This is a genomic window from Proteiniclasticum ruminis (assembly GCF_900115135.1).
Lineage (GTDB): Bacteria > Bacillota > Clostridia > Clostridiales > Clostridiaceae > Proteiniclasticum > Proteiniclasticum ruminis_A.
Genome location: NZ_FOVK01000013.1, coordinates 1 through 55,368, shown reverse-complemented (window position 1 = coordinate 55,368; position 55,368 = coordinate 1). Strand labels below are relative to the sequence as shown.

Sequence of the window (55,368 nt, the reverse complement as noted above, 5' to 3'; positions counted from 1 at the left end):
GCTAGTGTAAAATTATTGTAGGAAAAATAAAAGAGAATAGAACCCCGTATGATATGCTTAATATGCAACCAAAAAACACACTCGGGAGGACTATTCTCATGAACATTATACAACAGGCTATGGAAATTATCACTAGGAGTTATGGGGAGAATCTTCATAGAGCTCTAGCTGGAACGATAAACTTCAGTGAGATGACAACAAGATTGGAAGAGGATTTCAGAAAGACAGCGGCCCTAGTGGCAAAAGAAATCATGGAGAATCTGGATCAGGCAATCAAAGAAAGCAAAAGCAGAAAGAAAGACTGGTATGTGGAAAGAAATGGCGACGAGAAGACACTCAATACGGTTTTAGGCGAAATCACTTTCAGGAGGACGTATTATGTCCATAAGCAGACAGGAGCGTACGCTTACCTGTCTGACGACCAGGTAGGACTCACTCCACATGAGAGAATGGATTTAGGCTTGAAAGCTAGGATTATGGAACATGCAACGTCTATGTCATATCAGAAAACGATCGATGCTTTGTCCTACAGTGGAATAACTTCCAAGATGAGTGTGATGAACGTCATAAAAGGCAGAGAGCCTATCCCCAATGAGGCTGCGGAAATGTCCGACAGAAAGGATAGCACGCCCTCTGTGCTCTATATTGAAGCAGATGAGGATCATGTTGCATTGCAGAATGGAAAATCCACCATCGCCAAGATTGTGTATGTCCATGAAGGGCGTAAGCCCTTATCCAAAAATCGCCATCAGCTGATCCATAAACGCTATTTTACCGCTCTGTCGGATAATGAGTCTCTATGGTTGGATGTAGCCAATTATCTGGAAGAAACCTATGATATGGAAAAAGTTAGAACAGTCTATCTATCAGGAGATGGAGCATCTTGGATCAAAGAAGGAATCAATTGGATTCCTAAATCTAAATATGTACTGGACAGATTCCATCTGGCAAAATACATTAGAACCGCTACGGCTCATATGGATTATGTCAGAGTCCCTCTTACGCAGTACATCCGTAAGGGGATGAAAAGAGCTGTAGCGGATCTATTTCGTGTTATGCTGCAAGAGACTCCATCAGAACCTAAGAAGGAATCCATACGCATGGCAAGGACCTATATTTGGAATAACTGGGAAGGTATACAGCGACAAAAGGCCCATGGTTACGTAGGTTGTAGCGCCGAGGGACATGTAAGCCACGTGCTTTCCGATAGACTGAGTTCTAGACCTATGGGCTGGTCTAAGGATGGATTGATCCACATGAGCAGCATGCGGATTTTCTGCCAAAATGGCGGGAGTTTCTTTGAACAGTTGAAAAAAGAAAGCTTGAGAAAAAGTACTGCAGCTCGTATTCTCAAGCTGGATCGTCGTGTTCTTAGAAAGGCAAATCAAGTATCGGGTGGAGTGCTTCCCAATGTTTCATTCTATCTTCAAGGTAAGAAATCAGGGACTTCTGTGATCTTAAAGAGTATACGAGGTCTATGACACATAAAAATGCTGGGGGATCTCCGATTATTTTTTTCCTACAGTAAATTGACACTACCTGTAAACAGACACAGGTTGATAAATTCTAAATCTCTTGATATAATTTCGATAAATTTAGCATAAACGTATTTTTTCAGTAGAAATGGAGAAGTGAGAAAACATGGACTATAATACCGCAACAATGATCTACGGATTTTCTGGATTTCACCGACGAGAGAATAAACTGACACCACACCTGAAGCTGATGCATCTCATGATGGAGTCCTATGAGAAGGAAGAACGGGATTTCCGGCTTACGCTGGATGATTTCTATGTCTATGTGGATATTGTTACTAGGCAGATTCATAGAAGCAGCAATCAAAGCTTCCGGGAGGATCTCCATCATACCTTTGAAGATCCAAAAGCAAAGTTTGTACTTTCTGAAATCAGGAAGCAGGTGATGGAACGTTCATTCATCCGTCGTTTTCTCCCTCTGATTGACAGGATATAAGATGCAGGTAGATGAAAAGGCAGGCGCATTCAGCGCCTGCCTTTTCATTTGCCTATTTCCAATACTGGGTAATGGATGTGGTTTCAGTCAGAGGATTTTCTTGCAAAGTCACTTTTTTGTCCATGTAGTCCTTGATCCGTTTCATCTGATCAGTCTTTTTCTTGTCCACCACGGTGCTGATGGCTTTGTAGATGGAGCTGATCTGGTAGCCTCTTTCATGGAAATGGAGATAGAGCACCGCGTTTTTTATGTCGATCTCCACCGAGGTGGTGGAGACTAAAAGATCAAATTGGTATCTCTCCAGATCTTTTTCTGTAAGCTCTGCTTCTGTATAGATTTCCACGTCGATCATGCTGTTGAAGTTTGCGATGAGAACGTCCTCCACCGCTTTAGCGTGATTCTGACTGAGGTGGCTGTAAAGAAGCACTTTACAGGATTTGAAGTTTTTGAAGAGATGATTTGTGAGGCTCTCGCTGTGGCATAGAAGTGTATAGTAGAGCTCTTCCAGAAGCGCTTCAGATACGGTCACACCACGGCTTTTCAGGATGTCTTTGAAATAACTGGTTACATAGGTATAGAAGAAGGGATACTCCACTTGGTGATGGGTGACGATGATGAAGTCCCGGCTTCTGAAAAGCAGATAATCTGGTTGAATCTGGTATTCCTTTCCTTTGGTATGGAGCTGCAGGAGTTTATACAGCTCAATGAGAAAGGGCCAGTACTTCGGTGGGGGAAGCTGAAAAAGGTCTGTGGTTTCATGAATCAGCCTGAAGAGCTCCCGGGTGCTTTCCTGAAAAGCAGGGTCTTTTTGAAGCCGTTCTTTGTAGTAGTCTGTAGTATATTGAAGCTTCATGAAAGAGAGCTCATTCAAGACGGGAGCCAGAGCCAGTGTGCCAAGTGGGAAGCCGGTAAGGCTTTGGCGAAGCTCTTGGCGGATTTCGGGCAGCTTCTTCTCGGTGAAGAAGGATACTGGGTAGTCTGGATGAGGGTGTCCTTTCTGGGCTCTTGTCAGTGCTACCGCAAACTGAAAAAGGATTTCTTTCTTCTTGATAAAGCTACTGTACTCTGTACAGTAGGGGGGATAAGTACTTAATAGGTTCTCGAGAGTATCTTTATTAAGGTTTTCGAAGGGCCATTCGCTATAAGTATAGGCTTCAATAAAATACCGTGTGTAGAATCTCCGTATGAAAAACTCTTGACCTCTAACAGTTACTGGACTTCCTGATAATTGAATGTTATACGGCTCAAGAGCTGTTCTTATTTTCTTCAGAAGACGTTCTAAAGAAGAGGAGCTCAGGAAGAACTGATCCTGTAAATCACTTAAAGAAATGGTGCCTTTTAAGAATAGCAGTCTTAAAATTTGGAATCCAGTACTATCTCTTAGGAGTTTTCTTTGAAAATGATCCATACCGATATGATTGGGGATGCGCAGTCGGATGCCTTCGTTGGAAGAGAGGATCTCACCGTGGAGCGTCAGTAGATCCCTTTTTAGTTCTTCTAAATAATTGAGGACGCTGCGCTGAGAAAGATCTGATAACTCAGAAAGTTTTTGTATTGTGACTGGATCGTATTTTCTATAAAGTGCATCCAGGATAGCATATTTCTTTTTGTCTTTTTCAGATAAAATTAGCCACACAGCATTCTCCTCCTCAAACACCTAAACCAATTCAATTATAGCATGAATAGCGGTTAGAGTTGAGTCTGGTTGGGATTCGTCAAAATTTGCATATGGATACGCAAAAAATGAAAGAGCTCCCATGGATAAATTTGATAAAATATAAATAACTATATGTAGTTAGTACTATAAGAAAAAAATACTGGCAAATAAAACAAATTTCGACATAAGAGTATTTAATTTTATTTGTATATAACTATAAAACAAAGGAGGACGAACCATGAGAATAACCCTGCGTAGAGTAAGTGCGCTGCTTCTTGCTATGATTCTACTTCTGCAGAGTGTGTTTACCATTCCGGTGGAAGTGCACGGAGATGCAGTAGGAGAAGAATCTTTGATCAGAGCAGCCTATGTGACAGATCTTGATAAGAATCTTACAAAGTCCATGAAAGCTGGTGGAGAGTATCTTCTGGCACTGGACATGACAATGACCCTTCAGGAGGGAGAAGAAAAGAGCAATCTCACTTTAGCCTTACCTGATTTTTTTGCGCCTGAGAACCTTACGGACTTGGAAGCGGCGCTTCAGATCTCCTTTGAAAATGGAAAGCTCAACTTCTCTATATCAGGAGACGAGAGCTTTGAAGGAATCCTTCATATTCCGTTTAAGGTGACAGGAGAAGACAAGGAAGGAACCGCAGTTCTGGATCTGACGGATGAGGGCTACGTCCTTAGCTTTGTGCCTGCACCCATGGAGGAAGAAAAGGACAGAGAGGAAGCTTTGTCTCTTCCTGAAGAAAGTGCTTCTCTGAGCACAGTGGAAGAAGACTTCCGGTTTATTGAGATTCAATTTACGGATGAGGCTGGAAATATTTTCAGCGCTGACAATCCCTACAGCATCGATGGGAAAGAAACGGGGAAGATCCAGTTCACCTTCCATCTACTGGAAGGTCATGAAGTGAAAGCGGGAGATACTATGAGTTTTCCGCTGCCAAAGGAGCTGAAGCCTGTTACTGCAACCAGTGGGCTTCTGGGAGATATCGGAACCTGGACCGTTTCTACAGATGGTCTGGTGAACTTCCTCTTCAATGAGAATGTGGATGGGGATGATGTTCAGGGAAGCTTTTTCTTCCGGGTGTTTCTGGATGAAGAAGAGATGGATGAGACCGTAGAACAGGTCATCGAGTTTGAGGGGTATCCTGATTTTACACTGAAGTTTCCTGTAAGCCCCAAAGGAGGCACTGCCATTGACAAAAAAGGGACCATCAACCGGGAAGGATGGAACGCCACAGAAGCCTACTGGAGTGTGGACATCAACACCGCTCTTTTAAAGATGGTGGATCCGGTGGTCACCGATGTGATGCCAAATCATATGATGTTCAAGGAAGGCAGCCTTGTGGTGAGAACGCTGGAAATGAATGCCAAAGGGGAAAGAACCCCAGGGGAAATTTTGGATCCCTCTTTATACACCCTGGAGATGGTTTCAGGTAATCCTAAGATCATTCTTCATGGATTAAAAGAAGAAGAGCTTCAGAGGGCATACCGTCTGGAGTACACCACAACCATTCAGGAGCCTTCAGAAGGCTTCTCAGGAGTTCAAGTTTTTAAGAACAAAGCACAGCTCATAAGCGATGGCAAGATGAATACAGCAGAGGCCACCGTTTCCAGCGGCTACGGAGATGCGCTGAAAAAGAAATCACCGGTCTATGACAGTGTAAATCAGCAGCTGAAGTGGGAGATTGAATACAACTACAATGAAAAAAACATTCCCATGGATGTGGCATATCTGACAGATACCTGGACTCCAGCGGGGGTTATGAATCTTGTGAATGACAGCCTCTTTGTTTATCCAGTGGACATTGACGAGGAGGGGAATGCTTCTCCTTCAGAAATACCACTGAGTCATGAGCTCTATGAACTGACCTATACCCCGGGGGCAGGATTCAGACTTCAGTTCCTGCAGGATGTTGAGGGACAGGCCTATGTCATCCGCTACAAAACTCAGTTGGTGAATACATCGGGAGATCCGATCATCACAGGTTCAGGCACAGTAAATAATAAAGTGGAAACTGGACAAGGGAAAGAATCCTCCGGAAGCGGCGGATATGGACAGCAGGGACTTGTGAAGAGAAGAGTGGGCACCGATGTGGGAAAGAAAGAAATCCGGTTTGAAGTGGTCATCAACAGAAATGGCTATGTCATGGAGAATCTGGTGCTTACGGATCAGTTCACAGGAGACGGCTTAACACTTCTTGAAGATACAGTGCTGATCAAGGACAGCAGTAATGTGACGTTAGTGGAGGGGACAGACTACAAGCTGGTTTACACGGCTCCGGCAGGATCTGCGCCTGGAAGTTTTAAAATAGAATTTTTAAGAACCATTGATAAACAGCTGACACTCACCTATACTACTCATTTTGAAAGAAACAGTGATGACACGGCAACGTACAGAAATACTGCAGGGATCAGCTGGAAGTATGATGGAAAAGACTATACCATTGGTGGTATCAGTGTAAACACTACGCCTAGTGGACACACAGCAAAAAATGGTGTCAAGAATGGCAGTTATAACGCAGTGGAGAAAAAGATCACCTGGTCTATCCATACCAATTATGCAAGACTTCCCATTGGGAATCCTTATACCATTTCCGATGCGCTGGATGCCAGCCAGGAATATGTGACAGATTCTCTGTCTGTGTTCACCTATGAAGTGAATGGAGCAGGGGGCATCATCAATGAGAAGATACTGGCTTCTGAACTGTATCAGGTGGTATATCCTTCAGAAGGAAATGGAAACAGGATCACCGTGTCTCTTGTGGGACAGGAGGGCGAGAGGACCGCTGTGGGGATCCGCTTTAAGACTCAGTTCAAAAATGAGCTGATCAGTGAGCCTTCTGTCCGAAACAGTGCGACCTTCCAAAGTGGAGAGACCAGCTTTGGGTTAAATGCCACAGTGAACATTCCCTATGGCGGAAAACTGGCGGATAAAAAAGGGGTACAGGCTGGAGCTTTCAATGAGCGTGCCGACTGGACTGTGTATCTCAATCCAACACAATCGAAACTTACGGACTATGTCCTGACAGACAGTCCGGATCTTAATTCGGTCTTACTGAAAGAAACCTTTGAAGTTGTCCTGGGAGTTGTAGATATAAATGGGAATATCACCAAATCAACCACAGTGCTGGAAAAAGACAAGGATTACACCCTGGAGTTCTACTCCGATCCTGTCACGGGCAATGAGCGGTTTGAGCTGAGCTTCCCGAATGAAATCACTGAAGCTTATGTGCTGAGCTACAGCTCCTATATTGATCCACTGGCGCCTCAGGGCGAAGCGATAAAAAATGCCTATACGGCCACAGGAAAGAATGTTCAAGAGGATGTGAGTGGCGGGTCCTCTTCAGAAATCGTGAAGAAAAATGATGGTGGTGGAACTGGAACCAGTGTCCGGGGCGGTCTTACCCTCACAAAGATCAGTGAGGAGGAAGTGCTACTTTCCGGAGCACGTTTCGGCCTCTACACCTCGGATAAGAAGCAGCTTTTAAGAGAAGCTGTGACAGATGAAAATGGTGTGCTGACCTTTGGCGGTCTTAGAAGGGGCAAGTATGTTCTGAAAGAGCTGAAAGCACCCACGGGTTATGTCATCAGCGATGAACTGGCCAATGGAATAGATGTTATACTGGATCACACCGAGGATGGAGAGATGAAGATTTTAAGCTTCATCAACGAGAAGACTAAAGCAACCATAAGAAAAATCACCTCGGCAGGAGCACTCATTGCTTCAGAAGCGATGTTTGATCTCTATAAAGCAGATGGCACTCTTTATGTGCAGAACCTGAAAACGGTGGACGGTGTCATTCATCTGGAGGACCTTCCTGAAGGGAGATACTATGTGGTGGAAACCCAAGCGCCAGAAGGATACATCAGAAATACAGCGAAGCATTATTTCGACATCCGCATCGAGGAAAACGGCACCCAGGTGAAACCTGTGGTGGATGTCAGAAACTATAAAGCTTCCGTAGTGCTTAAAAAATCAGACAAGAATGGTGTGGGGCTCTCTGGAGCTGTGTTTAGCCTGCTGAACAGTGAGGGCAGTGTCCTTCGCGCAAATCTTTCGGTGAATGCACAAGGAGTCTTGAGGGTGAACAATCTTTCTCCAGGAACCTATGAGCTCCTGGAGACCAAAGCGCCAACGGGATATCTTCTCAATAGAGTGGGACTGGTTTTCACCATTCCAGAGATGGTGGAAGGTGCGCCAAAAGACTTTAATCTGGGCAACTACATCAACTACAAAGGCGCGGCAAGACTCTATAAAACTGATGCTGCCAAGAATCCGCTGCAGGGAGCTGTCTTTAAGGTGGTGGATGAGAAGGGAGTTACGGTTCAGGAGAACCTTATATCCGGAGCGGATGGAAGAGTTCATGCACTGAATCTTTCCCCGGGAAGGTACAGCTTTGTGGAAACGAAAGCGCCGGCTGGGTATGTTCTGGACAGAACACCAAAGACCTTTGTGATTCCTGAGAGTGAAATCGGCGAGCCTGCCGTGGTTGTTGCGGGAGACCGCATCAACTATAAAGGTTCTGTCCGTATGATGAAAGTATCGGAAAATGGAAATCCGTTAAGCGGTGCAGTGTTTGCGCTGCATGAAATACTGGGTGGTGTGAGCGTGAAGGTGGGTGAATACACCAGCACCTCCATGGGGCTTGTCACTGCTGGAAATCTGGCGCCTGGTTCTTATGAGTTCATCGAAATGAAAGCGCCGGAAGGCTATATCATCAATGAAGAACCTGTGGCTTTTGCAATTTCAGATGAAGCCGAAGGAGAACCGCTTCAGGTGAATGCAGGAGAGGCTGTAAACTACAAGGGCTCTGTCCTTCTCACAAAACTCGGGGAAGAAGAAGCGCGTCTTGAAGGAGCAGAGTTCAGTCTCTATCAGGAAGGTGTGGAAGAGGCTCTCATGGAGGGTCTTGTGACAGATGAAGCAGGCGAGCTGATCCTCTTGGATCTTTCTCCTGGAGAGTATTACTTCCTGGAAACCAAGGCTCCTGCGGGTTATATCAGGAACCTTGAACCGCTGTATTTCAGCATACAACAGACTGATGCTGGAGCACCTGAAAGAGTTTCGGTATCCATGGAAAACCATAAGGGGTCTGCCCTTCTTCAAAAGGAAAACAGCGAAGGAGAGGCACTTAGAGGAGCGGTCTTTGCCTTATATAAAGAGTCTGGTGACGTGGTCCTGGAAAACATCACTTCTGATGAAGAGGGTGTGGTACGCATGGGATCTCTTGAACCTGGAAAGTATCTTCTGAAAGAAACCAAAGCACCGGAAGGATACCTTCTCAATACAAAGACTGTGGCGTTCTCCATTTCTGAAAGTGTGGAAGGAGTACCTGAAGCGCTTCATTTAGGAAGTTTTATCAACTACTTAGGCAGTGCAGAACTTGTAAAAACAAATGAAAAAGATGAGCCTTTAACAGGCGCTGTCTTTGAGCTTCGAGACGAAGAAGGAGTAGAAGTGCTGGTGGAAGGTCTCACCACAGATGAAGAAGGAAAAGTTAGACTCACGGATCTCACACCAGGTACCTATGGCTTGTACGAAGTGGAAGCGCCAAAGGGATATCTGAGAAACCTTGAACCAGTGCTCTTCACCATACCCGAGAAGACGGAAGGCGAACCTGAAACCGTACTGGTGGGGCCTTTTGTGAACCATAAGGGCGCAGCTGTTCTGAAAAAGGTGGATGAGGAAGGCTATGGACTGACAGGGGCAGAGTTTGCTCTTTATGATGAGGAAGGACTTCTTCTTCAGGAGGGGCTTGTATCGGACGAAGAAGGGGAGGTGCTCATAAAGGAGCTGTCTCCAGGCACCTATGTGCTGAAAGAAGTGCAGTCTCCAGAAGGCTACCTTTTGAATCTGACAGAAATTACATTCACCATAGAAGACACTTACGAAGGAACTGTGGACGTGCTTCACCTGGACGACTATACCAATTACCTGGGCAGCGCCTATCTGATGAAGACAGACCATGAAGGAAATGCTTTATCAGGTGCAACTTTTGATGTGGTATCAGAAGAAGGAGAGCGGGTCAGAGAAGACCTGAGAAGTGACGAAAATGGAAAGGTTCTGGCAATAGGTCTTGCTCCTGGGAAGTACTATTTTGAGGAGACGAAAGCACCGGAAGGATATCTGAAAAATACAGAGAAAGTTAACTTTACCATAGCTTCTTCGGAAGAAGGGGCTCCGGAAGCGGTAGATGCCGGTTCACTGGTAAATTACAAAGGTTCAGCTGTCCTTAGAAAGACAGCAGAGGATGGAACAGGGCTGAAGGATGCAGAATTTGCGCTTTACAGCGAAGAAGGATTCCTGGTTCGGGAAAATCTGACGACAGATGAAGAAGGTTCCCTGCGTCTAAAAGAACTCTCCCCAGGAAGCTACTGGCTGGAAGAGACAAAAGCGCCGGAAGGCTACATCAGAAATATCGACAGAGTATCCTTTGAGATTCCCATGGAAGCAGAAGGAGAGCCTGTGGCGCTCACCTTGGATGAGTTCATCAACTGGCAGGGAAGTGTTCTTCTTCAAAAATCCGACGAGCGTGGAAATCCATTGGAAGGTGCGGTCTTCGCCCTAAGAAAAGACGATGTGACAATAAAAGAACTTACAACCGACGCGCTGGGGCAGATCCTTGTAGAAGGTCTAACCCCGGGTGGATATGAATTTATAGAAATCAGCGCTCCGACAGGCTTTATTCTGGATCCGACCCTTCATGAGTTCAGAATTTCTGAGGATGCAGCTGGAGAACCAGAGAGAATTCTTGTAGGCACTTTGATGAATCATCAAGGAAAAATTGTATTGGAAAAGACCGATGAAAAGGGAGCGCCTTTAGCGGGAGCTGTCTTTGAGCTGAGGGACCAGGAAGGAAACCTGATCCATAAAGAACTGGTCTCTGATGAGGAAGGAAAAGTGAAAGCGGAAGGCCTCTTCCCAGGCAGCTATGTGCTGAAGGAAACTTCTGCGCCAGCGGGCTATATCCGAAATGAACAGACACTTGAGTTCACTGTGACAGAAGAGCATTTTGGGGCTCCAGATGTTCTGGATCTTGGACAGTTTGTGAACTACCAGGGAAGTCTTCTCTTGAAAAAAGTGGACGAAGACGGTCAGCCATTACAGGGTGCCGAATTTGAGCTGAAGTATCTTCCTGATGAAGGTGAAAGCATCCTCCTTGTGAGTGATGAGAATGGATTCATCAAGGTGGAGGATCTGGCACCTGGAAGATATACCATAGAAGAAATCAAAGCGCCGGAAGGGTATACCAGAAATGAGGAGGTCTTTGCCTTTACGATTCTGGAGAGCAGCCCTGTGAAACCGGATCCTGTGGAAATGACGGTGGTGAACACCTTGGAGTTTGACGATACAGAAGGTCAGTCTCCTGGAGATGAGCTGCCCGCCACAGGGGAGTCTGAAAATGAGGTATTTATTCCTCTTTTAGGAACAATGCTTGTTCTGGCTGGAGTATTCCATCTCATGAGACGAAAAAAAGAAAAAACAAGCTAAAGTAAAAAAGGCATTCCTTTCAGGCTAAAAACCTGATGGGAATGTCTTTTTTTTATGCTCTAATTCGTGCCGATGCACTGCGATCTTTATACGGCAGCTTCGCTGGAGGAAGTGTTTTTCAGTAAATCTAGGGCATCATTCAGGGAAAGCCCTTTATGGAAGAAGTATCCCTGCAGATAGTCGCAGCCTTCTGCCTGGAGAAAGTTCCGCTGAGCTTCATTCTCCACACCTTCTGCAAGAACCTTAGCGCCTAGATTTCTGGACAGCTGGATGATGGAGCGGATGATGGCTAGATCTTTCTGGTTTCCTTCATCAATACGCCGGATGAAATCCATGTCGATCTTCAGGATATCCACGTGCAGGTAGGTGATGCGGCCAAGGGAGGAGTAGTCTTTTCCAAAATCATCCAAGGCCACGAGAAATCCCAGGCGCTTCAGAAGCATCAGATTGTCAATGACGCGGCTGTCATGATGGAAGGCGACGCTTTCGGTGACCTCCAGTACAATGCGGCTGGCGTCAGCGGATTCTTCGTAGAGGATGTTTTTGACTTTTTCACAAAAAGTCGGATCCAGTAGCTGCTGCAAAGACAGATTAATGGAAAGATACAGAGGATAGGGGTGGTGTTTCTGCATCGTTCGCTGATCCTGGCAGGCTTTTTGGAAGACCCACAGGCCAAGTTCGTGAATGAGACCGGACTTTTCAGCAAGGGGAATGAACTCCCCAGGCGATACGGGTCCGGTTTCGCTGCTGGTCCACCGAAGCAGCGCTTCAAAGGCGATGATGTGGTGGTTTCTTCCAGAGAGCTGGGGCTGATAGACCAGGTGAAACTCCTTACGCTCCAATGCGCCCTGAAGATGAAAGAGAAGAGTTGTGCTTCTCCTCACTTTTTCTTTGATGGAGGCATCACATAGAGTAACGGTGTTTTTCCCCAGGTACTTGGATTCATACATGGCCATATCTGCATTTTTCAGAAGTTCGAGTCCGGTGATGCCGTCTGCCGGGTACACAGCCACACCGATGCTGGCGGCAATCTGAAAGCTTCTACCTTCTACGGTCATGGGTGTTAGAAAAACCCCTTGAATCTCTTTCAGGTATTCTTTCATTTCCTGTTCTGTTTTGGTGTCAGACACCATGAAGAGAAACTCATCTCCGCCGGCTCTGGCGATGATGGTCTGTTCCCTGCGGATGGAGGATAGGCGTCTGCCGGTTTCTTTGAGGATCTTATCCCCGGCCTCGTGTCCCAGACTGTCGTTGACATTCTTAAAGGTGTCCAGATCCAGGATAGCCACCCAGAAGGAAGACAGGTGCTCTGAGGAACTGGCCAATTTTTTCTCCAGCTTCTCCTGGAAGTAATCACGGTTCGGAAGTGATGTCAGGGAATCCGTATAGGCCAGTCTCAGAAGGTGCTCCTCTTTCTTTTCCAGAAGTTTTCTGTGTTCTTCAATTTCTCTGAGATAGGTGCGGACCTGGCACTGATACCGGTCGATGAGCAGCAGGATAGAACCCAGCGAAGTGTAGATGAAAAGTCCTGGAAGAGCTTCGATGGTTCTGGTGGTGATGGTAAAAAATGCTGCGCTGAGGATGCTGCAGAAGTTCAGAAAGAGAGCGGTTTTCAGACCGAGCTTTTTCAGCTGCAGCACAAGGTATACGGAGATCAGCATCTGAAGGGCCGTGATGACCCCGGGCAGGTTGAAAAGCTCCAGATGATCCAGGGGATCCCGGGTGGAAATGATTAAAAGGATACCTAGAAATGAGTATAAAAAGATGGAGGTGATGAGTACAATGTGACTCATCTTCGTGGTGATTTCTTCTCGTACAGATTGACGTAGCATAGCCATCTCCTTCTCTGATGCGTATGGAGATTCTTATTTTGCTGCTCTATACCCAGTTGAGTTTCTCATAGAATCTTTACTCTCTTTATCGGTGGATCTGGCCTGAAGTTAATTGCAAGAAGAAAACCTGACAGTTTTTTATGGAAAAAAACGCCGCAGTTCTGGCGCTTTATGAAAAAGTAGAGCTGCGGCTTTGCGTTATAAAGTTTTAAAGCACTTCAGAAAGGGCTAGAACGAGGATTCCTGAAAGCACCGTGATGATGCTGGCATACTGAGGCTGATTCAGTTTCTCTTTCAGGAAGATTCGGGAAAGAAGCACGGAAAACACACTGTAAGAGGCGATGAGAGGGGCGGTGATGATGGCATTTCTCGCCATGGCGAATACATAGAAAAACTGCCCCAGGGTTTCAAAGGCTGCGGCCAGTCCCCGGTCCTTTTGTTTCAGAAGGGAGAAGGGTTCTTTCTTTATTCTGAGATAAAGAAGAAGCAGGAGAGCGCAGAGGAAAAAGGTGAACTCATAGGCGAGAAGCGCCTGATCCTCTCCGATGAGCTGCAGCTCATCCAGATATATGGCATCAAAAAATGTACCAAGTCCATCAATGATGCTGTAGAGGATGGGAAACAGGATGGCGAAGAGTCCTGTGCGGTACTTCTTTTTTTCCTGGGGGGAGAGAGGGAGAAGTTCCGCTTCTTTTTTCTCCTCCAAAGCCAGGGCCAGAATCCCCAGGGTAATGGTTACAATGGCTAAGATCTCCATCCAGCTTAAGGTGTGGTCAAAGAAAAAGAAAATGAGAAGCGCAGTGACCACGCCGGAAGAATTCTGTATGGGGGAGGAGATGGACAGCTCAATATAGCGCAGTCCCAGATAACCGACGGTCATGGACAGGATGTACATGAAGGACACAGGGAAATAGGTGACAAGGTAAAGGGGGGAAAACTCCACGTCCTTTATCAGCATATAGAAGAAGCCGTGGAGACCCATGACAAGACCCACCATGATGGCGGTCTTTAAGTGACTGGTTTTATCAGAAGGGACGGCGCCCTTTTTGTAGAACAGATCAGAGAATGCCCAGGATAGGGTGGTGATGATGGCAAACAGTAACCACATAATGAATTGTCGCTCCTTTGTTGTGGATTTTGTGTGATGATAAATTTAATTAAGTTTATTTTGGAATACCAAATACCTTTTCGGATGAAGGGAAACCTATATCATCATACCTTACAGAAAGGTTTTTTGTATAGCGCTTTTTTTAGGAAAGTACTGAATTTTTTACAGAGGAGCAGGAGGAGAACTCATTCTTAGCACTGGGTTTGCAGTGGTTTTTGAGAGCGAAAGAATATTTTTTTTCTGGGATAAGCAGTTCAGAGCTGAACCGGAAAAGTCCTATGTTTATGACGTGTATTATTTTGGCAATCCATGGACAGAATGGAAAGGCTATGAATATTTTGTCAAAAATTCAAGGGTGTATGGCATATTTTTCTAGTGAAGATTATAATAATATTATACTTATTTGCCTTAGAATTAACATGAAACTGAAAGATCAACACAAATACTGCAAAGAGGATTCAGAAAAGAGTAAGAGTAAATGAGGGGTTTCTATGAAATCAAGGTATCTTTATCCGCTGAGTGATTCTTCCATTGAAGCGAGAGGAGGCAACAAAGCGAAAAATCTGAGGTATCTAATGAAGCACAAGTATCCGGTGCCAAAAGGATTTGTGCTTGCTTATGATGCACTGGAGGAGTACGAACAAGGCGGAAATGCCGTGCTAGCACATATACGGAAAGAGCTGCTTGAATATCTCCATCCGGGGATTTCCTATGCGGTCCGTTCTTCCGCTTCTCTGGAGGATCAGGGTGATTTTTCCTGCGCAGGAGCCTTTGAAAGTTATCTTCATGTACGGGGAGCTGATGAGGTTCTAGAGAAGATCCTTGAGGTATGGGCTTCTCTTCAGTCAGAAAAGCTGATGGCTTATCTGGCGCAAAGCGGACTGACAAGAAGCAGCATCCGTATGGCTGTGATTATTCAGGAAATGGTCCATGCGGAGGTCTCTGGTGTTGCGTTTTCTAAAAATCCTATGACCGGTTTTTCAGAGATCATTCTGGAAGCGGCAGTGGGAGACGGGGAGTTTCAGATCCTAGAGAAAAAAGCACCGGAGAGATGGGTGGAGAAGTGGGGAGTCTGGAAAGAAAAACCCTCGGCTGCACTTTTACCGGAAGATGTGTCAAGAAAGCTCTGTGATGAGGTGGACTCCATTGCCAAAGGGTATGGACGTCCAGTGGACGTGGAATGGGCTTACGATGGAAAGAACATCTACTATCTTCAAGTGAGACCCATCACAAAACTGGACATACCAGTGTATTCCAACAAGATCACCAAAGAGATGCTGCCTGGCGTCATCAAGCCTTTGGTGTGGTCCGTGAACACTTCCTTCATCAATAAGATCTGGCGGGAGATCCTGGTGAGTCTTACAGGGGATCAAAGCATCGATCAAGATCACCTCACGGGCTATTTCTACGGAAGAGCCTATTTCAATATGGCTCTATTTGGTCAGGTGTTTGAAAGTATGGGCATTCCTTATGAAGGCCTTGAACTGCTTCTTGGGGTGGAGGAGGATGGACCAAGAAAGCCCCATCTGAAACCTGGAATGAAAGCCCTGAAGAGGGCGCCCAGTCTTCTTAAACTGACATCTTCCTTTCTGACTGCCGAGAAAAAATACAGGAAGATGGAAGAGGCGAAGCGCTCCCGTTACGAGGAGCTTGCCTTAGCCATTGAGGATGCCAAGAGTCCGGAAGAGTGTCTTCTTCTTGCAAAAGAAGTGCTGAAAGAAACAGAGCCTGTGACCTACTACAATATCATGCTGCCGATGCTCCTTATGATGATGCATCGGATGCTGAAAAGCACCCTAGAAAAAGAAGGGGTGGATGTGAGACATCTTACTTTGTCCGGTGTGGAGGAAGCGGCAAGAAAGTACAGCCCCCATGTGCATCTGGCAGAGATCCGCAAACAATACCATTTGCCGAAAGAGATGCTGACAGTGGACGAGAAGAGGGCCCTGGAAAAAGAAATCGAGGAGTTTTTACAGAAGTTTGGACACTTTTCAGACAGTGGCAATGACTGCTCCAAAAAACCATGGCGGGAGACCCCTGAGCTGATCTATGAGATGCTTCAGGCTGGTGGAAAGGATGTGGAGGAGGAGAAGATCACCTTTTCGGATCTGCCACGTCCTGTGAGAAGAAAGATGAAAAATCGGATGCTGCATAGAAGAACCAGCAGTCTGGCGGTGACAAGAGAATCGGTGAGCTCTCTTTATACCTTCGGATACGGTCAGTTCCGCCGCATCTTCATGAAACTGGGAGGGCTCATGAAAGAGGAGGGACTGCTAGAGGAGGTGGAAGATGTGTACTTCCTCTATTACAAAGAGCTGGAAGAGATTGTATATGAAGATAAAAAAGAGGATCTCATAGGTCTTGTGGAAAAGAGAAAGAAGGATCTTCTTCGTTATCAGGATGTTCCAGTGCCGGAACTCATCATTGGAAAGGATGAGCCGCCTCTTCAGGATGAGAAGGCAGGAGACTATGAAGGGATTCCCACTTCTCTGGGGGTTTATACAGGACCGGCCCGGGTGCTTAGGGGACTTTCTGATCATCATCTCATGACCCAGGGAGATGTGCTGATCATACCTTATTCTGATGTGGGCTGGGCACCACTTTTTGCCAGGGCTGGCGCTGTGATTTCAGAATCTGGAGGGATTCTTTCCCACAGCTCCATTGTGGCGAGAGAATACAGGATTCCAGCTGTGGTGTCGGTGAGAGGCGCCCTTAGGATCAAGGATGGCACCATGGTCACCGTGGATGGATACAGTGGAAAAATCAGTCTCATGAACCCTTGGGAGGTGGAGAACAGATGATGGAGTGGCAATTATTCATACTGCTTGCGGTGCTAGGATATCTCATTGGATCTATTTCCTTTGCCCGTATTCTGTTTCATGTGAAAAGACCGGGAGAAGAACCAGTGAAAATCAGGACCGTCTCTACGGACGGTTCCATTGTCATGGAGACCCATGCGGTGGGGGCCACCAGTGCCCTTCTTGCTTTTGGAAAGAAATGGGGACTTCTGATTATGGCGCTGGATCTTCTAAAAGCATTGATGCCCATGACCCTATACCGGGTACTGGGAGAGGAGCCCTATGGACATCTGGTCCTAGGGAATTTTATTCTCATGGGCCATCTGTGGCCGGTGTACAACCTCCGAAAAGGAGGGGGAGGGAACTCCACAGCCATGGGTATGATGCTGGCGGCGAGTCCTCTGGGATTTCTTGTGACCCAGGTTCTTGGCATGGTCATTGGGATGAAGATGAAAGGCGTCATGTTCATGGCGGGCATCCTTCTTTCCATACCCTGGTTCATGATGACAAAAGGAATCTTCAGTGCTGAAACACTGTTTGCGCTTGTCATGTCTGTCACCTATCTGGCGGCGCAGATGCCTGAAACGATGAAATTTCTTCAATTGAAAAAGAAGGGATACACCTTTGACTCAGATCAGGTGCTTCATATGATGCGCCATGGCAAAGGAAAGACGGATAGAGATGAACAGAGGGAGGGGTAGACATGCTAAATGCAGTAAAACTGTCCAAAATCTATGAGGGAGGGAAGCACCCGGTACACGCCTTGGTGGAGGTGGATCTTTCTGTGGAGGAAGGGGAGTTTGTCGCTGTCATGGGTCCGTCCGGCAGTGGAAAGTCCACCCTTTTGCATCTTCTGGGAGGATTGGATTCACCTTCTTCTGGTGCGATTCTTTTGGAGGGCAAAGTGGTGTCCAGCCTGTCTGATAAGGAAGCCACTCTCCTACGAAGAAGAAACATCGGATTTGTGTTCCAGTTTTATAATCTTCTGCCCACCCTCAGTGCAGAGGAGAACATTCTTCTGCCTCTTCTCATCGATGGGAAGAAACCGAAGGGGCATGAGAAGGAGATGGAAGATCTCATGGAGAAGGTGGGGATTCTTGACAGAAGATCCCATAGGCCCAGTGAACTCTCCGGAGGAGAGCAGCAGAGGGTATCCCTGGCAAGAGCGCTGATCACAAAGCCTAAGATCCTCTTGGCCGATGAGCCCACGGGAAATCTCGATTCTAAAACAGGAAGTCAGGTCATGGAGCTCCTTGCTCTTTTGTCAGAGGAAATGAAGCAGACCATCATCATGGTGACCCATGATCCCAAAGCTGCTTCCTATGCGGACCGGCTGGTGTATCTGGTGGACGGAAAAATCAGGACGGAGCTCCACTTTGAGAAGGATCTCCCGGTTCCAGAAAAAATGAAGAGGATTTTACGTAACCTTGAAAAGGAGGAGTGATCATGAGACTTGCAAGGCTTCTGACCATCCGGTCCATGAGAAAGAGAACCTCCAGGACAGTTCTGACCCTTTTTGGCATTCTCCTGGGGGTCAGTGCTCTTTTTGCCATCAACCATGTGAATGAAAAAGCCTTTTCCTCTTTGACGTCGTTTTTTGAAGGCACATCTGGAAAAGTTCATCTGGAGGTGAAGAATGCTGCTTTAGGAGAAAGTGTTCCTCTGGAGATTCTTGAAAAAGCAGAAGAAGTAGAAGGCATCGAAACATTGGTGCCCGTGGTGGAAGCAGCTGCTCTTTTAAAACAGGAGAAAGAGGAAGAAGAGAATCCCCTTTCCATGGGCGTTCTTGGACAGGGGCAAAACGGAATCACGCTCTATGGGGTAGACCTTTCACAGGAGAAAGCTGTCAGAGACTACGTTCTGGCGGAAGGGTCTTATTTCAGGAAAGACAGTGATCTTTCAGAGATTCTTCTGGTTCAGGACTATGCCATAGAGAGAGGGCTGAAACTGGGAGACGAGATCAAGATTCAGACATCTTCGGGTGTGCTGGAAGCGAAGATTTCTGGCCTTCTGAGGAAAGAAGGGGCAGGTCTTCTTCAGTTCGGAAAAGCTGGGTTTCTCCCTCTGAAGGGCTTACAGAAGTATCTCGACATGGGGGAGAGCGTCACAAGGCTTGATGTGAGAGTGAAAGGGGAGGCAGAGGATCCAAAGCGGGTAGAAGATGTGGAGAGCGCTCTTACAGAGGTTCTTGGAGAAAGCTATCAGGTGAGTGCGCCTTCTGCACAATCCGGAGATACCAGCGGGATGCTGTCTGGGTACCAGATCAGTCTCAATTTCATGGCAGGCATTGCTCTTTTTGTTGGTGCATTTCTCATCTATAATGCCTTTTCCATGACCGTGACAGAGAGAAAACGGGAGCTTGGGATTCTTCGCTGTGTGGGGCTCACCCGGGGACAGACAGCCCTTCGGATTCTGGAGGAGGGAGTCCTTTTGGGGCTCATCGGTGCTTTTTTAGGCATTCTTCTGGGGATTCTACTTTCCGATGGTCTTTCCTATTTTATGGAGAGGTTCTTAGGTCAGCCCGTGGAGCGCGGTGGATACTCTATGGCGCTCATTGTAAGAAGTATGGGGATCGGTATTTTTGTCACCCTTCTTTCAGCGGTTCTTCCGGCTCTTCAGGCAGGAAAAGTTTCTCCTTTGGAGGCGCTTCGGGTCCATACCCAAAGAAAAGTGGGGCGACTTGAACGGTACCTCTGGGTTCCGGGGCTTCTTCTTCTTTTGGTGTCGGCAGGGATTCTTCTGGCCAATCCTTTTTCTTATGATGTGCAGTTCAGGCTGGGAAGTCTCACGGTTTTTTCCCTCTTTGTGGGGGCAACGCTTCTCATCCCCGGCACCATCAGGTTCTGGCAGCATCTTTTGAAGGGACTCTTCACCCTGATCTTTGGGGATATGGGAGAGCTGGGCACCCGGAACATCATGCGCGCAAAAAACAGAACCATGCTTACGGTGGCGGCGCTCATGGTGGGGGTCTCCATGATCGTATCCACGGAAGGCATCACAGGTTCTTTCAGAAAGGATCTCAGTCTTTGGATGGATTCTTACCTGGGTGGGGATGTGTTCATCAGCGCAGCCCTTCCGGTGGATTTGAGTCTTAGGGAGGACATCGAGGATCAAGAGGAGACGCTTTATGTGTCGCCCAGTGTCATGGAAACAGCTTACTGGGAAAAGGAGGGTGAGACAGACGAGTCTGTGACGCTTCTTGGCATTGATCCCAAGACCTATGGAGAGGTCACAAGCTATGTCTTCAGTGAGGAGAACGTGGAAGAAGAGGAAGTTCTGAGGCGGTTTTCCATGGGCAGAAAGATCTTCATTTCAGAGGCTTCAGCCGCAAAGCTTAATCTTACGGTGGGGGATGAAATGGTATTGAAAACCCTGGAAGGGCCTGTTTCCTTTGAAATCATCGGAGTGCTCCTTGATTATTCCAGTCAAGGGATTTTACTGACAGCAACGCTGGACGATCTTCAGCAGTACTTTGGTGCAGACAAGGCCAGCGGATTCTCCATCCGGCTCAAGGAAGGGGAAGATGCGACGGCCTATGTGGAGAAGCTTAGAGATCTTTTTGAGGAAGACTATGAACTGCTCATCGAATCCAACAAAGAGCTTCGGATACAGGCGGAAAATCTCATGGCTCAGGCGTTCAGCATGTTTGATGTGCTGGGGCTTCTGTCCGTTGTGGTGGCAGCTTTAGGCGTTCTAAACACTCTCACCATGAGTGTCCTGGAAAGAACCAGAGAGATTGGCATGCTGAGAAGCATGGGGATGACTCGGACACAGGTGGTGAAGATGGTGCTCTCAGAAGCAGGGCTTCTTGGGATCATCGGAGGAATCCTTGGTCTATTCCTGGGACTTCTTCTCAGTTATATCCTCATTTCCGCCATGGGCATCATGTCCGGGTATCAGCTGGAGTTTGTGCTGCCAAGAAGTGCCATCTACACCAGCATTCTGGTGGCTTTTGTCACCTCTCTTCTGGCGGCGGTGTTTCCTGCGAGAAAAGCAGCGAGGATTCCGGTGCTTTCTGCCATACAGTATGAATGAGAAAAGACTTCCTTTGCGGCTTTTTGCGTAAGTTATATAAATGAAAAACGATGGATTGTGGATGAAAAGCATGGTCTCTCGCAGTTCTTCAAAAAGGTCAGATCCGTTGGGGTCTGACCTTTTTACTTTTTCAGATTATCCTTGACAACGTTTTCGTTCGGCGTAAAATGATAGGTAATCTATCTTTTTAATAGAATGACTATCAATAATGGAGGTGCCCCATGTCCCTATTAAAAAATGCAAAACGTAAAGCTGTAGTGGAAGAGGCGAAAAAGCTGTTTCTTTCGGATGGCATCCAGCAGGTGACCATCCAGGATCTGGCGAAGTATCTTTCCATGGGAGAAGCAACCCTCTACCGGTACTTCGGAAAGAAGCAGACTCTGGTCATGGAAGCGGGGATTCTCATCTGGGAAGATATTCTGGAGCAGATGGAAGGCATCGGGAAGAAGGCCACAGGTTTTGACAGCATCGAAGCTTTCTATAGTTTTTTCCTCACAACCTTTCAGGAGCACAAGGAATTTTTCCTCTTTGCAGAGGAGTTTGATCAGCTGCTTTTTCAGGAATCCATAGAGGAAGAACTGTTATCCGCCTATGAGTCCGTGATTCTCAAGCTGAAAGTTCTTTTTGATGGGCACTTCCAGACGGGGCTACAGGATGGAAGCATCAGAAGAGGGGTGGACCAGGACCTTTATTACTTCAGCACCAATCATGCAGTGCTTGGGCTCTGCCGAAAACTTGCCAGAGAAAAGAGTCTTATGAAATATGAGGACCGCATCGGAAAAATCAGTCAGATCCAGTGTCTTCTGGACATCTGCCTGAACTATATCAAAGTGGAGAGAGGGGAAAACTAAGATGAAAAAAGTGACAAATCGGGTCATGTGGATTTTTGCCATGGGTCAGCTGGGCTGGGCGATCCTGTCTGGTATCGTTGTGAACTGGCTGGTGTATTTTTATCAGCCTGTGGAGGAGCTTATAGAGTCCGGTCATCGGGTGTATATCTCCCAGGGGGTTGCTGTTTTAGGCGTTTTCACCCTTATTGGGGCCATCTCTGCCCTGGGAAGAATCATCGATGCGGTGACGGATCCTCTCATTGCGTCCTTATCAGACCGCAGTGCCCACAGACTGGGGCGGAGAATTCCATTTCTTCGGGGGGCAGCACTTCCTTTCTCCCTGGTGACAGTTCTGATCTTCATGCCACCTGTGGCAAGAACCGGGGGCCTTAATAATCTCTGGCTCATGGCCATGGTCTTTCTTTTCTATGTGTTCATGACCCTGTACTGCACACCTTATACCGCGCTGATTCCAGAACTTGGAAGAAGCCAGAAGGATAAGATCAACATCTCCACCTACATCTCCATCACCTTTATCCTGGGTACTGCTCTTTCCTACGGGGCCCCTTTCATCTGGGACATGTTCATCGCAGGGGGGATGGAAAGAACTGCGGCCATGCAAAGGACCTTTATGATCCTGGCTGTCATTGCCCTGATTTTCATGTGGATTCCGGCGCTTCTCATTGATGAGCGGGCATATGTCCATTCAGTTCCTTCAAAGAGCAAGGCCTTTGAGTCGCTGCTGAAGACCTTTCATAACAAGTATTTCAGGATTTTTGTCCTTTCTGACGCCTTGTACTGGATTGCCCTGACCATCTTCCAGACGGGACTGCCCTTCTTTGTGGTGAGGCTTCTGGGGCTTCAGGAAGGGATGATCACGGTGCTGTTTTTACTCATGACCTTCACCTCTTTCCTTTTTTACATTCCAGTGAATCTTCTGGCAAAGCGTCTGGGAAAAAAGAAGCTTGTCATCGCTGCATTTCTTCTCTTTGCCCTGGCATTCCTCTTCACAGGTCTGGGCGGTCTTCTGCCGCTGTCTGGCGAAGTCCATGGATACCTTATTGCCATCCTGGCTGCGGTGCCCATGGCCATCCTGGGTATTCTGCCCCAGGCCATGGTGGCGGACATTGCCCAGTATGACAGGGAAAAGACAAACGAAAGCCGTGAAGGGATGTTTTTTGCGGCAAGGACCTTTGTGTTCAAGCTTGGACAGTCGGTGGCCATGGTGCTGTTCACGTCCCTTGCAACCATCGGAAAGGACACAGGTCTTGGCTACCGTCTTGGACTTCTGGGGGCTTTGGTTCTATCACTTCTGGGCGCTGCGGTCCTCTTCTTCTATAAAGAAGAAGACATCCTTTTAGGGATCCAGTCCCTGGAGAAAGAAGCATGAAGAGAGAAAAATCAGCTCTCTCAAAGTTTTGTCAAACAGAATTAAGGAGGGAGTAACCATGGAAAGAGAAAAGATCATATTTGGCCATGTCATGGATGAGAGAACCATAAAAAAAGCTGCGGCCAGCAAAAGAAAGTTCATGAAAGAGTTTGGAGACGAGGAAGGAAAGAAGTACTATCTGAAGGCAGAAGAAAATGCGGTTCTTGGAAAAAGGATGCAGGTGGAGAATCTCCTCCTTTCTGAGGAGCCCATGACTTTTCCAGAAAATGCCTTCATTGTGGGGAATATCCGTATGGGCTTTGGCCATTACCGCATCGCCATGGCCATCGCCAGCTGTGCCCATGCTCTGGGATACAAGCCCTATTGGTTTGATCTCAGCAGTTTCCATGGCACCACGGGCAGTGAAATGATCAAAAAACAGAATGCGCTGTACTCCTTTGGATCAAAGCTGTCCCAAAGAAGCAGACTTTTCAACCGTTTTTATTGGGAGCCTCTCAACAGTGAGGGATTTCGGAAGCTCTCCTACAATGCAGTGGATCAGAAAAATGCGGAGCTTCTGGTGCCGCTTTATGCCAATTTTCCGAAGGACATTCCCTTTGCAGGAACCCACGTTTGGCCTGCTCAGGGGGCAGTCCATGGGGGGCTGAAGAATGTGGCCAATGTGATTCCGGACAACTGGCCCATGGGGCTTCATCTGTCCGAAGGAGCTCTTCATACAGTGCAGACGCCCTTTGCCTACGCTGGCTATAAGATGCTGAAAGGGATGTCGAAGAAGAAAACCCTAGGAATGCCTTCCGGCAGCCTTATGTATACAGGGCATTATGTGGACCATGAACTGGTGTCGAATCTATACGAAGACACGGAAGATAGAATGAAAAGGATCGAAGAAGGAAAGCCCTTAAGGCTTCTCATCCCAGTGGGCGGGGCTGGTGCTGGCAAAGAGATGATCAAAGAGCTTCTCAGGTACCTGACTCCAAAGATTGAAAAGAAAGAAGTGCAGGTTCTCCTGAATTTTGGAGACCATCTGAAGATGTACGAGGCCCTTTGTCAAGAGCTGCCTGAACTCATGAAGGGAGCGGCGGTGCACTTTGACACCTATGAGGAAGTGGAGAAGATGGCACTTCATATGGACCAGCATCTGGAAGGGGTCCATGTCTTTTATCATCAGGATATCTTTGAGGCGGTCTATGCCACCAATCTTCTCATGAGAGAGTCGGATCTTCTCGTCACAAAGCCCAGTGAGCTTTCTTTTTACCCTATCCCGAAGCTCTTTCTGAAACGTGTGGGGGGACATGAAGCCTATGGTGCTATTTACGCTGCCCAGCAGGGAGACGGTACGGCAGAATGTGAAACAAAAGAAGAAATGATCGGCATGATGGAAGCGCTGCTTTCTCAGAAGGAGCTTCTTCTTGCCATGAACCGCCGTATCCTTCAACTTCATAAGCAGCAGGTGTATCATGGTGGATATGAAGTGGTGAAGCTTCTGACGGAGAGAGAATCATAAAGTAAATAGAGTCCTGTGCTTCTAGAAGAATCAGAGAATACTAAAAAAGTTCAGTTCTATCCAATGACAGAAAAATATGCAAGAATATCACCATGAACCTTTGATTATAGAGGGATTCATGGTGATTTTTGTCGCTCTTTTTTCTGAAAACGATTTTCCGTCTGTTCATTTTTTAGGATATTTTAGTAGAATTATCGGTTTTAAGAACGTTTACATGGGTCTACAATGAAACTATCAAAACAAACGGGGGTAACATACATGAAAAAAGTCGCAGCTTTACTACTTTCTGCCGTGATGATTCTTTCACTGGCAGCATGCGGAACAAAAGAAGAGGCACCAAAGGAACCAGGCAATGAGAATCCTGTGGAAACGCCTAATGAAGAAGATAAAGAAACCAAGAACCTTGTGATTTACTGTCCGCATCCACTGGAATTCATCAACCCTCTGGTCAGCGAATTTGAAACCCAGAGCGGCATCAAGGTGGAAGTCATTGCAGCAGGGACAGGAGAACTGTTAAAGAGAGTAGAATCTGAAGCAGCAAATCCACTGGGGGATATTTTCTGGGGGGGATCCTTATCCACAGTAAAGCCACTGATGAATCTTTTTGAAGACTACACCAGTGCCAATGAAGATGCAGTGCAGGATGACTTTAAAAACACAGAAGGACCACTGACAAGATTCACAGACATCCCAAGCGTTCTTATGATCAACACCAACCTCATCGGAGATGTGGAAGTGAAGGGCTATGAAGATCTTCTGAAGCCTGAACTGAAGGGCAAGATCGCCATGGCAGATCCTTCCAAGTCTTCTTCTTCCTATGAGCACCTGATCAACATGCTCTACGCCATGGGCGAAGGAGATGCTGAAAAGGGATGGGACTATGTGGACAAGTTCATCCAGAACCTGGATGGAAAGCTTCTTTCCGGTTCTTCAGCAGTTTATAAGGGTGTAGCTGACGGAGAATATGTGGTAGGCTTGACCTTCGAAGAAGGTGGCGCAAAGTACGTGGCGGATGGCGCACCTGTGGAACTGGTTTACATGGAAGAAGGCGTAATCTCCAAGCCAGACGGTATCTATATCATCAACGGAGCCAAGAATATGGCAAACGCCAAGGCGTTCATCGATTTCATCACTTCCAAGGAAGCACAGACCATCATCGTGGAAAAGCTCAACAGAAGATCCGTTCGTAAGGACGTTCCTGCGCCAAGCTACATGATGCCAAAGGAAGACATGAACATCATCTATGACGAAGAAGACTACGTGGTCGCCAATAAGAATACATGGCTTGAAAAGTTCAACGACATATTCACAGACTACTAGAATCCATAGAAAAAAGAGTCAAGCGGAGAAAAAGGAGCCCACAACTTCGTTGTGGGTTTTCTTACGCAAAAAATACCGGAAATCGGAGTATAACAAAGGAGAAAAAATATGAGCAATTCCATTGGAGTCAAAAATGCGGTGAAACGCTTTGGGGATGTCACAGTCATTCCAGATCTGTCCATTGAAATCAAAAATGGAGAATTCTTCACGCTCCTCGGCCCATCGGGCTGTGGAAAAACAACACTTTTAAGGATGATTGCAGGATTCAACAGCATCGAGGGAGGAGAGTTCAGTTTTGACGAAAAAGTCATCAATGAGATCCCTGCCCACAAAAGAAACATCGGTATGGTGTTCCAGAACTATGCCATCTTCCCGCACCTCACGGTCAGGCAGAATGTGGAGTATGGTCTGAAGATCCGTAAAATGGAGAAGAAAGCCATGGAAAAGAGAGTGGATGATATTCTGGATGTGGTGAAAATCAAGGAGTATCAGGACAGACTTCCAGAACATCTTTCCGGAGGACAGCAGCAAAGAGTAGCTTTAGCCAGAGCCATTGTCATTCACCCTAACGTGCTTCTCATGGATGAGCCTCTTTCCAATCTGGATGCCAAGCTCCGAATTGAAATGAGAAGCGCCATCCGGGATGTGCAGAAGCAGGTGGGCATCACCACAGTATATGTCACCCATGACCAGGAGGAAGCTCTGGCCATTTCTGACAGAATCGCTGTCATGAAAGGCGGAATCATCCAGCAGGTGGATGCGCCTGAAAAAATCTATACAAGGCCTTATAACGTGTTTGTGTCCACCTTCATCGGTCACTCCAATCTTTTCCACGGCATCGTGGTCAAAGAGGAGGATGGCATAGGGGTGCAGTTCATGGATGGCACAAAGACCTGCCTCAATACTTTAACGGATGTGACACCAGGGACAAAGGTCACCGTGGGGATCCGTCCAGAGGAGTTTGGGCTATCTGAAACAGGGATTCTTGCCAGAGTGAAGAACAAGACCTTCCTTGGCAGATACATTGTGTATGAACTGGACCTTCCAGAAGATATGATTCTTCCTGGACAGAGCTCCATTGAGTTTTCTCAAGATCTTGGGCAGGCGGAGAAGCTTTATGAAGTGGGCGAAACATTCTTCTTGAGACCCAACCCTTCCAAGATCAATGTCTTTACTGAAGACGGGGAGAAGAGCCTGATAAAGGATGTGAGATGGGATGGCTAAAAAACGTTCCTTTACCTTCTGGTCCGGTGTGACCCTGGTCATTGTCCTTATTTTTACACTCTTTATTGTATATCCCCTCCTGTCCTTGTTTGTCAGTGCCTTTAGAGATCCTGAGACTCAAGCATTCACCCTGGAGAACTTCATGAAGTTCTTCTCGAAAAAGTACTATATGAGAGCCCTTGGAAACAGCTTCAAGGTCACCACCCTGACCACGCTTTTGGCAGTGTTCATCGGTGCGCCTCTGGCGTATCTCACCACGGCTTTTAAAATCAAAGGAAAGGGACTTCTGGATATTCTCATCATCATTTCCATGCTGTCTCCACCGTTCATCGGTGCCTATTCCTGGGTGCTCCTTGCGGGAAGAAGCGGCGTGATCACTACTTTTGTCAGAAATACCTTTGGGATTGAACTGGGATCCATCTATGGCTTTGGCGGCATTCTTCTGGTGCTGACTCTAAAGCTTTATCCCTACATCTACATGTACACCAAGGGCACCCTGAAGAAAGTGGATGCCTCCCTCATCGAAGCCAGTGAAAGCCTGGGCTGCTCCGGCATCAAGAAGATCTTCACGGTCATTATGCCGCTGATCACCCCCACCATCCTGGCGGGAGGCCTCATTGTGTTTATGAATGCTTTGGCGGATTTTGGCACACCGATGCTCATCGGAGAGGGCTTTGTGGTTATGCCGGTTCTCATCTACAACGAGTTCATCAGTGAAATGGGCGGTTCTGCAAGCTTTGCAGCAGCCATCGCAGTGATCCTTGTCATGGTGACCTCTGTGATGTTTGTGCTTCAGAAGTATGTGGTGAACAAAAAATCCTTCACCATGAGCTCTTTAAGACCCATCCAGGCAAAAGAGCTGAAGGGGTGGAAAAATATTGCTGCTCATGTGCTGATCTATTTCATTGTTTTTGTTTCCATCATTCCACAGGCTACGGTCATTTACACTTCTTTCAAAGCCACTTCAGGAGCCATCTTTGTCAAAGGCTTCTCACTGGAGAGCTACAGAAAGATCTTCACAAGCTTGGGTGGACCCATTGTGAACACTTATAAATTCGGTGTCATTGCCATCGTCATCATTGTGCTGCTTTCCATGTTCATCTCCTACCTCACCACCCGAAGAAAGAGCACATTGACAAACATCATCGATACCCTGACCATGTTCCCTTACATCATTCCAGGATCTGTTCTTGGTATCACCCTTCTCATCAGCTTTAATGACAAGCCACTGATTTTAAGCGGCACAAGTCTTATCATCATCGTGGCCTTTGTGGTGAGAAGAATGCCTTATACGCTCCGCTCCAGTGCGGCGATCCTGTACCAGATCAGTCCCAGCATGGAAGAAGCGGCGGTGAGTCTTGGAGACTCTCCGGTGAAGTCTTTCTTCAAAGTCACGGCCATTATGATGCTTCCAGGGGTGCTGTCCGGTGCCATTTTGAGCTGGATCACCATCATCAACGAGCTCAGCGCTTCTGTCATCTTGTATACCGGAGACACCAGAACCATGTCGGTGTCCATTTATACAGAAGTCATCCGGGCAAGCTATGGAACAGCTGCGGCTCTAGCCAGTATCCTGACACTCACCACGGTGGTTTCGCTTCTCCTCTTCTTTAAAGTATCTGGAAAGAAGGAAATCAGCCTCTAGAATTCTAGTGGCGGGAATTTGTAAACTCAAGTAGAATAGAGTTTGGTATTACATGTTGTAATTGGTCTTATGGAACCATGGAGGGTAAAAATGCTAAAGAGAAAACACAGTTATTTTAAGGATGACATCCGGCGAATGCTTCTTCTCTACGCATTTCTGCCCGCCATGGTTCTTACTTTTTTCCTTCTTTTTATGTTTTTCTTTTACTGGAACATGGAGCTGAAAAATACAGTAGAGGCGGAAAATAATCTCATGGCAGAGAAGTTTCAGGAAGCTTCTCTGAACTACAGGGACTTCATGGAAGAGCTCTCCCGGGAACAGGAAGTGTTTTCTGGTGACCTTTCTTCCAGCCAGAGAGCAGAGATCTATGACCAGTTCTACAGCATCAGCAATGACATGAAAATCTCAGGGGATCTCTATCTTTTCCTCAGTGAAGAGGAACCCATTCTTCTTGGCAGAAAGAATCTGCCCTACTATCTGGACGGTCAGAGTTATGGGAACTGGGGCATTTTCAACATGATGAAGGCAAGAAAGGAAACCCTTTCTGTCCGGGTCATGGAAGAGTCTGAGGGCAACATGCAGCTGGTTTTCGGAAGGCAGGTTTTAAAAGAGGGTGTCCCCATGGGCTATATTGTCATTGTGATGGATGGCAGACAGTTCCGGGTGCTTTTGTCGGAGCAGTCCTCTCAGACTGTGGTGACGGATGCCATGGGGAGAGCATATATTACAAATAATTACACTTTTTTGGACAATCTGAACCGTATGTCTTTGGAGCTTTCGCCGGATGAAAGCCTTCTGGAAACTCAGAAGGACGGTTATTACCTCAGGGGACAAGAGATTCTGGAGGGAGAGTTGAGAATCTATTCTATGCGGAACATCAACAGTCAGATGAACTTCTTCTTCACCCTGGGCGGAGTGCTTCTTCTGGTCTTTGGACTGATCATCCTTTTGGTTCTTTACAGCACCAAAAAAATGGCAGCATCCAAGACGGAAGATCTCTATAAGATCATCGATGCCTTCAAGGGAGCTCAGGAAGGAGACTTCACGGTGAAGACAGAAATCCGCAGCCATGATGAGTTTCAGACCATCGGGGACTCCTTCAATGAGATGCTGGAGAAGCTGAAGGTTCAGATTGAGCGGAACAAGGAAATGACGGAAAGGCTTTCCGCCACGCAGCTCCGGCAGCTGAGATCCCAGTTCAATCCGCATTTTCTCTATAACACCCTGGACAACATCCGATTTATGGTTCATTTTAAACCAGAAGACGCCAGCAGTATGATTCTCAGCCTGTCGAATCTTCTTCGGTACAGTCTGGATAACAAAAGAGAAGAAGTGCCTCTTTCCCTTGATATGGAGTATACGGAGAACTACCTGAAGATCATGAAATTCCGTTTCGGAGAAAGACTTTCCTACGAAGTGCGGATGGAGGAGCTCGCCAAAGAGGTTCCCATTCCGAAGCTTCTCATCCAGCCCATGATTGAGAATGCCATAAAGTACGGCTATGAGGGTAAAGACCACCTTCATGTGAGTATTTCGGCCTTTATGCGGGAGAAGGAAATGGTGCTGGTTTGTGAGGACAATGGGGCAGGGATGAAAAAAGAGACACAGGAAGAGATTTCAAAGCTTTTATCTGAAGATGCGGAATCCAGTTCTCATCTGGGACTTTTTAATATCCACAGGAGACTGAAGCTGAGATATGGGGAAGGGGCTGGAATTGAGATCATTTCCAGCGAAGGCGCTGGGACAAGGGTGGAGGTTTCTGTGCCCTTCCTGAAGGAAATGGAGTCAGATAAAGGAGGTGCAGCAGGATGATTCGAGTACTCATTGTAGAAGATGAAGAATTCATCAGAAAGGGCCTGGTCCATACCATGGACTGGCTGAAAATGGACTGCCTTGTAGTAGGAGAAGCGGAAAATGGAGAAGAGGGCTATGAGAAAATCCTTCAGATGAAACCGGATCTGGTCCTAACGGACATCAGGATGCCGAAGCTGGATGGCATCACCATGATTGAAAAGGCCAAAAAGGTAGAGAAGTTCCATTCTATTCTTCTTACCAGCTATGCGGAGTTTGAGTATGCAAAGCGCGCCATCACTGTAGATGTTTCCTCTTACCTTTTGAAGCCCGTCTCTGAGAAAGAACTGGAGGAGGCTGTGGAAAGAGTCCGGATGGATCTGAGGCAATATAAGAATCCGAAGGAGGAAGAAAAGAATCCGCTTCTTCGAGAAATGGAAGAGATCATGGCCCAGGGAAGTGCCACCAATTATTACGTGGTGGAAACCATAAAAGCCATTACCAAAGAGTATGGGAGCAGAATCAGTATTGAGACTGTTTCTTCACAGCTGGGGGTGAGCCCCAGTTATCTCAGCAGAAAATTCAAGGAAGTCACAGGAAAGACATTCCTTGAAGTGCTTCATGAGTACCGGATCATACAGAGTGCGAAGCTTCTCGCCACGGGCAAGTACCGGGTGGGGGAAGTGGCGGATCTCAGCGGGTTTTCGGATTACAAGCACTTCTACAGTGTCTTCAAGAAATATACGGGTATTGCACCCACAGAGTACACGAAAGGGTAAGGGATAAGAACCATGAAAGAACTGAAGAATATTATGCTGCTCAGCGATATGGACGGAACGCTTCTGGGAGACGATATGAGAGTGTCTTCGAAGAACAAGAAAGCTATTGACAGATTTATTGAGGCAGGAGGCACCTTCGGCATTGCCACGGGGAGAAGCCAGGTGAATGTGAAGCCTTTTATTGAAGGGGTTTCCATCAATGGCCCTTCCATTCTCTATAATGGAGCCATGCTGTACGACTTTCATCAGGAGAAAGTCGTTGATGTGGTGACTTTAGAGAAAGAGGGGCTGAAGGATGTGATGAAATGGATTCTTCAAACCTATCCGGAAGTGATGATTTTTGTGTACACAAAAGAGGAGAGCCATCTATTGTCCGGAAAGGATCTGGCAGAGGAGAGCATTCTAAAAGATCATGAGCCTTATGTGGTTTCAGAGCTTTCTCGTATAGAGCAGGAGCCTTGGGTAAAGATACTCTTAGCTGGCATCGGGGAGGATCTGGAAGCCATCCGAAGACATTTGGAGGAAAAGGATCCAGACCACTACAGATGGGTATCCTCAGCGGATATTTTTCTGGAGATCCTTCCTGCTCATGTGTCAAAATCCACTATGTTCCCAAAACTGAAGAAAACCTTCGGGGAGGAGATGCGCATTGTGGTTCTCGGAGACTACTATAACGATGTGGAGATGCTGAAAGAGGCGGACTACAGTGTGGCCATGGGGAATGCGCCGGAAGACCTTAAAGCCCTGGCCAAGGATGTGACAGGCTTCAACTATGAGGATGGTGTGGCGCAGTTTATTGAGAGGCTTCTGAAGGGAACTGTAGAAATTTAAGGATGAATTTTCTTTATTCATCCACGTATCTTTTTGACACATAATAAGTAAAGAGCCGCTGCAGCACCTGGTATGTAAGGTGACTGGCAGCGGCTCTTGTCTTAGAAATGAATTCATAGGAAGGGTGTTAAAGGGAATCATCGGGCTTTTGCCCTTCGTGTGGAAGCCACTTGCACTCTGTCATCTCCATATGGGTGAAGGCAGCAAGAAAGGAGGAGTCTTCTGGACTGCAGGCGTAGAGGCCAAAGGAGATTTCTCCTTTTCCTTCAAAGAGGTGACAGATCCGAATCTGATGGAAGGTCATCCCGTCTTCGGAGCATTCGATGCGAAAATCATCCAGTCTTCGGCTGAGTCTGTACCACATGGATTTTATCCCTGCATCGATTTCTGTGGTGGCCCAGTCTGAGTAGCCGTGATTGGTCACGACGCTGCCTAGATGCTGAAACTTCTCGTCTTCATACTCGATGGAGGCTTTGATCCAGTTGTCACTGTCCAGATAAATACAAACGCCGCACTGATCAAAGCGGTGCTTGCAGTCAAATTCTGTCTTCACCACAAAGGAGAAGTAGGGTTCTGAGGTTTTCATTTGGAGCACTGGAGCGTTGTCATTCCGGAAGTGATAATAGGTTTTTTGCCACAGATCCGTATGGGGCAGACTGGTGATTTCAATCTTCTCTGGGGTGATCTTATAGTGTTCAGGCTCTCTTGTCCATTCCAGTTTTTTAGTATCAAACATCATACAAATTACCTCCAATGTTTTGTTTATAAGTTTTATGTTTCCTTGGCAGAAAGGATTCTCCTTCGTGGCAAGGATATAGGATGGATCCTTGGGAAGATAGTCGGATGGGGTTCCATACGTTTTCCTCATTATAAGTGGTTTCTTTGGATGCTTCAACAAAATCCCCGGTAAGGAGAGTCTTCTCATAGGAATCTTCACATAGGAAGAGCCGCTGCAAAAAATCTGTAGAGATTTCTTGGCAGCGGCTTAATGCTTATATTTGGCAGAGGACAAAAGATTTTATGACTTATTTGGTCTACTCTTCTTCTTGGCTTATGGACCTCTGGGAGAGGATCTCCAGAAGATCGTCTAAAGAGTGTAAGATCACATCCACATCATACTTGGGGTCATCGATGCCTTTAAAGGTGGTCATGAGGGTGCTTTCTTTACAAAGCTCATGGCAGGTGCTTTCTTTGCCCACCAGGGAGACTTTTCTCTGGTCACTTTCACAGACGTGGTTTTCAATATAGCCCACCTCAATGAGTTTCCGGATGGCTTTGGAGGCGGTGCTTTTTTTCATGCCCAGCCGTTCGCAGACGCTCTGAAGATCTGTATGGGGATTGTTTTTCACATCCAGCACAATCATCAGTTCCGATGGATTGAGATCTTCCTCCTTGGCAATTTCAGCAAGGCTCAAACTCATGAGATGGTTGATCTTTAATAGTTTGGTATACAGGGCATCCATGGTTTCAAAGTTCATATTTTTCAGCCTCCTTTCATCTCAAGCTATGGGCGGGTCTACTGGGGTCAGCTCTTTCTATAGGGAAACAAGCTCTGAAGACCTAAGGCCTCAAAGCTTGTTTCATCTGTCAAGTAATTATACCGTCCATCTGTTCACTTTTCAACTAAGCTGCGACAGATTCCTCCCAGAGTTGAGCTTTCTTTATGCAGCCACGTTGTCGATTTCCAGTTTGATTTTGATATGGGAAGGATCGTAGAGGTATTCTCCATCTTCTTCTTGTAAGGTTTCCACCTTTGCCTCCTCAAGTCTTTTCTTCAGCGCCAGATAGTCTTCCTTTCCGGATAAGACCAGAGTATAGAAATCCAGGCCAGCCGCATCTTCAGGAGCAGGGGTATCCGTCTGTTTCCAGGAGTTGAAGGCAACCACATGGTACTGCTCTTCCTCAAGACCCACATCGCCCATGGCGAAGCTTCTCATCATGAGTCCTTCCGCAAATCCCATCACATCCCTGTAGAAGTTCAGCATATTGTTTAGATTGGAGCCATATAAGTGAATGTGGCCCATTTCCATGTCTTCCAGTGGGCTGTCCACTTTCTCATTCTCAGATAGATGCTGAAAGAGCTCCGTAAGATCCAGAGGATCCCGTCCATCAGTCAGGGTGCCGTCGGTATAAAGAAACTTCAGGTCACCTGCTTTTTCCACGTAGTGTCCGCGCTCTTTCGTTCGCACATAGAGCTCGATGTCATTTCCTTCCAGATCCTTCAGATAAGTGGTCTTGGACATGCCGTGGTCTGTGGGAGAATTGGGGTATTTCACCGCAAAAAGCATGGCGATGGCTTTGGCCAGTTCTTTTTCACTGGGATAGAGCAGGGCGAAATGATACATGCCAGTGGTATTGGAATATCTTTTCAGATCCTCTACTCTTCTTAAATAGAGAAGAGGCTTTTTGGTATCTCCGAGGACAGCATGATTCTCACTTTCCTCATGAAGGGTCATCTTCAGCACTTCCTTGTAGAAGGCGGTCTGTTCTTTCAGATGTTTCACTTTCAGATGCACGAGACCCAGACGGGTTTTGGGAGACAGTTTTGCCTCACCGGTGGTATAGGGAACTGTTTTCAATTAACTCACCTTCCTGATGGTTTCAAAAGCTCTAGACCATAGAATCACTTCATCCAGCATGGCGCTTGCATTCACTGCATGGTGTGCACCAGGCTTAAATACGGAGAAGTTTTCAAAGTCTGTGATCAGGGAGAAGGACACCATGGTTCGTACAGATGCCAAAGAACGTTCTGCGTTGATGCCTCTTAAGGACTGGATGGCAAAGGCGCCACCAAGTCCGCCGTATCCAACATATCCTACTGCCTTGTTCTTGATTTCTCCATCGAGATAATCCAGGGCATTCTTGAATGCTCCACCTACAGAACGGTTGTACTCTGGTGTGATGAACACATATCCGTCAAAGGAAGCGATTTTACTGAGCCATGCTCCTACAGCTGCCATCTGGTTTTCTGAAGCGGCTGCTCCTAGGAAGGGCAGATTGTAGTCCTTGAGATCTACCAGTTCATATTCCACACCTTCATCTTGTCTTCCTACTGCAAAGTCATGGATCCACTTTCCAACTGCTTCCCCGTTTCTGCTTTCTCTTACACTACCTATAATAATTCCTATTTTCATGATGTTCCTCCGATTAATTTATCTTTATATTTTTTATTTTTGAAGTTAGTCTACTTTTCAACTAACTTGAGACTATCATACCTCATATTAGTCTACTTTTCAACTAGTTTTATCAAATTTATTTTATTTTTCTTTTTAATGCTGGATAAATAGAAATGAAAAACCGATGAAGGCCATTGATTTACAATGACTTTCATCGGTGAATATAAATATGGATGTTACTGACTTATGAGGCAGCAGAATCAAGATTCTGATTTCAGCAGTTTTCTGCAGGAGAGTCTATTCGGGCTGAAAAGGTTCAGCTTCTATCGTGACGGAAATGTTATTTGAAATCGGATAATTCTATAGAAAAGTCATCATGCAGGTATACAGAGACCCACTGATCTGCTTCTGTGATATCCATCCTGTTTGTAAGAGATGAGTCGCTTCCATCAGGATTTTCACCGTAGTCGACTTCAATCTCTTGAGTGTAGGGACTGTCCGAGATGGGAACCTTAAACCAAATCACTTCACCTTTATTGAAAGTGCCGTTTTCCTTATTGAGTTCATAACTGGAAAAGATCAGCCCATCCATATATACATTGACGCCGACGTATCGTATGTCATTAATGTCCCCAAGGGTAATATACGTTCCGGTCCGATCTCTTCCTGTAAAATGATTCATAACGGTGCATCCGGAAAGAAAAAGCAGCATCAGTATCATTGCGGTGAGTTTCTTCATTTCATCTCCTCCTCTAAGCTGATTTATAGATTTATACAAGTATAACATTCGTTTCGATATGATAAAAGAATATTAAGAGGAACAGAATATATAAAGTGTACGTAGGGATCGTTGTGCTCATGTGTTTTTGAGTTTTTAAACTTCAGTATCAGAGTGATTTCTGTGGATGGTTTGAGGAGTCCTATATAGGATTTAGAATGACGATTCAAGAAGCGAAACTTACAAGAATCAATCAAAGGAGAAACAGGATACTTTGAATATCAAATTTTATTCTGCCATCTATTGAAAGAGTAATGGTTACGTGCCTTATGGAAGATTCAAAATTGCCAGAATAATAATATTAATGGGAAATAATAACAAATAAATTGTAAGTGCCCGAAAAGAATGATAAAATAAACAATATTCTATAGCGAAGTTGTGCTGGTGTGGATTCCGTGTATCTTAGTGATGCATGGAATTTTCTGATATCTGAGCTTCTAACTGGAAATGATAAACGGGGATGTGTTTAGTATGGAAAATAAAAAAGAAAAGCGGGGACAGTTCACGTCGAAGCTGGGCTTTGTCCTGGCGGCATCTGGTTCTGCTGTGGGTCTTGGCAACTTATGGAGGTTTCCATTCACGGCTGGTGCCAATGGTGGAGGAGCCTTTGTTCTGGTGTATTTTGTGATTCTTTTTATCATCGGATTTACGTTGATGCTGGGAGAACTGTCCATGGGACGTGCCACCATGCTGTCACCCATTGGTGCATATAGAAAGCTGAAATCAAAGTATGCCTGGATTGGTGTGTTAGGTGTGGCTGCTGGTTTTCTCATCCTCTCTTTTTACAGTGTCATTGGCGGATGGGTCATCCGATACCTGGTGAAAGCTGTATCCGGGGATTTCAATGTGACAGATGGCGCAGTGCTTGGAGAGCTCTTCACGGATTTCATTCAGAATCCTCTGGAGCCTCTTGTGTATCATGGCATTTTCATGGCTCTTACAGTTCTCATTGTCATTGGCGGAGTCGCCAAAGGAATAGAGCGCTACAGTAAAATTATGATGCCTTCACTTTTTGTCATGCTGATCCTTCTCATGATCCGTTCCCTGACGCTTCCAGGAGCCATGGAAGGTGTGAAGTTTCTCCTGATTCCTGATTTTTCGAAGATCAATGCAGAAGTGATTCTGGCGGCCATGGGTCAGGTGTTCTTTTCTTTGAGTCTGGGGATGGGGACCATGATTACCTATGGCAGTTACCTTGATAAAGAACAGAACTTGATCTCCAGTGCCATGGAGATTCCGCTCATCGATACCATCGTCGCTTTGGTGGCTGGACTTGTGATTCTGCCTGCTGTTTTTTCCTTTGGATTCAATCCGGAAGGGGGACCTGGGCTTTTATTCATCACACTTCCTGCGGTTTTTTCCCAGATGCCCCTTGGCGGTTTCTTTGCGGTGATGTTTTTCATTCTGGTGCTCTTCGCGGCCCTGACCTCGTCCATTTCCATCCTGGAAGTGGTGGTGTCCTATGCGGTGGATGAAAGAGGCTGGTCCAGAAAATTCTCCACTGTGACCTTGGCTGCGGTGATCTTTGTCATGGGGATTCCTTCTTCACTGGGACAGGGACTCTGGTCCCATGTAAGATTCTTCGGCCGGGACATTCTGGATAATGTGGACTTTCTTGCAAGCAACGTCTTCCTGCCGCTGGGTGGACTTCTCATGTGCCTCTTCATTGGATGGGTCTGGGGAGTGGACAAAGCCATAGATGAAGTCACAAACCATGGGAAACTTTCCTTCCCGCTGAAAGGGTTCTGGACAGTGATGATCAAGTATGTGGCCCCCATCGGGATTCTGTTTGTTTTTGCGCAAGCCACAGGGCTGCTGGAACTGATTTTAGGTGCATAAAACCAAATCGATACATGATTATACCCATAGTAAAAAGGCATCCATTAAAATGGGTGCCTTTTTGCACGAGAACTATAGCTCTCGATCTATGTCGTATTCCAGATAAACAGAGTCTTCTGCTGGATTTTCATGACCCACATCGGAAAAGAGGATGTTACCGCCCATCTTCTGGTAAAATGCCAAAGCACTATGGTTATGGGCATTACAGGAAGAGTAGAGCTTTGTCAGCTGATGGTCTTCACCGTATGTTCTGATGAAACGGAAGATTCTTTTTCCGATGCCTTTGCCCTGATGGCTGGACAGAAGATACAAGGAGTGAAGCACGAGATCCTTGGGCCTTTCTTCTTTTTTTCGGGGTCTTCCAAAGGAGAAGTACCCAATGGGCGTATTATCAAACTCCACGATATACACAAGGGTGTCTGGTGCAGTGATTTGGCTATGAAACTTTTTCTCATGCAGGGTTCTGTCAAAGGAACGAAGCATTTCCTCTGGATAAATGCCCTCATAGGTCTCCTTCCACACCTGTTCCCGAAGACCGGCAAGAAGAGGCGCATCATTTTCTGTGGCACGTCTGATGTTCACCATAAGATTTCCTTTCTGATAGAGTCGTTATGTATTACATTCCTGCAAACTGAGGTCCTAAATAAGTGGTGAGGAGCTTTATGATGTTCTTATCTTCTCCGATGTACTGCACCATCATGGTGTTTTTCTTGAAGAAATGGGGTTCAGAGATCCAGGAAATTTCAATTACTTTGGTCTTGGACTTGTTTTGGTAAGAGGAGCCATCCTTTCCTATTCCAGATGCCACTTCTTCCAAAGTGGTAGGATTCTCATAGAAATAGACATCGAGTATTTCGGTTCCCGTTTTGATACGCATGCGGATGCCTGGAAAGATATCGGAATCTGCCTCTTCCACACTGCTTTCATAGTTCTGGTCTTCCAGATAAGTGATCATGTTTGCCAGGTCTTTTTCATTGTCCTCCGTGAGCTGCGGTTTACTCTTAGTGCATCCGCTGACAAGGAGAAGGACCGTCAGGAGGAGGATACCCAGAATGCTTCTTTTCTTGGACATGGTTTGCACCGGCCTTTCACTTTCATACTTTGTTATTCTAACTTCATCTTATCAGATTGTATCTTGATTTCGTGACATTTCTAAGACAATTGGTGTCAGAAACTATTTTGGAGAAGTATCCTATTGGTTGATTTTATTTACCGAAGTATCTTTTGCATCCATTGTTTTTTTCTCTGAAAAAAAGGATAATCATGGTAAAGACATATTCAAGGAGGGGTGGCTGTGAAGGAAATCCAGATCAGTAAGATTATACTACAGAAAAGAAAAGAGAAAGGACTCACCCAGGATGCCCTGGCTGAATACATGGGGGTCACCAAAGCCTCCGTATCCAAATGGGAAACGGGGCAGAGCTTTCCGGACATCACCTTTCTGCCGCGCCTGGCCTCCTTTTTTAATATCACCATTGATGAGCTTATCGGCTATCTGCCTCAGATGGATAAAGCTGAGATCCGAAGAGCCTATAAAGATCTCAGTGACCGGTTTGGGAAGGAACCCTTCCGGCAGGTATACAGAGATGTTCTGACCATCACAGAGAAGTATTACAGCTGTTTTCCCTGTCTTCTCCAGATGTCCATTCTACTTCTCAACCATCATATGCTGGAGGAAAAGGAAGTCCAAAGAGAAGTTCTGGAGAGGACTCTTCAGCTGCTCCGCCGTATAAGGGAGGAGAGTGGAGATCTATGGCTCATGAAGCAGGCGACTTCATTAGAGGCCACGGTCCAGATGATCCTGGGAGATTCTCTGGAAGTGCTGGAGCTTCTGGAGCCGAGTTTCTTGCCCATTTCCGGAGATGAGGTGGTGCTTGCCAGTGCCTATGCCATGCGGGGTGAGGCGAAGAAAGCAGCATCGGTGCTTCAGGTGAGTCTTTATCAGCATATGATGAACTACCTTTCCGTAGGCGCATCGAATCTCATGCATGTGTCCGGGGATCTGGAGGTTTTTAAGGAAGCATTGAAAAGAATCCTTCCGGTGGCGGATACCATGGGGGTCATGACCCTTCATCCCAATGTCATGGGACAGATTGCTTTTTCCGGTGCCCATGGTTATATGGTCCATGGACAGAAGGAGGAAGCGTTGAAGATGCTTCGCCTTTATACAGAGGCCTGTAAAAATTTCAAGTTCCCTTTTCAGCTGCAGGGAGATGAGTTCTTTACGGAGGTTCTTCCTTGGCTGGAGGAACTGGATCTTGGAAACAGTGCCCCCAGAGGTGACAAGCTCATCAAGGAAGGTATGCTGAGCGCAGTGAGAGAATACCCTCTTTTTCAGCCTCTTCAGGAGGAGCAGGCTTTCCGGTCCATCCTTCTGGAGCTGGAGAACCTTTAATAAATAAAAAATGATCGGAGGAATAAAGATGAATCTAGAAGGATTACGAGAATATCTGCCGGTGCTGATTCCCCTTATTGTGGTGCAATTCGCTTTGACTGCAGCATCTTTGTGGCATGTGCTGACCCACAGAAACTATAAATTCGGAAACAGACCTTTATGGGTGGTTCTGAGCTTTGTGCAGTTCATCGGGCCAGTGGTGTATTTTATCTTTGGAAGAGGCGAGGAATAGATGGAAGTGTTAAAGATTGAAGGTCTGAAAAAAGCGTTCGGGTCTTCTGAAGTGATTAAGGGCATTGATCTTTCTGTGACAGAGGGGAAGATCTTTGGGTTCATCGGCCAGAATGGTGCAGGAAAAACCACCACCATGAAGATGATTCTGGGGCTTCTGGAGAAGGACCAAGGAGAGATCTATGTTTGTGGGGAACCGGTAAAATACGGAGAGACCAGAACCAACCGGTATATAGGGTATCTGCCGGATGTGCCGGAATTTTACAGCTATATGACACCAATGGAATATCTCAGCCTTTGCGGTGAAATCACAGGGATGGAAAAGGAAAAGATCAAAAAAAGAAGCGAGGAGCTTCTGTCCCTGGTAGGGCTGCCAATAAGCAAAAAAAGAATCGGTGCCTTTTCCCGGGGCATGAAACAGAGACTTGGTATTGCCCAGGCGCTTTTAAACGAGCCAAAGCTTCTCATCTGTGATGAGCCCACGTCGGCGCTGGATCCCATGGGCCGTATGGAGATCCTTAGGATTCTCCAGTCTGTGAAGGGAAAGACCACAGTCATTTTCAGCACCCACATCCTTTCGGATGTGGAAAGGATCTGTGATGAGGTGGCTGTTCTGCATGGAGGACATCTGGTGCTTCAGGGACCACTGGAAGAGATCAAGAAGAAGCACAGAAAAGAAGGCCTGGATGTGCTGTTTCAAGAGGAAAAAGATCTTCATGCCTTCATGGCTTCTGAAAAGCTGTCTTCTTATGAGATGGAACGGGATGGAGATGGAAGAAGTGTTCTTGTAACAGGAAGAAACATGGAAAATATACAGAAGGATGTCTATGAGGTGCTGCTGACTCTTCAGATTGTTCCGCAGAAGGTGGAGCTTCTGGAGCCCACCATGGAGCATCTGTTTTTGGAGGTGGTCAAGTGAGAAGTTTTGTGGCTTTTACCAAAAAAGAGATCATGGAGAGTGTTCGGACTTATAAGTTTATGATTCTGTTTCTGATTTTTGTGGTCTTCGGATTTCTGAATCCTGTCATGGCCAAGGTCCTGCCGGAAATCCTTGAAAGTGTTCTGCCGGAAGGCATGACCATTACCTTGGAAGAGCCCAAAGCCATAGATTCCTGGATGCAGTTCTTTAAAAATGGAGCCCAGACGGGAATGATCGTCCTGACGGTGATTTTCAGCGGAATCATGGCGGGGGAGATTTCAAAGGGAACCCTCATCCATATGGTGACCAAGGGTCTTTCAAGAAAAGTGGTGGTGCTTTCTAAGTTTACTTCAGCGGTGTTTCAGTGGACGTTGTCTTACGCCGCATCTGCCCTCATCACCCTGGGGTATACGCTGTACTTTTTTGAGAAAATGGAGCTGCCGAACTTGTTCTTAGGCATTTTGGGTATGTGGATCTTTGGGGTGCTTCTCCTCAGCATGGTCATCTTTGGAGGCCTGCTGTTCAAGAATGTATATGGGGCGCTTCTTCTTGCAGGAGGAGCTGCACTGATTCTTACGCTTCTTGGGCTGTTCCCAGATCTTAAGCCCTATAATCCCATGACGCTGGTTTCTGAGAACGTGAACCTCATGACGGAGATGTTCTCTTCAGGAGATTTTCTTCTGTCAGCGGGTGTGGCGGTTCTTCTCACGGGGCTTCTTCTTGTCATTTCCATGTCCAACACATTGAAGATCACAGAATAGATGTTGAAAAGACTGCAGTAATGCGGTCTTTTTATTTTGCAATAAACACAGATAGAGGTGGCTGCTCAGGGAACTTTTCAGAGCTGACTTCAGAAAAATGAAAAATTACTGTCCTGACATTGGGATATATTTTGTGGTACTTTCCAGTTAGATGCAACCAAAAGTATGCAAATAAGAATAGATTCTATACATAATTCTGTAAATTATTCAAATATACAGTTAATTTTGATATACTAGGCTTAGTGTAAACCGTTTAATATGAGGTGAGAGAATTGGATGGAAAAGTATGTGTCATCACCGGAGGAGCCAATGGCATTGGAAAAGCCTTGGTAAGAGCCTTTGTGAAAGAAGGCGCGTCGGTGGCATTTATTGATAAGGATGGAGAAGCAGGGAAGGATCTTCTTTCCTCATTTCAAGATCAGAAGAAGCACTTCTTTTTCGAGGGAGACCTTGCTTCTGAATCTGTGCTGGTGGAGTTTGCGGAAGAGATCAAGAAAAGGTATGGGAAAGTGGATGTTCTCATCCATAATGCCTGTTTCAGCCATAAGGGACTTCTCAGTGGCTGCACCTATGAAGAGTTCAATGAGATTCTACGGGTGGGGGTATCTGCACCGTATTATCTTACGCTTCTTTTGAAAGAACATTTCAAGCCCGGAGCTTCCATTGTGAACATCATCTCCACCAGAGCCTTCATGAGTCAGAAGGATACGGAAAGTTATAGTGCTGCAAAAGGCGGGATTACTGCACTGACCCATGCCATGGCCATGAGCCTACAGGGGATTGCAAGAGTGAACAGCATTGCGCCAGGATGGATTGATACCACGGATGAAGAGAATTTCAGTGAGGCGGATAGAAAGCAGCATCCTTCTGAAAGAGTGGGTGTGCCAGAGGATATTGCGAGAACAGTCCTGTTTCTTTGTGATGAAAGATCTTCATTTATCAATGCAGAAAATATCACTGTGGATGGTGGTATGAGTAAGAGGATGATCTATCACGGGGATGAGGGTTGGAAGTACAATGAATAAATCTCCTTGACTGAAAAGATTTTCTGCAACTTTGAGGGGGTGAAGATTTGAATAGGAATCGTGAAGAAGAACAAGTTCGAAGTGAATCGAAAGTATCAATTTTAAAAGATTATTATTCAAGATATTTGATTGACATTAGGGGGCTTAAAAGGTCCACGGTCAATCACTATTTCGATGCCCTGAATAACATATCAAGAAAGCTCAAAAGCATGGGGTTAGTACAAGAAGATATTTATGAAATTGGAGATATTGAAAGGCTTTCTGAAGTTCGAGAGATTCTATTTGGGGCTGAAGAGTTCATGGCTCAAGATAAAAGAGGGAATCAAATGTACAGTGCGGGCTTAAATAATTATTATCGGTTTGCCTGTGGTGAATCATTTTCCAAACTAAAAGATAAGGTTAAACTTCTGGATATGCCTATTGAAATGAATCTCAGAGAAAAATCTGAAGTATACAGGTGGCAAAGATCCGAGATCATAAAAATTCAGTCCTTAGAATTGGCGGGTTATCAGTGCGAACTCGATTCTTCACATCAAAGCTTTATTGCAGAGAAAACGAAAAAACCTTATATGGAAGGTCATCATGCAATTCCCTTGAGACATCAGACAAGATTCTCAGTGAGTCTAGATATATACGCTAATATTGTTTGTCTTTGTCCTACGTGTCATCGGAGACTCCATTATGGAATAGTCGAGGATCGATTTGAAATGATGTCGAGATTGTATGAAGATAGATCTTCAAGACTGGCTCAAAGTGGCATATACTTAAGTAAAGAGGAATTCGCAAAAACCAGTGTGCTGTAGAATTCTCAAATAATAACGATGAAAGAATGGGAAATGAATGAAAACAATAGAAGTTGTTGCTGCAATATTTAAGAGAGGAGATTCGTTTCTGTGTATGCAAAGGAATGAATCTCCTCTAAAGTATATTTCGAGGAAATTTGAGTTTCCAGGTGGTAAGATTGAGCCAGGAGAACAGAGAGAAGTGGCTTTACAGCGTGAACTTCATGAAGAAATGGACTTAACTATTTCAGTTTCACAGGATCAATATTTAATGACCGTAGACCATATCTATCCTGATTTTAGGATAATCATGCATGGATATTTGATTGAAGTTGATGATTTAAAGTTTACGTTAAATGACCATGGAGCATTCCGGTGGATGGAGAGACAGAATCTATTGCTTCTTGATTGGGCACCAGCAGATGTTCCTATAGTGGAGAAATTAATGAGGGAGATTTAAATGATAGCAAATAGTGAATTGAGTAAGGGCTTAGTCCACGGTTTTCTCGATAGAACAGAGACTGCACTGGAATCATATAAACCACGTCTGATCATTAATGATCCTGAGAGAGGAGAAAAGGTACTTACTAGTATCATTCAAGAACTCTCTCATTGTGATGCGTTCTATTTTTCCGTGGCATTTATTACAGAAAGTGGCGTTACGGTCTTACTAAATACACTTAAGGAGTTAGAAGAAAAAGGGATACAGGGGAAAATAATTGCTTCTCAATATCAGAATTTCTCATCTCCTAAAGCTTTAAAAAAACTCTTAGAATTAAAGAATGTTGAGCTAAGAATTGTTACTCAAGAAGCGGCTAAAATGCATACAAAAGCCTATATTTTTCGAAAAGGTGAGGAGTACTCCATTATAGTTGGTAGTAGCAATATGACACAAAGTGCGCTATGTGAGAACAAAGAGTGGAATTTAAAAGTTTCTTCCTCAAAAGAAGGAGCCATCGTTTCAAATACAATTGAAGAGTTCAACAGTATGTTTACTCACGCAACAATCGTAGATATCAATTGGATTGATGCGTATTCAAAGATATATGAACTACAAAAGAATATTAATAGTACCGCAGAAAAGACCATAGAAGATCATCTATCCGGTAAACTACTGTACCTCAATGCGATTAAACCAAATAAAATGCAGGTTAATGCATTGCAAGAATTGGAAGCAACAAGAAATAGACAGCATGAAAAAACATTAATCATTTCAGCTACAGGTACAGGAAAAACCTATTTGTCAGCATTCGATGTTAAAAAATTTAATCCAAAGAGATTTCTATTTGTAGTTCATCGGGAGCAAATCGCTAAAGAAGCATTGAAGAGTTTCAGAAAAGTTATAGGCTTTGAAAAAACAATGTCGATATTAAGTGGAAATCATAAGGATTTTCAAGCGGATTATATTTTTACAACAATCCAGACACTCTCAAAAGAGCATATTTATAGGCAGTTCTCGCCTGATGACTTTGAGTATATTGTTATTGATGAAGTCCATCGTGCAGGGGCCAAATCGTATAAAACGATTATTGATTATTTTCAGCCAAAATTTCTACTCGGTATGTCCGCGACTCCTGAAAGAACAGATGGATTCGATATATTTGAACTATTTGATCATAATATCGCCTATGAGATTCGACTGAATGATGCCATGAAAGAAGATCTCATATGTCCATTTCATTATTTTGGCATTACAGAATTAATGGTCGAAGGAAAAATCATTGATGATCAGACACAGTTTAATCATTTGGTTTCAGATGCTAGAGTTCAATATATAAAAGAAAAGGTTGAGTTTTATGGATATTCTGGAAGCCGAGTTAAGGGGCTTGTGTTTTGCAGTAGAAACGAAGAAGCGCAAAATCTATCGCAGAAATTTAATGATATTGGATATAGAACACTTGCTTTAAGTGGTGCTAGTTCACAAGAGGAAAGAGCTGAAGCCGTTCAGAGGTTAGGACAAGATGAAAATGAAGGTGCCTTGGACTATATCTTTACAGTGGATATTTTTAATGAGGGTGTGGATATACCGGAAATTAACCAAGTGGTGATGTTAAGGCCCACGAAGTCAGCCATTATCTTTGTTCAGCAACTTGGAAGAGGTCTAAGAAAGGTTTTTGGGAAGGAATATGTCGTTGTACTGGATTTCATTGGAAACTACGATAACAACTATTTAATCCCCATCGCCTTGTCAGGAGACCAGTCTTACAACAAAGATAATATTCGTAGATATGTTGCTGAAAGTAATAGAATTATCTATGGTTGTTCTACAATTAATTTTGACAAGATAACACGTGAGAGAATCTATAAATCTATTGATCACGCAGATTTTAATGATCTGAAGATTATTAAAGAATCTTATCAGGATTTAAAGAATAGATTGGGTAGAATTCCATTACTGACTGAGTTTATCAAATATGATGTCATTGATATTGAAAGAATCTTTGCTAAGACAGGCTCATATCATAACTTTCTTAGAAAATATGAGAAAGACTATCAGATTTCTTTAAACACAGAAGAAGAAAAGTTCATTGAATTTATTTCGCTCAAGTACGTAAATGGAAAGCGACCACATGAACTAGAGTTCATTAAATTATTACTAAACGAAGAATCTGCAGTTCTTGTTAAACTCGAAGACTTATTATTTGAAAAGTATAGAATCGAAGTAAATAAGAATACTAGAGTTAATTTAATAAACCAAATGACGCAAAATTTTGCTACAGGTTCATCAAAAAGCACCTTTGCTAAAGCAATCTTCATTGAGAAAGAAGGACAAGATTATAAAAGATCAAGTGCGTTTCTTCGGTGTTTACAGAACTCTGTATTTCAACAAATGGTCATGGAACTTCTAAATATCGGGTTGAGAAAGTATGAAGAAAGATACAGTAATCATTATCGAGAAACAAATTTTGTGCTAAATGAAAAGTATACCTATGAAGATGTATGTAGGCTTTTAGATTGGAGTAAAAATGAGGTTCCTCTAAATATTGGTGGCTATAAATTTGATAAAGAGACAAAGACTTTCCCCGTGTTTATCAATTATCACAAGGACGATGATATTAGCGAGACAATACAGTATCATGATGAGTTTTTCTCACCTTCAGAGTTCTTAGCTTTTAGTAAATCAGGACGTACTATCCAGTCAGATGATGTTCAAACCATATATTCTGCTAAAGATCTAGGTGTTGAAATATTACTTTTTGTCCGTAAGGATAAAACAGATAAAACTTCGAAGGAGTTTTACTTCCTTGGCAAGATTGATGCGATTGGAAGTCCGGTCCAAGCAAAGATGCGGGGGACGAATGTGAATGTCGTAAAAATAAGGTATAAACTAGATGTACCTGTCAGAGATGACTTGTATGACTATATTACTCAAGAAAAGATAGCAGATTAGCTGTGAAGCGATTAAGAACTTTCTCAAATTCCATAATACTCTTATCAAAACAAAGAGGTGCATTATGGATAGAAAAATGTTCAGTGGAAACCGCTACATGACAAAAGGCATTCAGACCTTTTTGAGACCAGATCTACAGATCTTATTATGGGATCTCATTGACGGCCTAGATGTGGAAAAAGACTATCTTCAGGTATTTAAGCTGGAGATGAAAGAAGAAGATCTTAAGCTGACCCATCAGCAGGAGAATCCGGACTACTCTGTATCCTATACAGTAAAAGTGGACCATCCTTCCATTCATCAGGAGGAGAAAATCTTTGTCATTGATGATGGGGACTATGCAACAATGATGTTCGCCTCTGAGTATTAGTAAAAGAAGAGGCTTCATCCGCACTGCTGACTTCTGAAACATTCTGATGACCAATTAAAAACAATAGATGAAAAGGAGATGAACCCATGGATTTTGATGAAAAAGAACTGGAAGAGAAGAAGTATACGGAAGCCTATTCCGAAGAGAAGTTGTTCGACAAAATCATGAAGTTTGCAAAGAAAGCGGGAATCAAAGTCATCTATCTGGCTCTGCTTCTATACTACACACTGCAGCAACCCGAAACCCCAATGAAGGCAAAGTCAGTCATCATTGGAGCCCTAGGCTACTTCATCTTCCCCGTGGATCTGATTCCGGATTTCATCCCAGTGGCAGGGTATACAGATGACTTAACTGCACTCATGGCGGCACTTGTGATGGTTGCGTTTTACATCAACGAGGATACAAAAAAGAAAGCCAGAGAAAGGCTGAAGGTTTGGTTTGGCAGTTACGATGAATCAGACTTAGCGCATATTGACGAGAAGATGAACACAGAAGAAAAGACTGAAGAGTAATTTATTATGAAGGAGATTCCTGTTGAACAGGAGTCTCTTTTTCGATGAAGAAATACATTGTAAGGATCTATAGAAGCTAAACAATTCAGTCATTGACACCAGATAAAAAATCATGTAAATTAAATAATAAATGATAGATAACATGTGTTATTTAACAAAAGAAGAGGAGGGTGTTCCATGCCACCAAAAACTGTATTTGACAGAAGTGCAATCCTGGAAGCGGCTTTGGCCATAGCCCAAGAGACTGGGATCTCTAGTATCACTACCAGAAATGTTGCGAAAAGGTTAGGAAGCTCCGTAGCACCCATCTATTTGAACTTTGAAACAGTAGATCACCTCATCGACGCGGTGGTGGAGAGAGTGATGGAGAGCTCTCTAGACCTGTTGGCAAAACAGAAGGGTTCCAGCACTTTCGAGAAGATCGGGCTGGCTAGTTTAGCATTTGCAAGAAAATACCCAGTTATTTTCCGTGAGCTTACCCTGGAACCCAATAAATATATGGCGTCCTATGATGCCGTGGAGACGCAGATTCTATCCTCTATGGCGGAGGATGAAACCATGAAGGAATGGAGTATTCAGGAGCGGCGGAGGCTACTTTTCAAAATGAGAGCCTTTCAGATTGGCCTGTCCGTACTTACATCGACAGACCAAAAACCCACTTGGTTGAGTGATGATGAAATGGAAGAGATTCTGCTGGAAACTGGACAGGAGATCATTTCTGTGGCGATGAAGAAGAAAGAGAGGGAAGGCAAATGAAGCGCTTTGATGAAGATACCCTAGAGCATATCGTAAAACAGGTATTGCAAAAAAAGCACATTCATGGCGCAGTATTTCATGTATCCTCAGGAGATGGCAGAAAGTCCTTAAGCGGAGCAGCTGGTGATATGGACGTAGAGAGCTCCTACTACATTGCAAGCATCAATAAAATGATGGTTTCCGCAGTAACGTTAAAGCTCATCGAGGAAGGAAGGCTTCATTTTACAGATGCACTGGAGAAGTATATGGAACCAGCACACTTGAAGGGACTCCACGTGCTGGGAGGGAAAGATCATTCAAAAGACATTCGTGTGGTGCATCTACTTTCAAACACTTCAGGATTACCATGTTATTTTGAAGATCAGCCTTTAGAGGGGAACTCCGTGATAAAAGACCTGGAAGCCGGAATGGACCAGTCCTGGCCACTGGAAAAGGTTATAGAACGAGTAAAGACCATGAAACCACATTTTAGTCCAGGAGAAGGCAACAGAGCAAAATACATCGATACCAATCACCAGCTGCTGAACCTGGTCATCGAGAAAGTCCTGGATAAACCAGTGAAAGAAGTGCTGAATCAGCTGTTTTCTGATCTGGAGATGCACAGGACCTACGTGTGTGAAGATGCTCAGGACACCAGTTATATCTATCCATATTATAAAAACGAGAAGAGAAACATCAGCAAATTCATCACGTCGACACAAAATGATGTGATCTCCACAGCAAAGGATCAGATGATCTTTTTGAAAGCCTTTTTCAACGGCTATTTCTATCCAAGGGATAAAATAGAAGATCTGAAGAAGTGGAATCCCATTTTCTTCCCTTTTCAATATGGAATTGGGATCCAGAAGTTCTATATGCCTCGAATTCTTTCCCCGTTGAAAGCAGTGCCCGACATGATTGGCCATTGTGGCTCCACTGGATCCGTAGCTTTTTATGTGCCTGAAGCAGATCTTTATATTACTGGAACAACCAACCAGCAGGCAAATCCCAGTGCCGCATTCCAGACACTGATCAAAATCGTGCATTCAGTTATTTAGAATCCGGAAAACACAGTATACTTATGGGCAACGAGAGGATGAGGAATTGGTTCGATGCACCGCAGGGGAACGGTCAATCCCTCTAATGTGGTTTTGTTTTTTATACTGAAGTGCAGGAGAGAAGGTCAGAGAAGAGCGGAGATAAAGGAGTAATGGAGCAGGATGAAGAAGATAAATAAGACAACGAAGAGAAGAATCATAGGAAGATCCATTGCAGCATTTCTTGTGATCTATTCTATGATTTCTATGATTGCAGGTATTGTGATCTATAATGGACAGTTCCCAAGGTATGAAAGACATGATATGGATGTTTCAGCTGGTTTGCGGTATGAAGATTTAGAGGAAGCTTATCCCAGAAAACTGGTGTCCTTCAAGTCCGGGGAGAATCTGTTGCAAGGGTATGTGTACGGAAAAGAGGATGCAAAGGCACTGGTGGTCGTGGTGCATGGACTTGGTGGAGGTGCAGACAGTTATCTGCCACAGATTACATATTTTGTGGACCAGGGATGGCAGGTCTTTTCATATGATGCCACCGGCAGCTTTGACAGCGAAGGGAAAACAACAAAAGGGTTTCCTCAGGCGCTGCTGGATCTCAATTCTGCATTATCGTATCTAAAAACCCAGTCAGATACTAAAGATAAACCGGTCCTTCTCTTTGGTCATAGCTGGGGAGGATATGCAGCAGCTACTATACTGCACTATGAGCATGACATAGCAGCGGTGGTTTCGGTATCCGGTGCCAACAGTTCCATGGAGATGATCATGGAGCAAGGGGAGAAAATCATGGGCAGCTTCATAAAACTGCAATATCCCTATCTATGGCTCTATGAGCGGATCCTGTTTGGCAAAGCTGCTAGCTTCAGCGCTGAGGACGCACTTCGCCACACAGAGGTCCCTACATTTATTGTTCATGGAAAAGAGGATGAAATGGTGGGGTATCATCAAAGCTCCATCATTTCTAAAATAAGGACACTGGATCATCCCTATGTAACAACCCTCACAATAGATGAACCGGGTCGAAGCGGGCACATGGATCTTTTTCGTTCGAAAGCCAGTATGGATTACATTAGTGAAGTGAATGAAAAGTACCGGGAAATTTATGATACCTATGATTCGAACATCCCTTATGATGTGAAGAAAGAGTTTTACGCGAAGATTGACAGGGCTCTGGCTCAGGACCTTAACTTGAGCTTGATGGAAGAAATCAACAGCTTCTATTTGAAGAGTCTTAAGGATAGATAAGTGCAGGGGGAGTACATCATAAGCAGAAGAAATATATACAGAGAAAGAACTATATAAAAAAGGGTGGATCAAAAGATCCATGAGTGGAGGAGAGTACATGACTTTAGAAGAGATGCGCAAAGACTGCGCATTAAAACAGAAAAAGGGACTTCATTTCATTTTGGCCTCTGTTTTGATTTGGATGATCATTTTAGGAATACATCTCAGTTCGGAAGAAATTCTCAGGAAGAATCTGTATACATTCATGGCCACGTCTATTCTGGTGCCAACGGCATACCTGATTTCAAAATGGATCAAAGTGGATTTTACGAATAAAAGCAATCCGTTGACGGAACTTGGAGTACTATTTTCCTTCAATCAGATGCTGTATCTTTTGATTGCCATGTGGATCTATAATGCAGCACCTGAGAAAATGGTCATGGTGCTGGCCATGATCTTTGGGGCACATCTTCTTCCTTACGGCTGGCTGTACAAGTCCAAAAGCTACTTCATATTTTCCATTGGCATATCCTTTGGGGCCCTCATTCTGGGCGTGAATTACCCAGTGTATGTGTTATCAGCGGTGATGATTGTCATAGAAATCCTCTTCAGCATACTGCTCTGGCTGGAAGTAAAGAAGATATAGGCAGAATGAAATCTGTGGCATCAGATTTCTCTAAGTAAAAAGGAGATTTCCCACAGTATTTTGGAAATCTCCTTTTCTCTACTTCTTATTATATTTACCCCATGAAAATCACTGCAACACCAAGGACGCCCACAATGGCACCAACGATTTCATTGGTTTTCACTTTCTCTTTAAAGAGGAAAATGGTCACTGGAATGATGAGAATAGGCACAATGGCCATGAGTGTTGATGCAATGGCAGTTGAGGTGTATTTGATGGCCATGAGAGACAGGGAAACACCAACCACGGGTCCAAAGAGGGATCCGATGGTGATGCCCACCATGGCTGTTTTATTCTTAAAGGCGGCGAAGAAGTTTGGCCACTTCTTCGTAACGGTGATGATAAGAATAAAACCAAGAATTCCTGAGAAGATACGGATCTCCGTGGCCACAAAGGGATTGAGCTCTGCGACACCTACCTTGGAAAGGATAAGGCCCAGGGCCTGCCCCACAGCGCCAAGAAAAGCAAAGGTGATTCCTTTGATGGGGTGTTTCACCACAATCTTCTGGGAGCCTTTTTCTTTGCCCATGATGACAATGGCAATGCCAAGGAAAGTCAGCATCATACCGAGGATCTGCACAAGACCCAAGGTTTCATCCAAAAGAAAATAGCTGAGCACCGCAGTGATGGGCGGAGCCAGAGCCATAATGAGCATAGAGATCCTTGCCCCAATCTCCACAAAAGCCTGGAATAGGAACATATCACCGATGACAAAGCCCACAAGACCAGAAATCAGAAGAGCCTGGAATGCCTCGGGAGAGACGGAGAGATTTCTAAATCCATCTGTGATGAAGAAGTTGATCACCGTAATGATCAGAAGTGAAATGACCAGTCTCATGAGGTTCAGCACAAGAGACCCTACCTTCTTGCCGGAATATTCAAAAGAGACGGAAGACCCCACCCAGCAGAAGGCTGTGAGAAGTGCCGCGATTTCGCCTATAAACATATCTGTACCATCCTGTTCACGTTATTTATCATTGCTAAATCGTAACACAGCTTTTCTCTTTTTCCTAGAATTTTTATTCCCTCAAAGTCTATGAGAAACAGGTGAAAAGGACGAATAATCATACACTCTCATAGAAGCTTTTATCCAAAATCACGAGATTGTCAAATTGGCCACGGACCCATTGAAAAAGTTTGAAATTTCATGGGTTTGACCAGAAGGGGAACTTTGGGTAAGATAGGATGGAAAAATTGTTCTAGTTACGGCATCGGCTTTCTTGAGATGGCCTTCTTTTATTGGGGGAATTATGGGTAAAGAGCAAAGAGAAAAGAAAAAGCTCTATGAAACCTTTTTTAAATATGTGTCGCTGAACGTGCTCAGCATGATTGGGTTTTCGGCTTTTATCCTGGCGGATACCTTTTTCATTGCCAACGGCATTGGAAAAGATGGCCTGGTTGCACTGAATATTGTGATTCCAGCCTATACCCTGATTTATGCCACAAGTCTACTTTTGGGCAATGGGGTTGGCACCATGTTTTCCATCTACAAAGGCGAGAGAAGACAGAAGCGGGGCAGTGAGATGTATACCATGATGATCCTTGTGGGCCTCGGTATTGGTCTTCTTTATACTGCTTTTGGGCTTCTCTTCCCGGAAGAGATCGTGATGCTTCTTGGGGCAGATGGAAAGATTTTGGATCTTTCTTTGGATTACACCACCATGGTCTTTCCCTTTTCCGCAATATTCATGGTGAGCAGCATGCTGGTGAGTATGGTGAGAAATGACAAAAGGCCAAAGCTTGCCATGAAGGCTATGATGGCAGGAAGCCTGTCGAATATCCTTCTGGATTATGTGTTCATCTATCCTCTTAACATGGGCATGACAGGAGCGGCCTTGGCCACAGGTATTGCACCCATCATCAGCATTTTGGTGCTTCTTCCATACTTCATCAAAAAGGAGAACACCTTTCATCTCATCCGCTTCTCATGGAGACCAGGGGAGCTGAAAAAAGTACTCTCCATTGGGGTACCATCCTTTATCACGGAGCTTTCCTCAGGACTTGTGATTCTTCTTTTTAATCTCGTGATTCTAGAGTATGTGGGAGAGACAGGGGTTGCTGCTTACGGAATCTTAGCAAATCTTGCACTGATACTCATAGCCGTGTTCTCAGGAGCAGGGCAGGGAATCCAGCCCATTGTGAGTTATAATCATGGCCAGGGAAATAAAGAGAACATCAGGCACACCTTAAGGCTGGGACTGGTCTTCTCCTTTCTTCTGGGCGCAGCACTCTATACCCTATTTATGGCTTTTCCAGAGGAGATCATCAGAGCCTTCAATCCGGAAAACAACCGGGAGCTTTACGCCATCGCAAAAGAAGGAATGGCGCTGTATTTCACCTCCTTCTTTTTTGCAGGAGTCAACATCATGATCATTTCTTATTTTTCCTCCAAAGCAAAAGCCGGGATATCCTTTATGATATCGATGCTTCGCGGTATTGTGCTGATTCCTTTTGCATTATTTCTGCTTGCGCCGGTCTTGGGCATCAATGGAATCTGGCTCACCATTCCTTTGGTGGAATTCATTACGCTTCTTCTAGGACTGTATCTCATTTTTATAGAAAACAAGAAAGAGGAACCTTCACACAAGTACACTGTGTAAGAGGTCAATGTCATTAAGTTAATTAAACCAAATAGAAGACTGGATTCTGGATTTCCTGTAAATCAGAGTCCAGTCTTCTATTTTTACTGAAATAAGTAGACTTCAGTATTTTTCTGCATAGCAAACAGGCGGGTTCACCCCGCCGGATTTTGACTTTACCGGGATTTACGCTATTCTATAATTAAAGCTGACAAAAGTCCTGAACTTGATCTGACGCGGGAAAGCTCGTTCTCTCCGGATGGGGAGAATGTACTTTTGGATCAGCTTGCAGATGTCTAAGAAAGCATTGTTCTCCTTGAAATAATGTTTGCAAATGCTGATGGCTCTCGAAAAATTGACTTGATAGTTATGTTTTCGGTCCTTCTTCTGAATCACTACGTACGAGGTAATGATTGAACAGAAGTTGTACATCGTCATTTTTGCAAAGATTTCTTGAGCAATGCTTTCTTTCTTTTTGGAATGCAAATGTGTTAAGGCCAAAGTGTGTTTGAGCTCACGGAACGAAGTTTCAATCCCCCAACGAAGATAGTATAGCGATTTGATCTCCTTCGGTGGGAAGACATCTCCCTCCAGATTCGTGATAAAGCATTGGTATGATCCATCGTCCAACTGCACTTTGACCGCACGGAACGAAATCGGATAGTATGGTGTGTTCTCGTCAAGAAAATCGAAAGTTACACTTGTGGGTAAGAACTTATAGCGATCCGGCTGTTGTTTGATTAAATTGGTTTGCT

The 55,368-nt window shown here is 45.0% G+C and carries 45 protein-coding genes; 32 read left to right on the top strand and 13 right to left on the bottom strand.

Annotated elements, in window-relative coordinates; all coding sequences use genetic code 11:
* Positions 1-98: 98 nt before the first annotated feature.
* Positions 99-1,481, top strand: coding sequence for an ISLre2 family transposase (locus BM243_RS12940; RefSeq protein WP_074912766.1), 1,383 nt, complete (start codon positions 99-101; stop codon positions 1,479-1,481).
* Between the two features lie 160 nt (positions 1,482-1,641).
* On the top strand, positions 1,642-1,971 hold the full coding sequence (locus BM243_RS12935; protein WP_074912765.1) for a hypothetical protein: 330 nt from the start codon (positions 1,642-1,644) through the stop codon (positions 1,969-1,971).
* A 52-nt stretch (positions 1,972-2,023) separates the two neighbouring features.
* Here BM243_RS12935 and BM243_RS12930 read toward each other — a convergent pair whose 3' ends face one another.
* Complete coding sequence (locus BM243_RS12930) at positions 2,024-3,607, bottom strand: AcpB/EbpR/MafR family transcriptional regulator (RefSeq protein ID WP_074912764.1); 1,584 nt, start codon at positions 3,605-3,607, stop codon at positions 2,024-2,026.
* A 259-nt stretch (positions 3,608-3,866) separates the two neighbouring features.
* Between BM243_RS12930 and BM243_RS12925 the strand changes: the two genes are divergently transcribed.
* Positions 3,867-11,129 carry a SpaA isopeptide-forming pilin-related protein gene (locus BM243_RS12925; protein ID WP_074912763.1) on the top strand — a complete coding sequence of 2,421 codons (7,263 nt, stop codon included), beginning with the start codon at positions 3,867-3,869 and terminating at the stop codon, positions 11,127-11,129.
* Positions 11,130-11,215: 86 nt separating this feature from the next.
* Here the strand turns inward: BM243_RS12925 and BM243_RS12920 are convergent, their stop codons facing one another.
* Positions 11,216-12,961 carry a putative bifunctional diguanylate cyclase/phosphodiesterase gene (locus tag BM243_RS12920; protein ID WP_074912762.1) on the bottom strand — a complete coding sequence of 582 codons (1,746 nt, stop codon included), beginning with the start codon at positions 12,959-12,961 and terminating at the stop codon, positions 11,216-11,218.
* A gap of 208 nt (positions 12,962-13,169) precedes the next feature.
* Positions 13,170-14,069, bottom strand: coding sequence for an EamA family transporter (locus BM243_RS12915; protein ID WP_074912761.1), 900 nt, complete (start codon positions 14,067-14,069; stop codon positions 13,170-13,172).
* A 491-nt stretch (positions 14,070-14,560) separates the two neighbouring features.
* On the opposite strand from BM243_RS12915, the gene BM243_RS12910 reads away from it, so the two are divergent.
* The 6 genes from BM243_RS12910 to BM243_RS12885 all read left to right on the top strand — a co-directional run bounded on the left by BM243_RS12910 (position 14,561) and on the right by BM243_RS12885 (position 23,122).
* Positions 14,561-16,870, top strand: coding sequence for a PEP/pyruvate-binding domain-containing protein (locus tag BM243_RS12910; protein ID WP_074912760.1), 2,310 nt, complete (start codon positions 14,561-14,563; stop codon positions 16,868-16,870).
* Positions 16,867-17,568: a glycerol-3-phosphate acyltransferase gene (locus tag BM243_RS12905; RefSeq protein ID WP_074912759.1), complete on the top strand. Its 702-nt coding sequence runs from the start codon at positions 16,867-16,869 to the stop codon at positions 17,566-17,568. Before BM243_RS12910 ends, BM243_RS12905 begins: the two co-directional genes overlap by 4 nt.
* A 2-nt stretch (positions 17,569-17,570) precedes the next feature.
* A complete protein-coding gene (locus tag BM243_RS12900; RefSeq protein ID WP_074912758.1) occupies positions 17,571-18,311 on the top strand; it encodes an ABC transporter ATP-binding protein in 741 nt (246 codons plus the stop codon).
* A 2-nt stretch (positions 18,312-18,313) separates the two neighbouring features.
* Positions 18,314-20,902 carry an FtsX-like permease family protein gene (locus BM243_RS12895; RefSeq protein WP_074912757.1) on the top strand — a complete coding sequence of 863 codons (2,589 nt, stop codon included), beginning with the start codon at positions 18,314-18,316 and terminating at the stop codon, positions 20,900-20,902.
* A 221-nt stretch (positions 20,903-21,123) separates the two neighbouring features.
* Positions 21,124-21,753, top strand: coding sequence for a TetR/AcrR family transcriptional regulator (locus BM243_RS12890; RefSeq protein WP_074912756.1), 630 nt, complete (start codon positions 21,124-21,126; stop codon positions 21,751-21,753).
* A 1-nt stretch (position 21,754) separates the two neighbouring features.
* On the top strand, positions 21,755-23,122 hold the full coding sequence (locus BM243_RS12885) for an MFS transporter (RefSeq protein ID WP_074912755.1): 1,368 nt from the start codon (positions 21,755-21,757) through the stop codon (positions 23,120-23,122).
* On the opposite strand, the gene BM243_RS15590 is transcribed toward BM243_RS12885, so the two are convergent.
* On the bottom strand, positions 23,090-23,200 hold the full coding sequence (locus BM243_RS15590) for a hypothetical protein (RefSeq protein ID WP_431602458.1): 111 nt from the start codon (positions 23,198-23,200) through the stop codon (positions 23,090-23,092). The genes BM243_RS12885 and BM243_RS15590 overlap by 33 nt on opposite strands.
* Here BM243_RS15590 and BM243_RS12880 point away from each other — a divergent pair.
* The 7 genes from BM243_RS12880 (at position 23,181) to BM243_RS12850 (ending at position 32,216) form a co-directional block, all read left to right on the top strand.
* Positions 23,181-24,626 carry a DUF6937 domain-containing protein gene (locus BM243_RS12880; protein WP_242943565.1) on the top strand — a complete coding sequence of 482 codons (1,446 nt, stop codon included), beginning with the start codon at positions 23,181-23,183 and terminating at the stop codon, positions 24,624-24,626. The genes BM243_RS15590 and BM243_RS12880 overlap by 20 nt on opposite strands.
* Before the next feature lie 258 nt (positions 24,627-24,884).
* Positions 24,885-25,946 carry an ABC transporter substrate-binding protein gene (locus BM243_RS12875; protein ID WP_083422803.1) on the top strand — a complete coding sequence of 354 codons (1,062 nt, stop codon included), beginning with the start codon at positions 24,885-24,887 and terminating at the stop codon, positions 25,944-25,946.
* A gap of 108 nt (positions 25,947-26,054) precedes the next feature.
* Positions 26,055-27,170 carry an ABC transporter ATP-binding protein gene (locus BM243_RS12870; protein ID WP_074912753.1) on the top strand — a complete coding sequence of 372 codons (1,116 nt, stop codon included), beginning with the start codon at positions 26,055-26,057 and terminating at the stop codon, positions 27,168-27,170.
* Positions 27,163-28,815, top strand: coding sequence for an ABC transporter permease (locus BM243_RS12865; RefSeq protein ID WP_074912752.1), 1,653 nt, complete (start codon positions 27,163-27,165; stop codon positions 28,813-28,815). The genes BM243_RS12870 and BM243_RS12865 overlap by 8 nt, the downstream gene beginning before the upstream one ends.
* A gap of 90 nt (positions 28,816-28,905) precedes the next feature.
* Positions 28,906-30,627 (top strand): sensor histidine kinase, encoded by a 1,722-nt coding sequence (locus BM243_RS12860; protein ID WP_074912751.1) that lies wholly within the window; start codon positions 28,906-28,908, stop codon positions 30,625-30,627.
* The gene (locus BM243_RS12855; RefSeq protein ID WP_074912750.1) at positions 30,624-31,385 is read left to right on the top strand and encodes a response regulator transcription factor; all 762 of its coding nucleotides are present in this window, start codon (positions 30,624-30,626) and stop codon (positions 31,383-31,385) included. The genes BM243_RS12860 and BM243_RS12855 overlap by 4 nt, the downstream gene beginning before the upstream one ends.
* A gap of 12 nt (positions 31,386-31,397) precedes the next feature.
* Positions 31,398-32,216: a Cof-type HAD-IIB family hydrolase gene (locus BM243_RS12850; RefSeq protein ID WP_074912749.1), complete on the top strand. Its 819-nt coding sequence runs from the start codon at positions 31,398-31,400 to the stop codon at positions 32,214-32,216.
* A gap of 127 nt (positions 32,217-32,343) precedes the next feature.
* On the opposite strand, the gene BM243_RS12845 is transcribed toward BM243_RS12850, so the two are convergent.
* From BM243_RS12845 to BM243_RS12825, 5 genes are all read right to left on the bottom strand, one after another.
* The gene (locus BM243_RS12845) at positions 32,344-32,955 is read right to left on the bottom strand and encodes a DUF1349 domain-containing protein (RefSeq protein ID WP_074912748.1); all 612 of its coding nucleotides are present in this window, start codon (positions 32,953-32,955) and stop codon (positions 32,344-32,346) included.
* Positions 32,956-33,250: 295 nt separating this feature from the next.
* Positions 33,251-33,694, bottom strand: coding sequence for a MarR family winged helix-turn-helix transcriptional regulator (locus BM243_RS12840; RefSeq protein WP_074912747.1), 444 nt, complete (start codon positions 33,692-33,694; stop codon positions 33,251-33,253).
* A gap of 183 nt (positions 33,695-33,877) precedes the next feature.
* Positions 33,878-34,795, bottom strand: coding sequence for a VOC family protein (locus BM243_RS12835; protein ID WP_074912746.1), 918 nt, complete (start codon positions 34,793-34,795; stop codon positions 33,878-33,880).
* The gene (locus BM243_RS12830) at positions 34,796-35,350 is read right to left on the bottom strand and encodes an NADPH-dependent FMN reductase (protein WP_242943564.1); all 555 of its coding nucleotides are present in this window, start codon (positions 35,348-35,350) and stop codon (positions 34,796-34,798) included.
* 322 nt (positions 35,351-35,672) lie between these two features.
* Entirely contained in the window at positions 35,673-36,071 is a 399-nt protein-coding gene (locus BM243_RS12825; RefSeq protein WP_074912744.1) for a hypothetical protein, read from the bottom strand.
* Positions 36,072-36,581: 510 nt separating this feature from the next.
* Between BM243_RS12825 and BM243_RS12820 the strand changes: the two genes are divergently transcribed.
* Positions 36,582-37,949 carry a sodium-dependent transporter gene (locus BM243_RS12820; protein ID WP_074912743.1) on the top strand — a complete coding sequence of 456 codons (1,368 nt, stop codon included), beginning with the start codon at positions 36,582-36,584 and terminating at the stop codon, positions 37,947-37,949.
* A gap of 72 nt (positions 37,950-38,021) precedes the next feature.
* Here the strand turns inward: BM243_RS12820 and BM243_RS12815 are convergent, their stop codons facing one another.
* Entirely contained in the window at positions 38,022-38,534 is a 513-nt protein-coding gene (locus BM243_RS12815; protein ID WP_074912742.1) for a GNAT family N-acetyltransferase, read from the bottom strand.
* A 31-nt stretch (positions 38,535-38,565) separates the two neighbouring features.
* Positions 38,566-39,021 (bottom strand): hypothetical protein, encoded by a 456-nt coding sequence (locus tag BM243_RS12810; protein WP_074912741.1) that lies wholly within the window; start codon positions 39,019-39,021, stop codon positions 38,566-38,568.
* A gap of 222 nt (positions 39,022-39,243) precedes the next feature.
* Between BM243_RS12810 and BM243_RS12805 the strand changes: the two genes are divergently transcribed.
* The 14 genes from BM243_RS12805 to BM243_RS12745 all read left to right on the top strand — a co-directional run bounded on the left by BM243_RS12805 (position 39,244) and on the right by BM243_RS12745 (position 51,995).
* Positions 39,244-40,344 carry a helix-turn-helix domain-containing protein gene (locus tag BM243_RS12805; protein ID WP_177213524.1) on the top strand — a complete coding sequence of 367 codons (1,101 nt, stop codon included), beginning with the start codon at positions 39,244-39,246 and terminating at the stop codon, positions 40,342-40,344.
* A 28-nt stretch (positions 40,345-40,372) separates the two neighbouring features.
* Positions 40,373-40,576, top strand: coding sequence for a PLDc N-terminal domain-containing protein (locus tag BM243_RS12800; RefSeq protein WP_074912739.1), 204 nt, complete (start codon positions 40,373-40,375; stop codon positions 40,574-40,576).
* Positions 40,577-41,494 (top strand): ABC transporter ATP-binding protein, encoded by a 918-nt coding sequence (locus BM243_RS12795; RefSeq protein WP_074912738.1) that lies wholly within the window; start codon positions 40,577-40,579, stop codon positions 41,492-41,494.
* Positions 41,491-42,255: an ABC transporter permease gene (locus BM243_RS12790; RefSeq protein WP_074912737.1), complete on the top strand. Its 765-nt coding sequence runs from the start codon at positions 41,491-41,493 to the stop codon at positions 42,253-42,255. Before BM243_RS12795 ends, BM243_RS12790 begins: the two co-directional genes overlap by 4 nt.
* Positions 42,256-42,518: 263 nt before the next feature.
* Complete coding sequence (locus tag BM243_RS12785; RefSeq protein WP_083422800.1) at positions 42,519-43,280, top strand: SDR family oxidoreductase; 762 nt, start codon at positions 42,519-42,521, stop codon at positions 43,278-43,280.
* A 47-nt stretch (positions 43,281-43,327) separates the two neighbouring features.
* Entirely contained in the window at positions 43,328-44,083 is a 756-nt protein-coding gene (locus tag BM243_RS12780) for an HNH endonuclease (RefSeq protein WP_074912735.1), read from the top strand.
* Between the two features lie 37 nt (positions 44,084-44,120).
* Positions 44,121-44,522, top strand: a complete 402-nt coding sequence (locus BM243_RS15295) for a (deoxy)nucleoside triphosphate pyrophosphohydrolase (protein ID WP_177213523.1) — start codon at positions 44,121-44,123, stop codon at positions 44,520-44,522.
* Positions 44,523-47,453 (top strand): DEAD/DEAH box helicase, encoded by a 2,931-nt coding sequence (locus tag BM243_RS12775; protein ID WP_177213522.1) that lies wholly within the window; start codon positions 44,523-44,525, stop codon positions 47,451-47,453.
* A gap of 64 nt (positions 47,454-47,517) precedes the next feature.
* Positions 47,518-47,823 carry a DUF960 family protein gene (locus BM243_RS12770; protein WP_083422799.1) on the top strand — a complete coding sequence of 102 codons (306 nt, stop codon included), beginning with the start codon at positions 47,518-47,520 and terminating at the stop codon, positions 47,821-47,823.
* Between the two features lie 86 nt (positions 47,824-47,909).
* Complete coding sequence (locus tag BM243_RS12765) at positions 47,910-48,335, top strand: YkvA family protein (RefSeq protein WP_074912734.1); 426 nt, start codon at positions 47,910-47,912, stop codon at positions 48,333-48,335.
* A 177-nt stretch (positions 48,336-48,512) separates the two neighbouring features.
* Entirely contained in the window at positions 48,513-49,091 is a 579-nt protein-coding gene (locus tag BM243_RS12760; protein ID WP_074912733.1) for a TetR family transcriptional regulator, read from the top strand.
* Positions 49,088-50,128 (top strand): serine hydrolase domain-containing protein, encoded by a 1,041-nt coding sequence (locus BM243_RS12755; protein WP_074912732.1) that lies wholly within the window; start codon positions 49,088-49,090, stop codon positions 50,126-50,128. The genes BM243_RS12760 and BM243_RS12755 overlap by 4 nt, the downstream gene beginning before the upstream one ends.
* A gap of 162 nt (positions 50,129-50,290) precedes the next feature.
* The gene (locus BM243_RS12750) at positions 50,291-51,370 is read left to right on the top strand and encodes an alpha/beta hydrolase family protein (protein WP_074912731.1); all 1,080 of its coding nucleotides are present in this window, start codon (positions 50,291-50,293) and stop codon (positions 51,368-51,370) included.
* Between the two features lie 97 nt (positions 51,371-51,467).
* Complete coding sequence (locus BM243_RS12745; RefSeq protein WP_074912730.1) at positions 51,468-51,995, top strand: DUF7010 family protein; 528 nt, start codon at positions 51,468-51,470, stop codon at positions 51,993-51,995.
* A gap of 94 nt (positions 51,996-52,089) precedes the next feature.
* Here the strand turns inward: BM243_RS12745 and BM243_RS12740 are convergent, their stop codons facing one another.
* Positions 52,090-52,980: a DMT family transporter gene (locus BM243_RS12740; protein WP_074912729.1), complete on the bottom strand. Its 891-nt coding sequence runs from the start codon at positions 52,978-52,980 to the stop codon at positions 52,090-52,092.
* 304 nt (positions 52,981-53,284) lie between these two features.
* Between BM243_RS12740 and BM243_RS12735 the strand changes: the two genes are divergently transcribed.
* Entirely contained in the window at positions 53,285-54,634 is a 1,350-nt protein-coding gene (locus BM243_RS12735; RefSeq protein ID WP_074912728.1) for an MATE family efflux transporter, read from the top strand.
* Positions 54,635-54,799: 165 nt separating this feature from the next.
* Here BM243_RS12735 and BM243_RS12730 read toward each other — a convergent pair.
* Positions 54,800-55,368, bottom strand: a 569-nt coding sequence (locus BM243_RS12730) for a transposase (protein WP_143093593.1), incomplete at its 5' end; no start/stop codon positions are given.

Bases quoted from the DNA above. Each gene is read 5' to 3' on its own strand.
- BM243_RS12775 (WP_177213522.1), top strand. From the start codon at position 44,523: ATGATAGCAAATAGTGAATTGAGTAAGGGCTTAGTCCACGGTTTTCTC.
- BM243_RS12820 (WP_074912743.1), top strand. From the start codon at position 36,582: ATGGAAAATAAAAAAGAAAAGCGGGGACAGTTCACGTCGAAGCTGGGC.
- BM243_RS12875 (WP_083422803.1), top strand. From the start codon at position 24,885: ATGAAAAAAGTCGCAGCTTTACTACTTTCTGCCGTGATGATTCTTTCA.
- BM243_RS15295 (WP_177213523.1), top strand. From the start codon at position 44,121: ATGAAAACAATAGAAGTTGTTGCTGCAATATTTAAGAGAGGAGATTCG.
- BM243_RS12750 (WP_074912731.1), top strand. From the start codon at position 50,291: ATGAAGAAGATAAATAAGACAACGAAGAGAAGAATCATAGGAAGATCC.
- BM243_RS12745 (WP_074912730.1), top strand. From the start codon at position 51,468: ATGACTTTAGAAGAGATGCGCAAAGACTGCGCATTAAAACAGAAAAAG.
- BM243_RS12850 (WP_074912749.1), top strand. From the start codon at position 31,398: ATGAAAGAACTGAAGAATATTATGCTGCTCAGCGATATGGACGGAACG.
- BM243_RS12815 (WP_074912742.1), bottom strand. From the start codon at position 38,534: ATGGTGAACATCAGACGTGCCACAGAAAATGATGCGCCTCTTCTTGCC.
- BM243_RS12825 (WP_074912744.1), bottom strand. From the start codon at position 36,071: ATGAAGAAACTCACCGCAATGATACTGATGCTGCTTTTTCTTTCCGGA.
- BM243_RS12900 (WP_074912758.1), top strand. From the start codon at position 17,571: ATGCTAAATGCAGTAAAACTGTCCAAAATCTATGAGGGAGGGAAGCAC.
- BM243_RS12885 (WP_074912755.1), top strand. From the start codon at position 21,755: ATGAAAAAAGTGACAAATCGGGTCATGTGGATTTTTGCCATGGGTCAG.
- BM243_RS12770 (WP_083422799.1), top strand. From the start codon at position 47,518: ATGGATAGAAAAATGTTCAGTGGAAACCGCTACATGACAAAAGGCATT.
- BM243_RS12865 (WP_074912752.1), top strand. From the start codon at position 27,163: ATGGCTAAAAAACGTTCCTTTACCTTCTGGTCCGGTGTGACCCTGGTC.
- BM243_RS12915 (WP_074912761.1), bottom strand. From the start codon at position 14,069: ATGTGGTTACTGTTTGCCATCATCACCACCCTATCCTGGGCATTCTCT.
- BM243_RS12855 (WP_074912750.1), top strand. From the start codon at position 30,624: ATGATTCGAGTACTCATTGTAGAAGATGAAGAATTCATCAGAAAGGGC.
- BM243_RS12880 (WP_242943565.1), top strand. From the start codon at position 23,181: ATGGAAAGAGAAAAGATCATATTTGGCCATGTCATGGATGAGAGAACC.
- BM243_RS12935 (WP_074912765.1), top strand. From the start codon at position 1,642: ATGGACTATAATACCGCAACAATGATCTACGGATTTTCTGGATTTCAC.
- BM243_RS12765 (WP_074912734.1), top strand. From the start codon at position 47,910: ATGGATTTTGATGAAAAAGAACTGGAAGAGAAGAAGTATACGGAAGCC.
- BM243_RS12795 (WP_074912738.1), top strand. From the start codon at position 40,577: ATGGAAGTGTTAAAGATTGAAGGTCTGAAAAAAGCGTTCGGGTCTTCT.
- BM243_RS12845 (WP_074912748.1), bottom strand. From the start codon at position 32,955: ATGATGTTTGATACTAAAAAACTGGAATGGACAAGAGAGCCTGAACAC.
- BM243_RS12870 (WP_074912753.1), top strand. From the start codon at position 26,055: ATGAGCAATTCCATTGGAGTCAAAAATGCGGTGAAACGCTTTGGGGAT.
- BM243_RS12940 (WP_074912766.1), top strand. From the start codon at position 99: ATGAACATTATACAACAGGCTATGGAAATTATCACTAGGAGTTATGGG.
- BM243_RS12755 (WP_074912732.1), top strand. From the start codon at position 49,088: ATGAAGCGCTTTGATGAAGATACCCTAGAGCATATCGTAAAACAGGTA.
- BM243_RS12800 (WP_074912739.1), top strand. From the start codon at position 40,373: ATGAATCTAGAAGGATTACGAGAATATCTGCCGGTGCTGATTCCCCTT.
- BM243_RS12830 (WP_242943564.1), bottom strand. From the start codon at position 35,350: ATGAAAATAGGAATTATTATAGGTAGTGTAAGAGAAAGCAGAAACGGG.
- BM243_RS12925 (WP_074912763.1), top strand. From the start codon at position 3,867: ATGAGAATAACCCTGCGTAGAGTAAGTGCGCTGCTTCTTGCTATGATT.
- BM243_RS12840 (WP_074912747.1), bottom strand. From the start codon at position 33,694: ATGAACTTTGAAACCATGGATGCCCTGTATACCAAACTATTAAAGATC.
- BM243_RS15590 (WP_431602458.1), bottom strand. From the start codon at position 23,200: ATGATCTTTTCTCTTTCCATGGTTACTCCCTCCTTAATTCTGTTTGAC.
- BM243_RS12910 (WP_074912760.1), top strand. From the start codon at position 14,561: ATGAAATCAAGGTATCTTTATCCGCTGAGTGATTCTTCCATTGAAGCG.
- BM243_RS12905 (WP_074912759.1), top strand. From the start codon at position 16,867: ATGATGGAGTGGCAATTATTCATACTGCTTGCGGTGCTAGGATATCTC.
- BM243_RS12860 (WP_074912751.1), top strand. From the start codon at position 28,906: ATGCTAAAGAGAAAACACAGTTATTTTAAGGATGACATCCGGCGAATG.
- BM243_RS12920 (WP_074912762.1), bottom strand. From the start codon at position 12,961: ATGCTACGTCAATCTGTACGAGAAGAAATCACCACGAAGATGAGTCAC.
- BM243_RS12740 (WP_074912729.1), bottom strand. From the start codon at position 52,980: ATGTTTATAGGCGAAATCGCGGCACTTCTCACAGCCTTCTGCTGGGTG.
- BM243_RS12810 (WP_074912741.1), bottom strand. From the start codon at position 39,021: ATGTCCAAGAAAAGAAGCATTCTGGGTATCCTCCTCCTGACGGTCCTT.
- BM243_RS12735 (WP_074912728.1), top strand. From the start codon at position 53,285: ATGGGTAAAGAGCAAAGAGAAAAGAAAAAGCTCTATGAAACCTTTTTT.
- BM243_RS12760 (WP_074912733.1), top strand. From the start codon at position 48,513: ATGCCACCAAAAACTGTATTTGACAGAAGTGCAATCCTGGAAGCGGCT.
- BM243_RS12895 (WP_074912757.1), top strand. From the start codon at position 18,314: ATGAGACTTGCAAGGCTTCTGACCATCCGGTCCATGAGAAAGAGAACC.
- BM243_RS12890 (WP_074912756.1), top strand. From the start codon at position 21,124: ATGTCCCTATTAAAAAATGCAAAACGTAAAGCTGTAGTGGAAGAGGCG.